69 protein-coding genes and 3 pseudogenes (2 of these 72 running past the window's edge) are annotated in these 50,280 nt (G+C 54.2%); 31 read left to right on the top strand and 41 right to left on the bottom strand.

Annotated features, from left to right (window positions below):
* Positions 1-284: the end of a geranylgeranyl reductase family protein gene (locus ACZ5ER_RS05760; RefSeq protein WP_050002984.1), read on the top strand. The gene continues 904 nt to the left of window position 1, outside the view; the window shows 284 of its 1,188 coding nt (coding positions 905-1,188); the start codon falls outside the window, past its left edge; the stop codon is at positions 282-284.
* Here ACZ5ER_RS05760 and ACZ5ER_RS05755 read toward each other — a convergent pair.
* Together ACZ5ER_RS05755 and topA are read right to left on the bottom strand one after the other, a co-directional pair.
* A complete protein-coding gene (locus ACZ5ER_RS05755; RefSeq protein WP_464935030.1) occupies positions 268-1,068 on the bottom strand; it encodes a hypothetical protein in 801 nt (266 codons plus the stop codon). The genes ACZ5ER_RS05760 and ACZ5ER_RS05755 overlap by 17 nt on opposite strands.
* A 42-nt stretch (positions 1,069-1,110) precedes the next feature.
* The gene (gene topA / locus ACZ5ER_RS05750) at positions 1,111-3,258 is read right to left on the bottom strand and encodes a DNA topoisomerase I (RefSeq protein WP_464935029.1); all 2,148 of its coding nucleotides are present in this window, start codon (positions 3,256-3,258) and stop codon (positions 1,111-1,113) included.
* Positions 3,259-3,339: 81 nt separating this feature from the next.
* On the opposite strand from topA, the gene ACZ5ER_RS05745 reads away from it, so the two are divergent.
* Together ACZ5ER_RS05745 and ACZ5ER_RS05740 are read left to right on the top strand one after the other, a co-directional pair.
* Positions 3,340-4,251, top strand: a complete 912-nt coding sequence (locus ACZ5ER_RS05745) for a hypothetical protein (RefSeq protein WP_050002982.1) — start codon at positions 3,340-3,342, stop codon at positions 4,249-4,251.
* 11 nt (positions 4,252-4,262) lie between these two features.
* Positions 4,263-4,466: a MoaD/ThiS family protein gene (locus ACZ5ER_RS05740; protein ID WP_050002981.1), complete on the top strand. Its 204-nt coding sequence runs from the start codon at positions 4,263-4,265 to the stop codon at positions 4,464-4,466.
* 36 nt (positions 4,467-4,502) lie between these two features.
* Here the strand turns inward: ACZ5ER_RS05740 and ACZ5ER_RS05735 are convergent, their stop codons facing one another.
* Positions 4,503-5,702 (bottom strand): aminotransferase class I/II-fold pyridoxal phosphate-dependent enzyme, encoded by a 1,200-nt coding sequence (locus ACZ5ER_RS05735; RefSeq protein WP_464935120.1) that lies wholly within the window; start codon positions 5,700-5,702, stop codon positions 4,503-4,505.
* A 231-nt stretch (positions 5,703-5,933) separates the two neighbouring features.
* On the opposite strand from ACZ5ER_RS05735, the gene ACZ5ER_RS05730 reads away from it, so the two are divergent.
* Together ACZ5ER_RS05730 and ACZ5ER_RS05725 are read left to right on the top strand one after the other, a co-directional pair.
* Positions 5,934-6,170: a hypothetical protein gene (locus ACZ5ER_RS05730; RefSeq protein WP_050002979.1), complete on the top strand. Its 237-nt coding sequence runs from the start codon at positions 5,934-5,936 to the stop codon at positions 6,168-6,170.
* Positions 6,167-6,748 (top strand): LysO family transporter, encoded by a 582-nt coding sequence (locus tag ACZ5ER_RS05725; RefSeq protein WP_050002978.1) that lies wholly within the window; start codon positions 6,167-6,169, stop codon positions 6,746-6,748. Before ACZ5ER_RS05730 ends, ACZ5ER_RS05725 begins: the two co-directional genes overlap by 4 nt.
* On the opposite strand, the gene ACZ5ER_RS05720 is transcribed toward ACZ5ER_RS05725, so the two are convergent.
* A complete protein-coding gene (locus tag ACZ5ER_RS05720; RefSeq protein ID WP_464935028.1) occupies positions 6,738-7,301 on the bottom strand; it encodes a hypothetical protein in 564 nt (187 codons plus the stop codon). The two genes, ACZ5ER_RS05725 and ACZ5ER_RS05720, sit on opposite strands and share 11 nt — an antisense overlap.
* A gap of 166 nt (positions 7,302-7,467) precedes the next feature.
* Here ACZ5ER_RS05720 and ACZ5ER_RS05715 point away from each other — a divergent pair, with 166 nt between their 5' ends.
* The 5 genes from ACZ5ER_RS05715 (at position 7,468) to ACZ5ER_RS05695 (ending at position 9,837) form a co-directional block, all read left to right on the top strand.
* A complete protein-coding gene (locus ACZ5ER_RS05715; RefSeq protein ID WP_050002976.1) occupies positions 7,468-7,752 on the top strand; it encodes a 50S ribosomal protein L44e in 285 nt (94 codons plus the stop codon).
* Positions 7,753-7,755: 3 nt separating this feature from the next.
* Positions 7,756-7,953 carry a 30S ribosomal protein S27e gene (locus tag ACZ5ER_RS05710; RefSeq protein WP_050002975.1) on the top strand — a complete coding sequence of 66 codons (198 nt, stop codon included), beginning with the start codon at positions 7,756-7,758 and terminating at the stop codon, positions 7,951-7,953.
* 83 nt (positions 7,954-8,036) lie between these two features.
* Positions 8,037-8,858 (top strand): translation initiation factor IF-2 subunit alpha, encoded by an 822-nt coding sequence (locus tag ACZ5ER_RS05705; RefSeq protein ID WP_050002974.1) that lies wholly within the window; start codon positions 8,037-8,039, stop codon positions 8,856-8,858.
* 2 nt (positions 8,859-8,860) lie between these two features.
* On the top strand, positions 8,861-9,040 hold the full coding sequence (locus ACZ5ER_RS05700) for an RNA-protein complex protein Nop10 (RefSeq protein WP_050002973.1): 180 nt from the start codon (positions 8,861-8,863) through the stop codon (positions 9,038-9,040).
* The gene (locus ACZ5ER_RS05695) at positions 9,037-9,837 is read left to right on the top strand and encodes a proteasome assembly chaperone family protein (protein WP_050002972.1); all 801 of its coding nucleotides are present in this window, start codon (positions 9,037-9,039) and stop codon (positions 9,835-9,837) included. Before ACZ5ER_RS05700 ends, ACZ5ER_RS05695 begins: the two co-directional genes overlap by 4 nt.
* Positions 9,838-9,962: 125 nt before the next feature.
* Here the strand turns inward: ACZ5ER_RS05695 and glmM are convergent, their stop codons facing one another.
* The 6 genes from glmM to ACZ5ER_RS05665 form a co-directional block, all read right to left on the bottom strand.
* The gene (gene glmM, locus ACZ5ER_RS05690; RefSeq protein ID WP_464935027.1) at positions 9,963-11,333 is read right to left on the bottom strand and encodes a phosphoglucosamine mutase; all 1,371 of its coding nucleotides are present in this window, start codon (positions 11,331-11,333) and stop codon (positions 9,963-9,965) included.
* Between the two features lie 321 nt (positions 11,334-11,654).
* Positions 11,655-13,016 carry an ADP-specific glucokinase gene (locus ACZ5ER_RS05685; protein WP_464935119.1) on the bottom strand — a complete coding sequence of 454 codons (1,362 nt, stop codon included), beginning with the start codon at positions 13,014-13,016 and terminating at the stop codon, positions 11,655-11,657.
* Positions 13,017-13,205: 189 nt separating this feature from the next.
* Positions 13,206-13,772 carry a glucose-6-phosphate isomerase gene (gene pgiA / locus ACZ5ER_RS05680; protein WP_464935118.1) on the bottom strand — a complete coding sequence of 189 codons (567 nt, stop codon included), beginning with the start codon at positions 13,770-13,772 and terminating at the stop codon, positions 13,206-13,208.
* Positions 13,773-13,843: 71 nt separating this feature from the next.
* Positions 13,844-14,026: a KH domain-containing protein gene (locus tag ACZ5ER_RS05675; protein WP_050002967.1), complete on the bottom strand. Its 183-nt coding sequence runs from the start codon at positions 14,024-14,026 to the stop codon at positions 13,844-13,846.
* Positions 14,010-14,723: a TraB domain-containing protein gene (locus ACZ5ER_RS05670; protein ID WP_050002966.1), complete on the bottom strand. Its 714-nt coding sequence runs from the start codon at positions 14,721-14,723 to the stop codon at positions 14,010-14,012. Before ACZ5ER_RS05670 ends, ACZ5ER_RS05675 begins: the two co-directional genes overlap by 17 nt.
* Positions 14,720-15,664 (bottom strand): ribonuclease Z, encoded by a 945-nt coding sequence (locus tag ACZ5ER_RS05665; protein WP_464935026.1) that lies wholly within the window; start codon positions 15,662-15,664, stop codon positions 14,720-14,722. The genes ACZ5ER_RS05670 and ACZ5ER_RS05665 overlap by 4 nt, the downstream gene beginning before the upstream one ends.
* A 108-nt stretch (positions 15,665-15,772) precedes the next feature.
* On the opposite strand from ACZ5ER_RS05665, the gene ACZ5ER_RS05660 reads away from it, so the two are divergent.
* The gene (locus ACZ5ER_RS05660) at positions 15,773-16,732 is read left to right on the top strand and encodes a tetratricopeptide repeat protein (RefSeq protein WP_464935117.1); all 960 of its coding nucleotides are present in this window, start codon (positions 15,773-15,775) and stop codon (positions 16,730-16,732) included.
* Between the two features lie 62 nt (positions 16,733-16,794).
* On the opposite strand, the gene ACZ5ER_RS05655 is transcribed toward ACZ5ER_RS05660, so the two are convergent.
* Complete coding sequence (locus ACZ5ER_RS05655; RefSeq protein ID WP_464935025.1) at positions 16,795-17,697, bottom strand: cation diffusion facilitator family transporter; 903 nt, start codon at positions 17,695-17,697, stop codon at positions 16,795-16,797.
* 179 nt (positions 17,698-17,876) lie between these two features.
* Here ACZ5ER_RS05655 and ACZ5ER_RS05650 point away from each other — a divergent pair, with 179 nt between their 5' ends.
* Entirely contained in the window at positions 17,877-18,773 is an 897-nt protein-coding gene (locus ACZ5ER_RS05650; RefSeq protein WP_464935024.1) for a hypothetical protein, read from the top strand.
* 9 nt (positions 18,774-18,782) lie between these two features.
* Entirely contained in the window at positions 18,783-20,486 is a 1,704-nt protein-coding gene (locus tag ACZ5ER_RS05645) for a prenyltransferase/squalene oxidase repeat-containing protein (RefSeq protein ID WP_464935023.1), read from the top strand.
* A 170-nt stretch (positions 20,487-20,656) separates the two neighbouring features.
* On the opposite strand, the gene ACZ5ER_RS05640 is transcribed toward ACZ5ER_RS05645, so the two are convergent.
* The 5 genes from ACZ5ER_RS05640 to ACZ5ER_RS05620 form a co-directional block, all read right to left on the bottom strand.
* Complete coding sequence (locus ACZ5ER_RS05640; RefSeq protein ID WP_464935022.1) at positions 20,657-21,100, bottom strand: hypothetical protein; 444 nt, start codon at positions 21,098-21,100, stop codon at positions 20,657-20,659.
* Positions 21,101-21,262: 162 nt separating this feature from the next.
* Positions 21,263-21,967, bottom strand: coding sequence for an ABC transporter permease (locus ACZ5ER_RS05635; protein ID WP_464935021.1), 705 nt, complete (start codon positions 21,965-21,967; stop codon positions 21,263-21,265).
* Positions 21,964-22,662 carry a fluoroquinolone export ABC transporter permease subunit gene (locus tag ACZ5ER_RS05630; RefSeq protein WP_464935020.1) on the bottom strand — a complete coding sequence of 233 codons (699 nt, stop codon included), beginning with the start codon at positions 22,660-22,662 and terminating at the stop codon, positions 21,964-21,966. Before ACZ5ER_RS05630 ends, ACZ5ER_RS05635 begins: the two co-directional genes overlap by 4 nt.
* Positions 22,659-23,510, bottom strand: coding sequence for an ABC transporter ATP-binding protein (locus tag ACZ5ER_RS05625; protein WP_464935019.1), 852 nt, complete (start codon positions 23,508-23,510; stop codon positions 22,659-22,661). Before ACZ5ER_RS05625 ends, ACZ5ER_RS05630 begins: the two co-directional genes overlap by 4 nt.
* 163 nt (positions 23,511-23,673) lie before the next feature.
* On the bottom strand, positions 23,674-23,823 hold the full coding sequence (locus ACZ5ER_RS05620; protein ID WP_464935018.1) for a helix-turn-helix domain-containing protein: 150 nt from the start codon (positions 23,821-23,823) through the stop codon (positions 23,674-23,676).
* Here ACZ5ER_RS05620 and ACZ5ER_RS05615 point away from each other — a divergent pair.
* Together ACZ5ER_RS05615 and ACZ5ER_RS05610 are read left to right on the top strand one after the other, a co-directional pair.
* Positions 23,813-24,010 carry a hypothetical protein gene (locus ACZ5ER_RS05615; RefSeq protein WP_464935017.1) on the top strand — a complete coding sequence of 66 codons (198 nt, stop codon included), beginning with the start codon at positions 23,813-23,815 and terminating at the stop codon, positions 24,008-24,010. The two genes, ACZ5ER_RS05620 and ACZ5ER_RS05615, sit on opposite strands and share 11 nt — an antisense overlap.
* A 101-nt stretch (positions 24,011-24,111) precedes the next feature.
* Entirely contained in the window at positions 24,112-24,525 is a 414-nt protein-coding gene (locus ACZ5ER_RS05610) for an OsmC family protein (protein ID WP_050002956.1), read from the top strand.
* Here ACZ5ER_RS05610 and ACZ5ER_RS05605 read toward each other — a convergent pair.
* From ACZ5ER_RS05605 to ACZ5ER_RS05575, 7 genes are all read right to left on the bottom strand, one after another.
* A complete protein-coding gene (locus tag ACZ5ER_RS05605; RefSeq protein ID WP_050002955.1) occupies positions 24,518-25,258 on the bottom strand; it encodes an ABC transporter permease in 741 nt (246 codons plus the stop codon). The two genes, ACZ5ER_RS05610 and ACZ5ER_RS05605, sit on opposite strands and share 8 nt — an antisense overlap.
* Positions 25,251-26,177 (bottom strand): ATP-binding cassette domain-containing protein, encoded by a 927-nt coding sequence (locus tag ACZ5ER_RS05600; protein WP_464935016.1) that lies wholly within the window; start codon positions 26,175-26,177, stop codon positions 25,251-25,253. The genes ACZ5ER_RS05605 and ACZ5ER_RS05600 overlap by 8 nt, the downstream gene beginning before the upstream one ends.
* 92 nt (positions 26,178-26,269) lie before the next feature.
* Positions 26,270-27,277 (bottom strand): SLC13 family permease, encoded by a 1,008-nt coding sequence (locus ACZ5ER_RS05595; RefSeq protein ID WP_464935015.1) that lies wholly within the window; start codon positions 27,275-27,277, stop codon positions 26,270-26,272.
* 61 nt (positions 27,278-27,338) lie between these two features.
* Positions 27,339-27,809, bottom strand: a complete 471-nt coding sequence (locus ACZ5ER_RS05590; protein ID WP_464935014.1) for a hypothetical protein — start codon at positions 27,807-27,809, stop codon at positions 27,339-27,341.
* A gap of 260 nt (positions 27,810-28,069) precedes the next feature.
* Positions 28,070-29,101 carry an arsenic resistance protein gene (locus ACZ5ER_RS05585; RefSeq protein WP_464935013.1) on the bottom strand — a complete coding sequence of 344 codons (1,032 nt, stop codon included), beginning with the start codon at positions 29,099-29,101 and terminating at the stop codon, positions 28,070-28,072.
* A gap of 148 nt (positions 29,102-29,249) precedes the next feature.
* A complete protein-coding gene (locus ACZ5ER_RS05580) occupies positions 29,250-29,564 on the bottom strand; it encodes a hypothetical protein (RefSeq protein ID WP_464935012.1) in 315 nt (104 codons plus the stop codon).
* Positions 29,565-29,603: 39 nt separating this feature from the next.
* Complete coding sequence (locus tag ACZ5ER_RS05575) at positions 29,604-30,443, bottom strand: sulfite exporter TauE/SafE family protein (protein WP_464935011.1); 840 nt, start codon at positions 30,441-30,443, stop codon at positions 29,604-29,606.
* A 138-nt stretch (positions 30,444-30,581) separates the two neighbouring features.
* Here ACZ5ER_RS05575 and ACZ5ER_RS05570 point away from each other — a divergent pair, with 138 nt between their 5' ends.
* Complete coding sequence (locus tag ACZ5ER_RS05570) at positions 30,582-30,920, top strand: helix-turn-helix domain-containing protein (protein WP_227738670.1); 339 nt, start codon at positions 30,582-30,584, stop codon at positions 30,918-30,920.
* Here ACZ5ER_RS05570 and ACZ5ER_RS05565 read toward each other — a convergent pair.
* Positions 30,910-31,113 carry a low molecular weight phosphatase family protein gene (locus tag ACZ5ER_RS05565; protein ID WP_227738669.1) on the bottom strand — a complete coding sequence of 68 codons (204 nt, stop codon included), beginning with the start codon at positions 31,111-31,113 and terminating at the stop codon, positions 30,910-30,912. The two genes, ACZ5ER_RS05570 and ACZ5ER_RS05565, sit on opposite strands and share 11 nt — an antisense overlap.
* A 39-nt stretch (positions 31,114-31,152) precedes the next feature.
* Between ACZ5ER_RS05565 and ACZ5ER_RS05560 the strand changes: the two genes are divergently transcribed.
* Both ACZ5ER_RS05560 and ACZ5ER_RS05555 read left to right on the top strand, forming a co-directional pair.
* Positions 31,153-31,449, top strand: coding sequence for an arsenic resistance protein (locus ACZ5ER_RS05560; protein WP_464935010.1), 297 nt, complete (start codon positions 31,153-31,155; stop codon positions 31,447-31,449).
* 73 nt (positions 31,450-31,522) lie between these two features.
* Entirely contained in the window at positions 31,523-32,113 is a 591-nt protein-coding gene (locus ACZ5ER_RS05555) for a SagB/ThcOx family dehydrogenase (RefSeq protein WP_464935009.1), read from the top strand.
* Here ACZ5ER_RS05555 and ACZ5ER_RS05550 read toward each other — a convergent pair.
* The gene (locus ACZ5ER_RS05550; RefSeq protein WP_464935116.1) at positions 32,110-32,463 is read right to left on the bottom strand and encodes a hypothetical protein; all 354 of its coding nucleotides are present in this window, start codon (positions 32,461-32,463) and stop codon (positions 32,110-32,112) included. The two genes, ACZ5ER_RS05555 and ACZ5ER_RS05550, sit on opposite strands and share 4 nt — an antisense overlap.
* A gap of 131 nt (positions 32,464-32,594) precedes the next feature.
* Positions 32,595-32,906, bottom strand: a pseudogene (locus ACZ5ER_RS05545) (ferritin); the annotation flags it as partial.
* A gap of 57 nt (positions 32,907-32,963) precedes the next feature.
* On the opposite strand from ACZ5ER_RS05545, the pseudogene ACZ5ER_RS05540 reads away from it, so the two are divergent.
* Positions 32,964-33,504, top strand: a pseudogene (locus tag ACZ5ER_RS05540) (nitroreductase family protein).
* Here the strand turns inward: ACZ5ER_RS05540 and ACZ5ER_RS05535 are convergent.
* From ACZ5ER_RS05535 to ACZ5ER_RS05525, 3 genes and pseudogenes are all read right to left on the bottom strand, one after another.
* Positions 33,494-33,961, bottom strand: coding sequence for a flavodoxin family protein (locus ACZ5ER_RS05535; RefSeq protein WP_050002945.1), 468 nt, complete (start codon positions 33,959-33,961; stop codon positions 33,494-33,496). The pseudogene ACZ5ER_RS05540 and the gene ACZ5ER_RS05535 sit on opposite strands and share 11 nt — an antisense overlap.
* A gap of 75 nt (positions 33,962-34,036) precedes the next feature.
* Positions 34,037-34,231 carry a 4-oxalocrotonate tautomerase DmpI gene (gene dmpI / locus ACZ5ER_RS05530; RefSeq protein WP_464935115.1) on the bottom strand — a complete coding sequence of 65 codons (195 nt, stop codon included), beginning with the start codon at positions 34,229-34,231 and terminating at the stop codon, positions 34,037-34,039.
* A 179-nt stretch (positions 34,232-34,410) separates the two neighbouring features.
* Positions 34,411-34,940: pseudogene (locus ACZ5ER_RS05525) on the bottom strand (GNAT family N-acetyltransferase).
* A 146-nt stretch (positions 34,941-35,086) separates the two neighbouring features.
* Here ACZ5ER_RS05525 and ACZ5ER_RS05520 point away from each other — a divergent pair.
* Positions 35,087-35,482: a NifB/NifX family molybdenum-iron cluster-binding protein gene (locus tag ACZ5ER_RS05520; protein ID WP_464935008.1), complete on the top strand. Its 396-nt coding sequence runs from the start codon at positions 35,087-35,089 to the stop codon at positions 35,480-35,482.
* 70 nt (positions 35,483-35,552) lie between these two features.
* Positions 35,553-36,557, top strand: coding sequence for a TDT family transporter (locus tag ACZ5ER_RS05515; RefSeq protein ID WP_464935114.1), 1,005 nt, complete (start codon positions 35,553-35,555; stop codon positions 36,555-36,557).
* A gap of 10 nt (positions 36,558-36,567) precedes the next feature.
* Here ACZ5ER_RS05515 and ACZ5ER_RS05510 read toward each other — a convergent pair whose 3' ends face one another.
* Positions 36,568-37,545, bottom strand: coding sequence for a SufB/SufD family protein (locus tag ACZ5ER_RS05510; protein WP_394297630.1), 978 nt, complete (start codon positions 37,543-37,545; stop codon positions 36,568-36,570).
* Positions 37,524-38,228, bottom strand: coding sequence for an ATP-binding cassette domain-containing protein (locus ACZ5ER_RS05505; RefSeq protein WP_464935113.1), 705 nt, complete (start codon positions 38,226-38,228; stop codon positions 37,524-37,526). The genes ACZ5ER_RS05510 and ACZ5ER_RS05505 overlap by 22 nt, the downstream gene beginning before the upstream one ends.
* A gap of 134 nt (positions 38,229-38,362) precedes the next feature.
* Between ACZ5ER_RS05505 and ACZ5ER_RS05500 the strand changes: the two genes are divergently transcribed.
* Positions 38,363-38,779: a 4Fe-4S dicluster domain-containing protein gene (locus tag ACZ5ER_RS05500; protein ID WP_050002938.1), complete on the top strand. Its 417-nt coding sequence runs from the start codon at positions 38,363-38,365 to the stop codon at positions 38,777-38,779.
* Here the strand turns inward: ACZ5ER_RS05500 and ACZ5ER_RS05495 are convergent.
* Positions 38,769-39,506: a sulfite exporter TauE/SafE family protein gene (locus tag ACZ5ER_RS05495; RefSeq protein WP_464935007.1), complete on the bottom strand. Its 738-nt coding sequence runs from the start codon at positions 39,504-39,506 to the stop codon at positions 38,769-38,771. The genes ACZ5ER_RS05500 and ACZ5ER_RS05495 overlap by 11 nt on opposite strands.
* A 154-nt stretch (positions 39,507-39,660) precedes the next feature.
* Between ACZ5ER_RS05495 and ACZ5ER_RS05490 the strand changes: the two genes are divergently transcribed.
* Complete coding sequence (locus ACZ5ER_RS05490) at positions 39,661-40,662, top strand: TDT family transporter (RefSeq protein WP_464935006.1); 1,002 nt, start codon at positions 39,661-39,663, stop codon at positions 40,660-40,662.
* Here ACZ5ER_RS05490 and ACZ5ER_RS05485 read toward each other — a convergent pair.
* Positions 40,649-41,119, bottom strand: a complete 471-nt coding sequence (locus tag ACZ5ER_RS05485) for a GbsR/MarR family transcriptional regulator (protein WP_050002935.1) — start codon at positions 41,117-41,119, stop codon at positions 40,649-40,651. The two genes, ACZ5ER_RS05490 and ACZ5ER_RS05485, sit on opposite strands and share 14 nt — an antisense overlap.
* Positions 41,120-41,197: 78 nt before the next feature.
* A complete protein-coding gene (locus tag ACZ5ER_RS05480) occupies positions 41,198-41,515 on the bottom strand; it encodes a hypothetical protein (RefSeq protein WP_050002934.1) in 318 nt (105 codons plus the stop codon).
* Between the two features lie 145 nt (positions 41,516-41,660).
* On the opposite strand from ACZ5ER_RS05480, the gene ACZ5ER_RS05475 reads away from it, so the two are divergent.
* From ACZ5ER_RS05475 to ACZ5ER_RS05440, 8 genes are all read left to right on the top strand, one after another.
* Positions 41,661-41,894 (top strand): hypothetical protein, encoded by a 234-nt coding sequence (locus ACZ5ER_RS05475; protein ID WP_227738665.1) that lies wholly within the window; start codon positions 41,661-41,663, stop codon positions 41,892-41,894.
* A 39-nt stretch (positions 41,895-41,933) separates the two neighbouring features.
* Positions 41,934-43,127 (top strand): radical SAM/SPASM domain-containing protein, encoded by a 1,194-nt coding sequence (locus ACZ5ER_RS05470; RefSeq protein WP_227738664.1) that lies wholly within the window; start codon positions 41,934-41,936, stop codon positions 43,125-43,127.
* On the top strand, positions 43,064-43,342 hold the full coding sequence (locus ACZ5ER_RS05465; RefSeq protein WP_227738663.1) for a hypothetical protein: 279 nt from the start codon (positions 43,064-43,066) through the stop codon (positions 43,340-43,342). The genes ACZ5ER_RS05470 and ACZ5ER_RS05465 overlap by 64 nt, the downstream gene beginning before the upstream one ends.
* 307 nt (positions 43,343-43,649) lie before the next feature.
* The gene (gene hypA / locus ACZ5ER_RS05460) at positions 43,650-44,069 is read left to right on the top strand and encodes a hydrogenase nickel incorporation protein HypA (protein WP_464935005.1); all 420 of its coding nucleotides are present in this window, start codon (positions 43,650-43,652) and stop codon (positions 44,067-44,069) included.
* Positions 44,066-44,806: an Mrp/NBP35 family ATP-binding protein gene (locus tag ACZ5ER_RS05455; RefSeq protein ID WP_464935004.1), complete on the top strand. Its 741-nt coding sequence runs from the start codon at positions 44,066-44,068 to the stop codon at positions 44,804-44,806. Before hypA ends, ACZ5ER_RS05455 begins: the two co-directional genes overlap by 4 nt.
* Positions 44,807-44,880: 74 nt before the next feature.
* On the top strand, positions 44,881-45,123 hold the full coding sequence (locus tag ACZ5ER_RS05450; RefSeq protein WP_050002931.1) for a UPF0175 family protein: 243 nt from the start codon (positions 44,881-44,883) through the stop codon (positions 45,121-45,123).
* Positions 45,120-45,578, top strand: a complete 459-nt coding sequence (locus ACZ5ER_RS05445; RefSeq protein WP_464935003.1) for a PIN domain-containing protein — start codon at positions 45,120-45,122, stop codon at positions 45,576-45,578. Before ACZ5ER_RS05450 ends, ACZ5ER_RS05445 begins: the two co-directional genes overlap by 4 nt.
* Before the next feature lie 32 nt (positions 45,579-45,610).
* A complete protein-coding gene (locus tag ACZ5ER_RS05440) occupies positions 45,611-46,093 on the top strand; it encodes a hydrogenase 3 maturation endopeptidase HyCI (protein ID WP_464935002.1) in 483 nt (160 codons plus the stop codon).
* A gap of 501 nt (positions 46,094-46,594) precedes the next feature.
* Here ACZ5ER_RS05440 and ACZ5ER_RS05435 read toward each other — a convergent pair.
* The 7 genes in view from ACZ5ER_RS05435 to ACZ5ER_RS05405 are tightly spaced (at most 9 nt apart) and all read right to left on the bottom strand, a layout consistent with a single transcriptional unit that may run on beyond the window.
* A complete protein-coding gene (locus ACZ5ER_RS05435) occupies positions 46,595-46,762 on the bottom strand; it encodes a hypothetical protein (RefSeq protein WP_162473103.1) in 168 nt (55 codons plus the stop codon).
* A complete protein-coding gene (locus ACZ5ER_RS05430) occupies positions 46,746-46,880 on the bottom strand; it encodes a hypothetical protein (RefSeq protein ID WP_265100821.1) in 135 nt (44 codons plus the stop codon). Before ACZ5ER_RS05430 ends, ACZ5ER_RS05435 begins: the two co-directional genes overlap by 17 nt.
* A gap of 5 nt (positions 46,881-46,885) precedes the next feature.
* On the bottom strand, positions 46,886-47,461 hold the full coding sequence (gene mobA, locus ACZ5ER_RS05425; protein ID WP_464935001.1) for a molybdenum cofactor guanylyltransferase MobA: 576 nt from the start codon (positions 47,459-47,461) through the stop codon (positions 46,886-46,888).
* Positions 47,458-49,035 carry a proton-conducting transporter transmembrane domain-containing protein gene (locus tag ACZ5ER_RS05420; protein ID WP_464935000.1) on the bottom strand — a complete coding sequence of 526 codons (1,578 nt, stop codon included), beginning with the start codon at positions 49,033-49,035 and terminating at the stop codon, positions 47,458-47,460. Before ACZ5ER_RS05420 ends, mobA begins: the two co-directional genes overlap by 4 nt.
* Before the next feature lie 9 nt (positions 49,036-49,044).
* On the bottom strand, positions 49,045-49,545 hold the full coding sequence (locus tag ACZ5ER_RS05415) for a Na+/H+ antiporter subunit E (RefSeq protein ID WP_050002926.1): 501 nt from the start codon (positions 49,543-49,545) through the stop codon (positions 49,045-49,047).
* Positions 49,542-49,928 (bottom strand): sodium:proton antiporter, encoded by a 387-nt coding sequence (locus ACZ5ER_RS05410; RefSeq protein ID WP_050002925.1) that lies wholly within the window; start codon positions 49,926-49,928, stop codon positions 49,542-49,544. Before ACZ5ER_RS05410 ends, ACZ5ER_RS05415 begins: the two co-directional genes overlap by 4 nt.
* A protein-coding gene (locus ACZ5ER_RS05405; protein ID WP_050002924.1) for a Na(+)/H(+) antiporter subunit B crosses the window boundary here: on the bottom strand, positions 49,921-50,280 show its end. The gene runs 408 nt beyond the window's last position; 360 of the gene's 768 nt are visible here — the last part of the coding sequence; its start codon lies off the right edge, out of view; its stop codon occupies positions 49,921-49,923. Before ACZ5ER_RS05405 ends, ACZ5ER_RS05410 begins: the two co-directional genes overlap by 8 nt.

Below are 50,280 nucleotides of genomic sequence, written 5' to 3'. Positions count from 1 at the left end.
GGATCGTCAGGGCCCTTGAAGAGGAGAACATCTCCCTCCTCCAGAACTACACCAGGGAGTGGTGGGAGACCGACGGAAAGAGGCTTGAGAAAGTCCTCAAGGTCAGGCGCGTTACAGAAAAGCTCACCGACGAAGACTTAGACATCTTCATACAGGTGCTTAGCGGTGCCGATACCGAGAAGATAGCCGGCGGTGACTACGGGGAGGTCATAAAGGCTCTCCTCAGGCACCCGAAGGTCATCCTCAGCCCGAGGAGGATAAAGCTCCTCAAAAGCCTTCTCTGAGCCTGAACCCTTTTCCCTTCTTCTTTGAGAACACAACTATCTCCCTGGCCCTTCCGACGCTCACGCTCCCCCACGGCGAGTTTATTCCCTTGGGGTTCTCGATGAGGTAGTAGAGCTCAAGGTCCCCGGAGACCGTCTTTCTGAAGTCCGAAACGTCCGGCAGTTCCCTTATCTCCTCACACGTCCCGTCCGAGCACTCAAGGGGCTTTTCATCGAGCCCAATGCCGAGCTCAAGGGCCAGAAACCGGGCAGTCTCATCAATTGGGGCAGGATAAAGCGTGTAAAGCCTCCTAACTACCCTTAGGAGGGCTGGAAAGCGCCTGTCGTTTTCGTCTATCCCGTAGCCGATGTTCCTAAGCGGATCTTTGACTGGTCTTCCGTGGAGGGCGTTTCTGAGTTTGACCACGCGGTTTGCCCAGACCATCGTCGGCTTCGGCTCGCCGAGCAGGGAAAAGCGCCTGTCGAGCGAAAAGCCCTTCTCGGGGTCCATGTCCCTCAGCGGGGAAAGCCAGAGGTCGAGCTCCGGCTCGTTTATGAAGAGGTGCCCCACCTTGAGGACGTCAAGCCCCTCCAAGAAAAGCCTGTACGCCCTCTCGACCAGCTCGTCGCGTTCCAGGGAGAATGCGTAGAGGCTTGCATCGGCCAGGCCGAGGACGAAGGTGGACTGGACTTCGAGCAGGCTCTCCAGCGTCACCTCGTCCAGCCGAACCTCGTATCGGAGCATTTCAAGGAACTCGCGGGCGTTGGCCAGCAGGACTTTGGCAGTCCTCTCCCAGTCTTCCATGGCGGCACACATAATACAGACTCTCCGTAAGATGAGATAAGGCTATCGCTTCCAGTCCTTGCAGTTCATATCGAGGCAGATCTCATACTCCCGGTTCTTCTCGCGGATTTTCACGACCGGGGCACCGTTGCAGCAGGTCTTGTTGGTCGGGATAACCTCCCCGCGCTGGAGGATTGGATAGGTGACGTTGCACTTCGGCCAGTTGGAACACCCGACGAAGCGCTTGCCCGTCTTCCTGTTGTAGCGGATTACCAGGTCGCCGCCGCACTTGGGGCACTTTCCAACCACAAGGGGCTTTTTCCGCTTCCCTGTATCCACGGCTTTTTCAACTGCTTTCTCTCCCTCTTCGGTGAGCTCTTTTACCGCACCGGCCTTTTTGGCATTAGTTTTTGACGTGGTGACTCCCGTTCCTGTGGTCTCAAGGAGCATCTTCCCGATGTCGAGCTCCTTCTCCTTGAAGACCTTGAGTATCTTGATGAGCTGCTCCTTGCTTTCTTCAATGACTTCGTCCCTCTTCGCCTTCCCGGCCATTATCTCCTCCATCTTCTCCTCGAAGGCTCTCGTCAGCTCGACGCTCACTATGTCCGGCACGTTCTTCTCAAGCGCTTCCACGACGCGCATGCCGAGGGGGGTGACCTTTATCTTCTTCTTGCCCTCGATGTAGCCCCTCTGGTAGAGGGTCTCAAGGATTTGCGCGCGCGTTGCCTTAGTCCCGATGCCGAGGTCTTCCATCTTCTTTATAACTGCCGCTGGAGAATACCTCGCCGGCGGCTTCGTCTTCTTCTTCTCGCGCTTTATCTGGATTACCTTAACCGGCTCGCCCTCATTGAATGGAGGGAGGATTACCTCATCGAACTTGACGTACTTGCCGTAGACTTTCAGCCAGCCCTCTTTAAGGGTTCTTGCCCCGCTCAGGATAAAGCGGTGGTTGTTTGAATTTATTATGACCTTCATTATCTCCCTAACGGCCGGCTCCATGAAGAGGGCTAAAAAGCGCCTGACGATGAGGTCGTAAAGGTTGGCCTCGTCCTTCGTAAGCTCACCCTGCTTGGGGAGCTCCCCCGTCGGATATATTGCAGGGTGCGCAGGGTCTTCCTTTTTGCCCTCGACGGGCTTGAGCTTCTCCTTGCCCAAAAGCTCGTGGGCGAAGGGCTTGTACTCAGGAAGCTTGGCAAGGTTCTGGATAATGGAGCGGAAGTTGAGGTTCTTGGGGAGCTTCTGGGAGCTTGTCCTCGGATAGCTCGTGTAACCCTTCTCATACAGCTTCTGCGCGAGCTCTAAAGTCTTCTTCGGGGAATAGCCGAAGGCGGAGTATGCCTCCCTCTGGAGGGTTCCGAGGTCGAAGGGGACGGGCGGGTTCCTGTTCTGCTGTTTTACATCAACCTTCTCAACAAAGGCCGGGCCCTTCTTCGCCTCCTCGACGATGCGCTTTGCCTCGTTTTCATCAAGAATGCGCTCCTTCTCATAGACGGCCGTATACTGCTCCCCATTTTTCTCAAGGAGCATCTTGATGACCCAGTATGGAGTAGGCTTGAAGTTCTGGATTTCCTTTTCCCGCTCGACGAGGAACTTGAGCGTCGGCCCCTGAACCCTACCAGTCGAGAGAACCATCCACTTTCCGCTGGCGCGCTTTATTGCCGAGGTTAAGGCCCTTGAGAGGTTCACGCCCCAGTACCAATCCAAAACGTGGCGCGCTATTCCAGCGTCGGCCATCCCGAAGTTTATCGTCGGTTCGAGGTTGTACCAGGCCTTGAGGAGATCTTTTTTGGTGAGAGCGGAGAACTTCATGCGCTTTGCTTTTGAAGGATCAACACCGCAGGCGTATTTCAGAGCGGTGTAGCCGATAACCTCTCCCTCGGTGTCGTAGTCGCAGGCGACTATGAACTCATCAGCTTTCTTCGCGAGGGTAGCTAAGGCCTTGATGTAGTCTTTCGCGTAGCTCTTGCCCTTCTCAGCGACGTAAACTGGCACCCATTCGATATCAAAAACCGGATAGCCGTAGGTTTTCGTTTTCGGAGCGAGTGAGAAGAGATGGCCAACGGCAGGGGCGACTATTATCTTCTTTCCGTCGCGGGTGAACTCGTAATAGCTAACCTTTCCTATCGTCTTCCTCACGGGCTTGCCCTCTGCCAGCGCGTAGGCAATCTTCCTCGCGACGTTGGGCTTCTCAGCTATGATGAGAGTTGCCATACTCTCTCTGATTGACGACTGGCTATAAAAATTCTCCGACGAAGGATTTATAACCTTCCCGCCCAAGGGTCGCTGATGACAATGCTGAGCATCGGAGGAGTCGGTGTTCTCTTCAGTGGAGAGCTCGACGACGGCTTCGTTGACGGCTTTAGGACACTTTTTGCCCGGCGCTACCTCCCGGACGTCCTCAGGGCGGAGATAAGGCCCGACATTCTCATAGAGCGCTTTAAAGGGGAATCCTTCAGGGTCTTCAGCTCCATGTACGACGTGAACGGAAAGGACCGCTACAAGCTTGAGTCGGGGGTTCCCGCGGCATACAAGAACGAGGCACCGGTGTTCTTCCTCCTCCAGGCGGCCGCAAGGGCCGGCGCGCGCAAGGGCAGAATTTTTATGACGGACTCTGTAAGCGTTATGAACCCCGACGGAAGGGCAGTCCTTTTCGTCGGCTACCCCCACACCGGAAAGAGCACTATGTCAGCAATAGCAGTCTCGGAAGGTCTGGACGTCCTCAGCACAGAGAACACTGTAGTTGAGGCCCGTGAGGGAAAAATTTACGTCATCGGAGGGACGGAGGTTCTAGTCTACGACCCTAGGATTGAGGACATCTACGGCGTCTCAGTAGACTACGACGAAACAACTAGAAGCGGGTACAGGATAGTTGACCTGGAGAGCACGGAGAGGAGGAGGCTCCTCAACAGGGGAGTAGAAGTCGAAAAGATTATCGTCCTCCACGCGTCATTCGGAGGAGGTGAGGCCAGCTTTTCCCCTGTTAGAGGCAGAAAAATTAAGAAAACGCTCTGGTACTTCTCAACGTCGCTCCTTAAAGGAATGGACTACTACGAGCCAGCACCGCTCTACATGCCGATGGGCGAAGAGATAAACTACAACCTCAACAAGCTCCTCGAATCAGCGGTCGAGACGTACTCAGGGAGAATGTTTGAGGCCTTTGGAAACCACAGGGACATCTTTAAGCGGACTGTGCTCTACACATGAGGTGATGCGCGATGATTAAGGTGAAAGTCTTGGGAAGGGGGATTGAGAAGGAAGTCGAGTGGAGAGAGGGCATGACCGTCAAGGACCTGCTCAAAGAGGTCGGCTTCAACACCGAGAGCGCCATAGCAAGGGTTAACGGAAGAATAGCCCTGGAAGATGAGAGAGTTGAAGACGGGGCGCAGGTCGAGGTAATTCCAGTTGTTTCCGGCGGTTAATCTCATTTTTATGAATAGAAAAGGAAAATTGGAGGTTCACTCCGCGAGTCTCTTTCTCATAAACTCCTCGAAGCGGTTCATGGCCTCCTCGAGTATCTCGACCGGCGGGAGGAAGACTATCCTGAAGTGCCACTCGCCGGCCTCTCCGAAGCCAGAGCCGTGGACGAAGAGCACGTGGGCCTCGTGGAGGACGTCGAGAACGAACTCCTTGTCGTTCTTCCACTTCGAGCACTCCTCGATCCTCGGGAAGATGTAGAACGCTCCCTGCGGCTTGACGGTGCTGACTCCCGGAATCTCGGTGAGGCGCTTGTAGACGTAGTCCCTCCTCTCCTTGAGCTTCGCCATGTACTCCTCAAGGTAGTCCATCGGGCCGGTAAGACCGGCTATCGCCGCGAACTGGGCTGGAGTGCTTGGACAGAGCCTTATGCGCATGAGCTTGTCTATCGCCTCCCTGAGCTCGTCGAGCTTGCCCTCTGGATCAACGTAGTAGAAGTAGCCAAGACGCCAGCCTGTGGCAAAGTAGACCTTGGAGAGGCCGTTCATGACGATGACGGGGACATCCTTGGTGAGCGAGCCGGGGGAAACGTGCTTGCCCTCGTAGGTCATGAGGTCGTATATCTCGTCGCTTATGACGGGCAGGCCGTACTCGCCCGCGAGGTCGAGGATCTCCTTGATGGTCTTCTTCTCGTAGAGCGCTCCGGTCGGGTTGTTGGGGTTTATGACGGCTATGGCCTTCGTCTTCTCGTCAATCTTCTTCCTCATGTCGTCTATGTCAGGCTGCCAGCCGTTCTCCTCAACGGTGAGGTACTCCCTCGGCTCGGCAGCGTAGAACTTGACGAGGCCGGTGTACGGCGGGTAGCTCGGGCTCGGGACGAGTATGTTTTCTCCGGGGTTCAGAAGCGCGCCAAATATGAGCTGGAGGGCCTCGGTAACAGCCGCGGTAACGCGGACGTCGTCGGGGGTTATATCAACGCCGTTCTTCCTCTTTTCGCGCTCCACTATCGCTTCCCTAAGCTCGGGCAGGCCCTCGCTCGGGCCGTAGTAGTTGTGGCCCTCCTGGAGGGCCTTGCAGTAAGCATCTACCATGTGCTTCGGCGGCTGGAAGTCGAACTTCACGGGGTCACCTATGTTGAGTCTGATGACCTTTATTCCCTTCTTTTCGAGCTCCCTTGCGGGGAGGACGACGTCCCTGATAGCGTACTCAATACCCATAGCCCTCTCGGCTGGACGGACCATTAGGATCACCGGTTGAATGTTGAAGTCCACATCATAAAAACCTTGGGCCTCAAAGTTTCATCAAAAACTGCCAAACGGCGATGAATTTTCGGGAAACGTTTAAAACCCCCCTTCCAAAGCCACCAAGGGCGATGAAGAATAGCAAGCAAACTGAGGGCTCACAGATGATGACGTGAACACCCTCCGAGCCCATTCGATACTTTTATCAACCCCGGAGAAGGACTCACGACCATGAACATATTCATTCCGCTCCTCGCCGGTCTCCTGCTGGGATACCTGCTCAAAAGGGCCGGAAAGAAGCCCAACCTGGAGATACCTACAAGCGTCGCCCTACTCGCGATGATTTTCTTCCTGGGTGTTAAGACCGGCGAAGTTCACGTTGACGGCCTCTGGCTTTTCGGAGTCTCCACAATCTTTGCCGTCTTCACTGTGGCGGGCAGCCTTCTTTTAGCGGAGGTGGCCAAATGAGGTTTCTCTACCCGGTTCTCACGTCCCTCGTGGCAGGAATACTAGTTGGACACTTTTTCGCCCCGGACTTCGGGAACGCCTACGAACTGATGCTCTACGTCCTGATATTCCTAATCGGCATAGACATCGGGCTGAACTTCAAAGCTGAAGAGCTCAGGAAGGTCGGGCGTAAGGCCCTCATCTTACCCATCGTCGCCCTAACTGGCTCAGTACTTGGGGGCCTTCTGGCATCTCTACTCCTTGGGATAAACCCCCGCTGGGGGCTGGCAATAGGGGCCGGGTGCGGCTGGTACTCGCTGACGGGCCCGCTGATAGCCCAGTACTCGGCGGTCTACGGTGCAGTCGGCTTTCTTGCCAACCTGATGAGGGAAATCCTGACGATTCTGTTCTATCCGGTCGTCATAAAGAAGGTCGACCCAGAAAAGGCCGTTGTAATGGGTGGTGCAACGACAATGGACACGACCCTGCCGCTAATAACGAAATTCGGGGGAAGGGAGGTGGCATTGGTTGCCTTCGTCCACGGTTTCATTCTAACCGCAGTTGTCCCCTTTGCCGTCTCCCTGGTGCTCAGTCTTTAGAGCACTTCTCAAGCAGGCCCCTGACGAGGGTCTCATGCTGCTCCTCGTTCCTCTTGATTTCCCTCGCCAGCTCCCTCACGACCGGGTGGAAGGCCGTCCTCGCTATCCTGTCATAGAGATCCTTCATCTTCTTTTCTTCATCTGCGTACTTTTTGAGGAGCTCGACCAGCTTCTTGGCGTTGTGCGGGAGGACAACTTCGGTCGGAAAGTCCTTGAGGTACTCCTCGATTACGTCCTCAGGCGGAACCCTGGCCCCGATCGGGCCGAACCCCAGGGGCATGCTGATAGTCGGGACACCGGGGATTAACACGAAGTCCTCATTAGACCTTTCAGCGGCATACTCCTCCAGAAGTTCAATGGCCTCCTCGTGGGCTTTTTCAAGGGCCTCCATCAGCCGCTTGTGGAAGATTGTGTCTATGGTAAGCCTCAGAATGAGACCCCTCAAATCGGCGTACTCTGGCTTGTTGAGCTCGTTGAGAAGCTTTTTGTAGTCCTTCTCGGCCCTCTCCTCAACCTTCTTCACTTCCCTGACCGTGTCTATAATCCTCCCCATCTTCCATCACCGCTACTTTTTAGTAACATTTAGTATTTAAAAGTTTCGGAGATGAGAAAAAGCTTTTTAAACACCACCTCAAACGGGAAATCCGAGCTAATCATCGGCTCATGGCTCGGGGGTATCCAAGAAGGAACCCACCGGGCCGTTCGTGGAGGTGGGTGAGATGAAGTACCCGAAGCAGATAAGAACCTACTGTCCGTTTTGTAAGAAGCACACCATCCACAAGGTAGAGAAGGTCAAGAAGAGGCCAAGGAGCGAGCTCAGCCAGGGTCAGAGGCGCTTCCGCAGAATCCTCAAGGGTTACCGCGGTTTCCCGAGGCCGAACCCGGCCGGAAGGGAGAAGCCGGTCAAGAAGCTCGACCTCCGCTTCCGCTGCACCGTCTGCGGCAAGGCCCACACCAGAGGAAAGGGCTTCCGTGTTAAGAAGTTCGAGCTCGTGGAGGTGTGACGCATGGCGCTCCCGAAGAACCTCATCCCGATGCCGAGGAGCAGGTTCCTCCGCGTCAAGTGCATAGACTGCGGCAACGAGCAGATAGTCTTCAGCCACCCGGCGACCAAGGTCAGGTGCCTGGTCTGCGGTGCAACGCTCGTCGAGCCGACCGGCGGTAAGGGCGTCATCAAGGCGAAGATTCTCGACGTCCTTGAGTGATTCCCTTCCTTTTTCCTTCCGCCAAACTTTTAAAAACCTCTTCTTGTAAACCTCTCGGAGAGAAAAATTTAGAGGTGATTCTCATGCCAAGGAAAGCCAAGGAGTTTCCCGAAGAGGGAGAGTTTGTCGTTGCTACCGTCAAGAACATCCACCCGTATGGAGCGTTCCTTTCCCTTGACGAGTATCCCGGTAAAGAGGGCTTCATGCACATAAGCGAGGTGGCTCCAACCTGGGTCAAGAACATCAGGGACTACGTGAAGGAAGGCCAGAAGGTAGTCGTCAAGGTCATCCGCGTTGACCCCGAGAAGGGCCACATAGACCTGAGCCTCAAGAGGGTAAACCAGCAGCAGAGGAAGGCCAAGCTCCAGGAGTACAAGCGCGCCCAGAAGGCCGAGAACCTTCTCAAGATGGCGGCCGAAAAGCTCGGCAAGGACTTCGAGACGGCCTGGAGAGAGGTCTGGGTTCCCCTCGAAGAAGAGTACGGTGAGGTCTACGCCGCATTTGAGGACGCCGCCCAGAACGGCATCGAGGTTCTGCAGGGACTTATCCCAGATGAGTGGATTGAGGCCCTGAAGCCCATCATCGAGGCCTACGTCGAGATTCCGACGGTCACCATCGATGCCGAGTTCGAGATAACCGTCCCGAAGCCCAACGGAATCGAGATAATCAAGGAGGCCCTCATAAGGGCCCGCGACAGGGCAAACGAAGAGAAGGACATTGACGTCAAGTTCACCTACCAGGGCGCCCCGCGCTACAGGATTGACATAACAGCTCCAGACTACTACAAGGCCGAGGAAGTCCTTGAGAGCATAGCGGACGAGATACTCCGCGTTATAAAGGAAGCGGGCGGCGAAGCGACCCTCATAAGGAAGGAGAAGCGCATAAGGAAGATAAAGAGGAGGTAAAGATGAGGTTCCGCATAAGGAAGTGTCCCGAATGCGGGCGCTACACCCTTAAGGAGACCTGCCCCCTCTGCGGGGCCAAGACCAAGGTAGCCCACCCGCCGCGCTTCTCGCCAGAAGACCCGTACGGCGAGTACAGGCGCAGGTGGAAGCGGGAAGTCCTCGGTATAGGGGTGAGAGAATGAAAGAAACAATGATTTACCTGCTCGAGAGGCCCCAGCTCAGGGATCCGGTCTTCATAGAGGGCCTCCCTGGCATAGGCCTCGTTGGAAAGCTCGCCGCCGAGCACCTCATCCAAGAGCTCAACGCGGTAAAGTTCGCCGAGCTCTACTCACCGCACTTCATGCACCAGGTCATTATAAAGAAGGGCTCAATCGTCGAACTCATGAAAAACGAGTTCTACTACTGGGTGAACCCCGACGAAAACGGAAGGGACCTAATCATCATCACCGGCGACCAGCAGGTTCCACCGACGGACAGTCCCGGCCACTATGAGGTGGTTGGGAAAATGCTCGACCTCGTTCAGGAACTCGGCGTCAGGGAGATAATAACGATGGGTGGCTACCAGGTGCCGGAACTCCAGGGTGAGCCGAGGGTCTTAGCGGCAGTAACCCACGAGGAGCTTGTGGATTATTACAAGGAGAAGCTCAAGGACTGCTCCGTCGAGGTGGTCTGGAGGGAAGACGAGGGAGGAGCGATAGTTGGTGCGGCTGGTCTTCTCCTCGGAATGGGCAAGCTCCGCTCGATGTACGGTATAAGCATACTCGGCGAGAGCCTCGGCTACATCGTTGACGCTAAGGCCGCCAAGGCCGTCCTGACGGCGGTCACGAAGATACTCGGAATAGAGCTCGACATGACCGCCCTCGAGGAGCGCGCAAAGGAGACAGAGGAGATACTCCAGAAGGTTCAGGAGATGCAGAGGGCGATGCTCGAGCAGACAATGCCCCCAGCTCCGGAGGAAGAGGACAGGGGTTATCTCTGAGGCCATTCCTTTCTTTTCTCCATGTTTTGTGTCGGCTTTTAACCAGTTAACTCGTTCTAAAGCACATTGCTTCTGAGAAGGGAGATTAGGAGTAGAGGAAAACTGCTGGAAAAGTGGAAGAGGAACTAAGCCCCAAGAACTTCCTCCAGAAGCCTGAGGCCCAGCTCAAGGTACTCCTTGGCCGTCTCCTCACTCTTTGCCTCGCTGAAGACCCTGATTATCGGCTCGGTTCCGCTCGCTCTAACCAGAACCCAGCCGTCCTCGAAGATTATCTTTGTTCCGTCGGTGGTGTCAACGGTGTAGCCCCTCGCTTTGGCGAGTTCGGCCACTTTTGCCACAATCGCCTTCCTGTCGCCTTCCACCTTCCTCTTCGTCTTGAACTGGTAGTACCTCGGGAGCTCGTCTATCAGCTCGCTGAACTTCTTCCCGCTCTTGGCGAAAATCTCGACTATCTTCGCGGTGGTCATCGCGCCGTCCCTTCCGAGGACGAAGTCCGGGAAGATGACTCCACCGTTCTCCTCGCCGCCGATGGTTCCGTTGTTCTCAAGCAAAGCCCTCGCGACTATGAGGTCACCGACTTTAGTTCTTATGACTTTCGCGTTGTTCCTCTTGGCTATGTCGTCGAGAAGGTTGGAAGTTGCTATAGTCGTGACGAGGAGCCCACCGCCATTCTCCCTCAGGACTGCATCGGCAACCAGAGCGAACGTCTTGTCACCCTGAATGAAGCGTCCGTTCTCGTCTATGAACACTGCCCTGTCCGCGTCACCGTCCTGAGCAACTCCGAAGTCCGCGCCGAGGGCCTTGACTATCTCCTTGAACTCCCCGAGGTTCTCCTCGTTCGGCTCGGGGTTTCTGGCCGGGAAGTGGCCGTCCGGGTGGGCATTCACGCTGACGACTTTGCACCCAAGCTCCCTGAGCAGGTAGGGCAGGGTGAGAGAGCCAGCACCGTTTGAAGTGTCAACGACAACGAAGGGCCTTCTCTTCTTTATTGCCTCCACATCGACCCTGCTCTTTATCGCCTCTATGTACGGCTTGATTACCTCCTCCTTCCTGACCTCGCCGATTTCGTACCACTTCGCCCTCTCAAAGTCCTCGTTGAAGAAGACTTCCTCAACAACCGCCTCGCGCTCTTTCTTCAGCCCCATGCCATTCGGCTCAAGGAGCTTTATGCCGTTGTATTCGGGCGGGTTGTGGGAAGCGGTTATAACAGCGCCGCCGTCGGCCCTGAAGTGGTTGGTGGCCCACTGTATGGCCGGAGTGGGGGCGATCCCAACGTCGATGACGTCACAGCCGACGCTGAGGAGTCCGCTGATGAGGGCGTTCTTCAGCATCTCACCGCTCACCCTCGTGTCCCTGCCGACGACAACCACTGGTTTTTCCCTTCCCTCGCGCTTGAGCATCGTTCCAAAGGCCATTCCCATCTTGAGCGCGAACTCGGGCGTTATCTTCTCGTTGGCTATCCCGCGGACGCCGAAGGTTCCGAACAGCTTCCCCATATCACCACCCCTATCACTCCCAGTGATATACAGCGTTAAAACTTTATCCCCTGCCGAAGTCGTCCTCAAAGCGGACTATCTTTCTCAAGCATACAACTAATCTCCAGCCAAATTCTCCACGTTCCTAGAGGTTCTCGTAGACTCGTTGGCCGTTATAGTGGGCTGCTTGGAAGCACCGTGAGACGGGCTTCGGAACACATTCCTTCCCTCTGAGCGTTGCAAATACATGACGACTTGTCCTTACATAGTAATAGGACTATGACCATTACTTTATAACTTTGGCGTAGAAATTGGAAGGAACAGAAAAAACGAAACCGAGAATCAGCGGAGGGCAAACTCGCCGACGAAGGCGGAGCTTGAGATGGTATCGCCGATTCCTACGGTGCTCTTGGGCTTCGCGACTATCTTCGTCGGGATAAATGCGAGCTGGTAACCGTTGACCTCCGCGATGCCGTCCTTCATGCCGTACTCCGCGACGAGCTTCTCCTCCACGGCCCTGGCCTTCTCGTTCACGGGGACGTCCATCGCCTTGACAACGTCGTCTATCGAGCGGACGTCGCCGAGTTTCGCCTTGGCGGCAGCAGCTAAAGCCGCGAAGAGGAGTGCGTCCCTAACGAACTTCCCCCTGTACTCGGTCAGGGCGAGGTAGTAGCCGTAGGTGTGGAAGTGTATCCTTCTCACTCCAGTCTTCTCGGCGAGCTTGAGCATTGCCTCGGTGACCGCTACCGGGTCAACGGGGTCATGGGCAAGGAGCTTCTCAGCGATGACCTTCTCTCCGAGGACTTCCATTATCGAGGCGAGCTCGACCTCGTTCAGGCCGACGCTCCAGAAGTGAGGTAAAAGTTTGAGTATCTCCTCCCTGACCTTCTCGTCCGGCGTGAAGGCGAACTCAAGGTGGGCAGGAATTCCCTTCTCGTTGAGAACCTCAAGGTGCCCCCTTATCGTCTCCATTGGCTCGCGGTAGTTCTCTTCGGTGAGGGCCTGGAGGCCGCTTATTATCGCCAGCTCGACCTTTCCGGCAATCTCCTCAAAGGCCTCCTTGAACTCGGGCCTTATGTAGACGTTCGGGTTGTAGTCGTCGGCAGAAGCTATGAAGCGGTTTTCGCGGGGAGCCTCGAAGTTGAAAACCCTAAAGCCCCGGGGAAACTCGTAGATGTAATGAATACAGCTCTCCTCGTCGGCCTGGAACTCCTTAGGGTGGACGAGCCTGAGCTCTCCGTTCTCAGCTTTGGGCACGTAAATCGGGCCCTCCTTGAAGAGCTCAGCCTGGAGCCTTGAGAGCTGGGGAACGTGGGCTATAACAGGGACGTTGTAAACACCTCCGAGGAGGTTGGCCATTATTCCGACCTGGCCGCCCATCCTGAGCTCGTCCCAGCCCCACCCCTTCATGTAGAAGCGGACGGGACAGCTCTCAACGTAGAGCTCAGCGGCCTTCCCCCTCCTGACGCTCCAGAGGATTCCACCGAAGAGGTGCTGGACGGAGGTTATCTTCTTCGGGAGCTCTTCAGAATAGCGGAAGACTTCTTCCCTTCCGGCCTTCTCGACCCTCTCCTCAAGGTCTTTCGGGTCGAGGTACCTTATTGCGTCTATGTTGGTGTTGTATGCGAGGAGAACTCCACCGACCTTTTCAATGCTCTTCCGAATCCCCTCAAAGGCCGACGAATAAAGAGAGTCCCACGTCATTTGTATCACCGGGGGTGATGTAACTATCCAAAGTTAATAAGGGTTGCGCTGAGTTCCTCCCGTCCTGAAGGGCGAGGCTTCCAAACGAAAAATAAGAAACGGCGAGAACTCATTGGCTTGACTATTCAAAGGTAGCGCCGGACTTTAAGCCCAGAACACGGCACTAAAAATAGTGGGGAAGCAGAAAAGTCACTCCTTCCATCTGGGGTTATCAACGAGCTTGACTTCGCCGTCCTCTTCAATCACGAGCTTGGCGAAGCCCTTCTCCTTTATCGAGCCGTAGTCGTGGCCGGCGTCGGCGGGGTACATCGCCAGGAAGATGAAGGGCTCGTCACCGGTGTTAACTGTCCTGTGGGCCCAGTACGGCGGGACGTAGACGACGGTTCCAGGCTCCATCGGAATCCACTCGACCTCTCCCTCCGGGGTCTGGAGGAGCATTCCGCCCTTACCCTTGATGCCGTAGTATATCTCGGCCCTGTCGGCCTTGGCGTGGAAGTGGCCCTTGGTGAAGAAGAACTCCTTCCCGACCTTGCCGGGATAGAGAACGGTCGTGGCGAAGTTGAGGTCGCCGTCCTTCTCCTCCTGCTCAACGGCGTAGACCTCATAGACGACCGGGTCTTCCTTGAGGAGCTCCTCGTAGGCCTCCTCGTCGAGGAAGTAGCCCTTCATGTCGCTGAGCCTTCTAACGAGCTTCTTGGCGCCGGGGATTACCCCGTTCTCCTCAATCTTAACACCGAGGGGCTTCTTGTACTCCATTGGCACCACCGGAGAAAACACTACATTAGGTTTATTTAACCTTTCCCCTTTTGTATCACCGGGAGTGTTAGTCACTCCTTGGCGCGGACTTCAATCTTCTTCCCGATTACAAGCTCGGCGGCCTTAACGGCGGCACCGCCGCTCCCAACGGCTATCCTCACCTTGTCAGCGGGAACGTAGACGACAATCTTATCGTCGGTCTCCTCAATGTCGAGTATTTCCACGTTCAGCATCTTTTCAAGCCTGTCCCTCATGGCCAATCCCCTGAGATGTTTTGTCCCGCACCATATAAACGTAACGTCCGTTCAGGAGTCTCTCTATTCCAGGTTTGTGGCCGAGACCCACGACCGCTATAACCTTTGGTTTCTTAACTCCCCTCGCCAGGAGCGAGTCAACTATCGCGATTAGATTTCTGGCCATCACCACGTTCCTCTCCTCGACGAGAACGCGGTAGAGGTACGGGTAGCGGCGCCTGAACTCGACCATCATCGTCCTGTACTCCTCCATTGGGTCTCCAATCTCGGCTTTTCCAAGGGGGAGAAAAACGCTCAGGCCTTCCAGCGCCATCAGGAGCTTCTCCCTGAAGGGGGCAGATGCTATCTTTGCAAGGATTACCCCGATGTTCTCGTCGATCAGATACACGGGCACCCCAAGGAGCCTCGCGGACTCGATTGCCGCCTTCATCTCCTCCCCCGGCGACATTCCAAAGGTCTCCCCGAGCCTCTCCTCAACCTTGGCGAGGGCGTAGTTTATGAGCCCCCTCCTCCCAAGCTTCAGGGACTCCTCCAGCGTCAGCTCTACCTTCTGCTCCATTCCAAGGAACCGGGCCCTGTCAAGCTCAATCGCAACGGCGTGGGGCCTTTCGCTCAAAATCGTCCTTATTACCTCTTCCCTGCTCCTTGGCGAGACGTGCATCGTCCCTATGATTTTGACGTAGCGCAGGTAGTTCATCTCTCTCCCTCCAGCAGGTTTGACTTGTGCCAGGCTCCAGACCTGTACGTCAGGACGTCAAAGTCCCTCGGAACCACGAAGTCCACTCCGAATTCACGGCACGCCCTCGAAGCCCCGCTCAGGTATTCCTCGTAGCTGTACCGGAAGGCCCTGTGGAGGAGCGCTAAGAGCTTCACCCTGGCTTTCTTTGCGACCTCACAGGCCTCCTCAACCGTCGAATGGTAGCTCTCGCCCCGGTCTTCACCGCTCAGGTAAGTCGCGTCGTGAATCAGCAGGTCTGCCCTCTCCGAGAACAGCCTCACCCTCTCGCACGGCTCTGTGTCGCCCGTGTACGCTATCTTAACCCCCCGTCTCCTCGGCCCGGTGACGTCTTCGAGGCGGATTGTCCGGCCGTTCCATTCTATCTTGCCCTCCCTCTCAAGCTTTCCGAGGATGGGGCCCGGCTTAAGGCCGTACTCCCTCAGCTTCTCGGGGAGGAACTTTCCGCGCCTGTCCTTTTCCTTGAAGACGTAACCTAAAGCCGGAATCCCGTGCTCCACCTTGAAGCTCCACACCTCGTAATCCTTGAACTTCAGCCTCGTCTCGCCGAGCTCGTGGACGTGGATGTCGAAGCCGGGCCTGAAAAAGCCGCTGTTGAGGAAGTGCTGGACGAACTCGAATGTGTACTTCGGGCCGTAGATGTGGAGGGGCTTTTCGCGGTTCCAGAGGTTCATCGTCTGAATTAACGCGGCCAGGCCGAGGTAGTGGTCGCCGTGAAAGTGCGTGATGAAAATTCTGTCAACCTTCATGGGGCTGAGCTTCACGGTGTTCATCTGCCGTATCGTGCCCTCCCCCACGTCGAAGAGCAGAATCTCGCCCTTATACCTGATGGCCACGGCAGGCACGTTCCTCTCGCGCGTGGGCATTATCCCGCCGGTACCGAGAAAAACCACTTCAAGCATATATCCCCTTCCGCAGGAGGGTTTAAAAATGTGGGCTCGCCGGGAGCACCGCGAGAGAAACAAGGAAAGGATTAAAACCACAACGGCGTAGTAGGTATGGTGACTCTAATGGAAGAGCTTCTGAAGGCTTTGGAAGAAAAGGACACCAAAAAGGTGGCCAACCTGCTCTACTACAAGGTTGACGAGCTGAGCGACGAGGAGCTCAAGGAGGTTCTTGAGGGGGCCGAAAAGCTTGCCCTCGAAAAGAAGGACTACGAGCTCTACAAGCTGGTCGTCTACTACTACCACGAGTTCCTCGGTGTTGATAAGATAGCCGAGTTCGAGAAGCTGGCGGAGAAGGAAGGGGGCTTTGAGGCGAAGTTCCACCTGGCCGACCTTTACTTCCTGATAGGCGAGCTTGAGAAGAGCCTTGAGCTGTTCAGGGCCCTGCTTGAAGAGGAAGTCGCCAAGGGCAACGTCGAGAACGCCGCGAAGGTGTACTACAGCATGGCGACCATCCACGAGGAACTGCAGGAGTACGAGAAGGCACTTGAGCTCATTGAGAAGGTAAAGGAGCTCTACGAGGAGCTAGGCGACGAGAGGGAACTCCTGAGGGTCGAAATCCACAGGGGCTACATAACCTTCGAGGCCGGCGACACCTATCAGGCCAAGGCAATAATCGCCGGTGTCCTGCCCAAGATCCTCAACGACAACGAGCTCCTCGTGGAGGCCCACCTCAGCTTCGAGGAGATGTTCGAGGAGGAAGAGAACTACGACGCGGCCCTGCAGGAGTGCCTCTACGCCCTCATACGGGCCAGGGGGACGGACTACGAGGACATAGCCTTCGGCGCCCTCATGGACGTGCTGTGGCAGCTCTTCCTCGACGACGACTTCGAGACCGTATACCTCAACATAGACATGTTCGCCAACGCGTTCCCGGGCATGAAGGACTTCTTTGAGGCCGTGAAGGCACTGGCGCTCTTCAAAGACGGAAAGATCGAAGAGGAGGAGGCCAAGAAGGCAATCGAGAAGGTCAAAGACCCGAGGCTTATTGAGATGCTCAAAGTCCTCGGGGAGGCGGAGCTTTAGAGGGGACTTCAGAGCCCCCTATCCCTTTTTAGCCCCATTCATCTGGCGAACACAATCTCGCATCATTTCTTGTCCTTTTTAGGGCACAGAAGGTTCTTGCCCTCACACCTGTCCACCTCAAGTTGGACCGTGACGTGTGTTACTCCAAACTTCTTCAACTTATCCTCGACTTCATCAATAATCTTCTGCGCCTCACTGAGGGGCATGTCGTCAACCTCAACGTGGCACTCGAAGTGGACTTCGTTCTCTCCGATGCGCCAGGCGTGGAAGTGGTGCGCGTTCTTAACGCCCGGAATGCCCTCAATCTCCTCCCTTATCGCCTTAAGGTCGAGGTCGGGGGAGGCTTCCATGAGAACCTCAATGCTCTCCCTGAGGATTTCATACGCCTCGCGGAGGATGTAGAGCGATATGAAGACAGTCACGAGCGGGTCAACCCAAAAGGCGTTCCACTTGATTATCGCGATTCCGCCGGCGACGACGGCCACCGATGAGAGGGTATCCGTCAGCAGGTGAAGGTAGGCGGAGCGGACGTTGAGGCTGTGCGCGTGCCCGTGGAGGAGTAGGACAGAGAACAGGTTTGCAAGGAGGCCGATTAGAGCCACGCCGAGCATCAGAGGGCCGTCTATCGGCTCTGGACTCCTAAAGCGCCTGTAGGCTTCAACGAGGAGGAAGAGCGAGACGCCCACGAGGACGGCCGAGTTGATGAACGCCACGAGGACTTCGGCACGCCTGTAGCCGAAGGTGTACTTCTCGTTGGCCTTCCGCTCGCCGATTTTTATTGCGAAGTAGCTCGCGAGCAGGCTCATGCTGTCGCTGAAGTTGTGGAGGGAGTCGCTTAGGAGCGCCAGACTGCCTGAAAGGATACCCCCGACTACCTCGGCGAGGGTTATGACGATGTTGAGCGCGAACGAGAAGAGCACCCTTCCTTTTACATCATGAGCGTGATTGTGATTGTGGCGACCCATTTCAACCCCCGTGACAGTGTTTGGCTATGGCATAAAATGTTTTCGAACGCTAAGATTTTGGGAGCATACTTTATTGTTCTATATAACAATTAAACATAAACAAATATGAGAAATAAGATTCAAATATATAAGGTATTAAATTTAAAACATCAAAAGATTTATAAGCAAGTATCGTAATAATGACACTGCGAACAATAAACAATACAGAACAAAAGGAGGTGAAACTTGTGCGTTGGCGATGCCTATCTGCGTTTGTCTTGGGAATTCTAATCCTAGGAGCCTTAGGAGGCCCAGTTTGTGCAGAGAGTCACTCAGCTCAAAAAGCTTCAGAGGGAACTAGCAGTTATGAGAAAATTACAATCAATGGGATTGAAGTCCCTCTAATAAAGACACACAGTGGAATAGTGATTGTAGGAAGAACATCCAAGATAGGCAGAGGAGAGATACTAGAGAAGGCTCACAGGCTCATGGTAAACCGTGTTCTAAATAAATGGAAGTATACAGTTATGAGCACTCCTGATGCACACACGATTTCAAAATCTGACTATGGTACACGGAGCACGACTCTCAAACTGAGCCCCGATGGCAATAAAAAAATAAAGTTGTCCACAGGGACTGCACTTTCAACTAGGTTCAAAATATACTATTATGAGCCCATGGAGAGTATAGACGTTAGCGTGTATAACTACGCCTATAGCACGACCGTCACTGAATATCCCCCATACATCACATACCAGTACAAATGCAGGAGCATAAAGTTAACTAACAGATTATTGTTCTATGGGGAGAAATTCAGCGAGGGCTGGAGCATTGGGGGAGTTATATCATTTCCTCCAGGCATCACCTTTGAGGTATCTGGTAGCAGTTCGTCGATCTTCATAGATGGATCCTTTGGGGAGAGCGAAGTCAGTAACTATGACTCTATAGCTCACTCATACGAGGGAACCATAACTGTCCATGATACTAATAAAATAAAGATTTATATGGTACGTTCAGGCCCAGTAGCAACATTCGAAGTCGTGAAAGGCAATTTTAAAAGTCTCGATGCTGAAGCCAGTGTATCTGTGAATTTCTGAGGTGATTGCATGAGGAAAAAGCTCTTTGCTTTCTTTTTAATTTTAGCCAGCATTCTGGCCGTTGCGGCACTAACCTGGAATAGCCCCTCCGAGCCCGTTATTCAAAAGTTTGTTGACCCCGCCTGGAAAAACTGGACTGTAAAACGGCTTGAACTTGCCCAGGACCCAGTCACTGGCGGCTGGAGCGGTGTGCACTTTACGATAACCCCCTCGATTTACGCGACCTACCACGGCACTCTGGCGCTGGAGCTGCTGAACCTCACCCCTAAAGACCCCCAGAAGACGGTGGAGTTCCTGCGGGACTACGAGACCAAGGTTTACGCCGGCCAAAACTCCCGCTCCAACGTGGACGTCCTCGACATTTACTACCTCCTAGTGCTCTTCGACAAGTTCAACCTGACTCCTCAGTACGGGAGGACACTTGAGCACTTAATTATTAAGGACATGGAGGAGTCAGAGCCCAGCATTATCCACGCCAGGAGCCTTATTCTGCTTAATTCCACCCTAGCGCGGAACGTCTCCATGTCGCTCTGGCTTTCTCTGGAGCCCGAACATTCGCTGGAGTTCGTGTGGAGCTTCCTTCAGTACCGGGAACTTCTTTTGGAGTCGGGATATTCAATTAACGAAATACCGAATTACACAAAAATGCACAACCTGGCCCTCGCCGTGTTTAACGACGCGTCGCGTGAGCTCGATGACCCAGGCTTTTATGACGCCTACATACTCGCCCATTTTATAAAAGAAGAGAACATCCAGAATGAAACTCTCAAGAAGCATCTCCTTGAGGCAATCTTCAAATACAAGTGCCCGGACGGGTCGTACTCGGATATGGTGGGGGAAGAAAGGGGGCACATTGACACCACTCACTGGGCCGTAGAGGCCATAACCTATCTTGGAGGCAAGGTTGGGGAAGACACCGTCTGCTACCTTCGCTCCAGGGAAAGCCCCTTGGGCGGTTTTATTAAAATCCCCAACTTCATAGTTCCAAACCCCGTGAACACGGGTTTCTCGGTGATAGTGCTGAGGTACCTGAACTCCACCGTGCCAAAGGAGGAGAAAGTCAAGGAGTACCTGCTCACAAGGCTTTCAACCGAGGACGAGCCGCCCGTGATGTGGGTAGAGTACAGAGCCCTTAAAGAGCTCGGTGTTCCAAGGGAAGAGCTTAGGGGTGCCGCGGAGCCCCGGATACGCGAGTTCATCGCCAGCACGAACCTTTCAGAAATCTACCACAACCACTACCTCCTGAGGGACATCTACTACCTTCTTTTGACCAGCAACGAACTGGGCATCAAAATTGACCCGCAGTGGAATGGGACAGTAAAATCTCTCGTTTTAAGCCTGAGGGACGATGATGGAGGTTTCGGAAGCAGAATAACGTCAGTGGGGACAATCCGGCTCGAAACAACTCTTTATTCCGTCCTGGTTCTCAACGAACTTGGGTACGGGTACAGGGACGAGAAGACCGTTGAGTTCATTAAATCGCAGAGAGACGGCGCGCTGTGGCGGTTTTTACCGACAACCAGGTACGCTCTGCTGGCCCTGAATTCGCTGGGAGCGAAGATTGACAGAAAAGAAGAAATGATAAACGCGCTTGAGCTGGCAAAGTGTCCCTACGGCTTTTTCTCCTACGGTTCATGCGAGAACCCGGAGTCCGGGGACATCATGGCGACGTTTCAGGTGCTTGAAATCCTAAGGCTCATCGATGAAAACTGACAGTCTCCGCGTCTTTTCTTTTTCTGTTTATCCCTCGGCCAGCATCCGTTTAAACTAGGGGTACACGAATGGGCGAAATAAAGGCGTAAAGCCTTCGCACCCCGAGGACGTCCTCCCGGAGGAGGCCTCTCAAGAGCTTTTGAAGAGATGTCGAAAAGAAAAATCCCTCATCATATCTTACTTCTATTCTTGTCTTCGTGGAACCAGACCACCAGGAAGGAACCAAGGGCCGCAAGTGGGTAGGCTACTGGCTTCAAATCCAGACAGACCCCTTCCGGCACCTTTGACAGTTCCGATGCGAATATAACGCTTATGAATGTCAGATACACCCCAATCAGAAACAGCGCTTTGTTCGCATTAAGTCCACTTTTTGCCCTAAGTCCCACAAGATAAGCGACCAGTATCGCCAACGTAAATGAAACCCACTCACTGATTCTTCCCATTGCTTCATAGCAGTCGGGAACGTTGCATATTGTTGTAAAACCATGCGGATCTATCCACGTACCGTTAGAGGGGCATTGCTTTGGTTCTTGCGAGTAAGCAAACGTGATTAAGCCCCAAAAAAAGACAATGAGAACCAAGAGTTGAACGACCCTCCTCTTAAATACGCTCACGGTACTTCCCCCATATCCAGTTGATAAGCCTCAAGCGGGCATTCATGTGTTTCGCCATCGGTGGGATTCCTGCTGTGTATTCTTTGGTACAATACCCTTTTAAGTATTTCCAGATAAAAATAGAAAAGTAAACGAGCGAAGACGAAGAGAATGTTCAATACGTTACAGCACCCTTCTCCTGAAGAGCACCACCAGCGGGACGAGCCAGACCAGATGCACGAGCACAGCGGTCGGAAAGTCACCGTAATCGTTGAGCGGAATCCCCTCGAAGACCCTGTAGAGCCAGTAGGTGGGGAGGAAAGCTGTGAACCTGCTCCAGTCGGTTGAGAGATCCCTCCACTCCACGACCAGCTTTATCAGCGGCGGTAGCATGAGGAGCCAGCCCAGGACTTTTGATACAGTCAGTGCCTGCATCCTCGACTCCGAGAACACCGTGATGAGCAGTCCGTAAATCCAGACCTCGAGCACGAAGAGCGCCATGAGCGCCAGCAGGCCGTTCCGCGAGATTTCAATGTCGAGGATTGTGGGTGCGAGGCCGGTCATCACCACCGTAACCACAGAGGCCCACGTAAGCCTGTAGGCGAGGAAAGCCTCGCTCGATATTGGAATCACCTGAAGGGCCTGTATGGTCTTGTCCTCCTTCTCGTCCGCCATCATGAAACCGGGCACCATGCCGAATATCATGGGGATGAACAGCATCATCAGCAGGGCGAGCAGCGGGTAGTAAACTCCAATGCGGTCTTTGAAGTACCGGACGATAAGGAGGAGCACAAGGGTCATTGCCACGGAATAGACCAACATGGGGTCCCTGCGAAGGAGCTTAAGGTCGGTCTTGTAGATGGAAAGGAACTTCCTCACAAAGCTCATCTCAATCCCTCCACAGCATACCTGTAAAAGCGGATTTTAGCGAGCTGATAGGCTATTCCAGACCAGGCGAGCAGGGTCGCCGCTGAATAGGCCAGCGTTTTCCTTGCTATCTCCTCGAAGGGCGCCTTGAAGAAGTATATCGCCGGATAGCTTGGGACCGCATAGAGGACCTTCCACACTTCGCCCGTCAGGTAGCCGTGGTAGTGCGCGAAGGGCAGGAGCGAGACCACCAGAACCCCCAGTATCGGGATGAAGTAGTCGTCGAGGTCGCGGTATTTGGCCGAGACCGCTATTCCAAGGAGCGTGTAAACTATGGAGACGAGAAAGGTCCCAACAACCACATACGGAAGCCCGTTGAGGGAGCGGGTGCCTATCGCCATTATGAGCACCGCGCCGATGACTGAGAGCAGGCTCAGGAGGAGTGTTTTAGTTAAGATGTAGCTCCTCCAGTCTATCGGCGTGACCGCCAAAGCGCCTATCGCGCCGTCCTTCTTTTCGGCGAATATCTCCGTGCCAACGAACATGAAGCCAACGAGCCCCGGCTCGAAGAGGAGGAAGATCGGCACCATAGTCGGGAGGTAGCGCTTCGGGAAGGCAAGGAGCATGAGGCCATAAGCTAAGGCCACGAGCAGGTATATGGGATAAACGTAGCTCCTCACCCCGAGAACAATGTTCGTTCTGACGATGTTCCTCATACGAGCCTCCTCCCCGTCACCTTTAGGAATATCTCCTCCAGGGTGGGCTCCTCCGTGTTTATTCTCCTGACTTCGTGCTCCCTGATGATTCTGAGGAACTCCTCGTTCCGGCCTATTCCTTCGAGCGGGAACTCCTTCACGGCAACACTGCCGTTGGCGACGTATTCCACCTTAACGAGCCGCTTGCCCATCTTCACCTTCAGCTCGCCGGGATTGTCCACCAGCCTTATGGAGCCGTCCACGATGAAGGCGACCCTGTCGCAGAGCTCGTCGGCCACGTACATGTTGTGGGTGGTCAGGAAGACCGTCTTTCCGCTTTCACGCATCTCCAGGAGCAGGTCCTTTATCCTCCTCGCGCTCGCCGGGTCGAGGCCTTCGAGCGGCTCGTCGAGGAAGAGGATTTCCGGATCCGGCAGTAAAGCCCTCGCGAGGTCGAGCTTCTTCTTCATGCCCTTCGAAAAGCCACTAACAAGTTCGTCCGCCTTCTCCTCCAGGCCGACCATCTTGAGCACTTCGGTGGGGTCGAGATGCTTTTTGTAGAAGCTCGCGAAGAACCCGAGGTTTTCCCTGGCGGTGAGCCTCGAATAGACGGCCGGGAACTCGAAGGAAACGCCGATTTTGTTGTAGTAGTCCTTCCCCCACTCCCTCAAATCTTTGCCGAGCACCCTGACCTCTCCAGTGTAGTCCCTCAAGATTTTCACGAGGATTTTCACCGTTGTCGTCTTTCCGGCCCCGTTCGGCCCGAGGAAGCCATAGATTTCGCCCTTCTCGACCGAGAAGCTCAGCCCATCAACACCTCTGACTTCGCCGTAGTACTTCTTAACGTTCGCAACCTCAATCACCGGCATGTTTTCACCAAGTTAAAATAGGGCCTCAAAGTAGTTATAGTTAGTCCTGCACATGTGCGGGAGTATATGACCCAATAGCAAATTTGTTGGGGAATAGTGAATTTCCCAAAATTCTAGGATAACAGGAGCCAACCCCCGAAGGAATCCTAAGGAAGGTGCTCCTTCACCGTTGAGGGGCTGAGTTCAGCATCTCGGCGAGATCTCTTAGAGTAACCCTCCTCGGACTGTCGAAGTAGCCGCTCTTGTATGCCAGGAGCAGTGTTTCAAGCTGCTTTCCGATGAGCTTTGCGTTCCTTGACGTGGTGGATTCCAAGGAGTTTTTCAGCTATTCCCTCGGGATTTACGTCTTCCTTGAACTTGATCTCCACGAGCTTTACCACGTCGCTCCCGAGGAAGAAGTAGGTGTCCCCGTAGCCCCACTCGACCAGCTCCATGAACCATTTGAAGGCGTCAAAAAACTCATAGTTGATTCTGTCTATGAGAATCCGGAAAAGGGTTGAAGGACAAGGTTATTAGGTTTTGTACGCCCTTTCCACCGTGCAACTTCTGACATAGAAAAGGGTTTTATTTGAAGGGAACTTCATAGCAGGTGGGGATGAATATGGAGCGCCTTGAATACAACGCCGAACTCAAGTGGGACGGGAACGTTGGGAGCGAGGTAAAGGTCAGGGAGTTCTCCTTCAGGATAGACACGAATACTGATGGACACAACACCGGGCCCAACCCGACCGAGTACCTGCTCGCCGCCATAGGCGGTTGTCTAACCGTAAACTGGGGAAGGCTAATCAAGAAGATGCGCCTGAAGGTTGGGGGCATGGAGATAACCGTCTCGGGGTGGAGGGACAGAAAAGAGCCCCAGCTAAGGGAGATTACCTACAGAATCCGAATTGTGACGGACGAGCCCGAGAAGAAGATACTCCGCGTCAAGGAGCTCGCCGAGAAGTACGGAACTGTTTTCAACACGGTAGGGGCGGAGAAGATAAAGGGAGAAGTGGAGATGGTCAGGCCTAAGTGAACCTCCTCTCCAGGACTTTTCTGTGGATTGCAGTGCCCGTGAAGAAGAACGCGAGGCCAAACAGGGCCAGCATCAGAAGGTCGAGCCACACTGGCAAATATCCACTACCGAGGGAGTGCCTCAGGGCGTCAACGTAGTACGTCAGCGGAGAGACGAGGGAAATCCACCTGCCGTAGGCGGGCAGGTTTTCTATGGGGACGAAGATGCCGCTGATGAAGAGGAGCGAGAACTTGACGAGCGACGACAGCATCATGACGTCGGCTGGAACGTCAGTGGGCGGATAGGAGGACATTAACACTGTCATTGCGGAGAAGCACCCAACGGCCAGGAGCGTGGACAGGACAAAGAGCCAAATGGAGGGGTGAACTGAGAGGTAGAGCATTGCGGGAACCGCTATCGCGAACGTTATCGCAAGCCCGAAGTAGAGGGAAGCCTGAAAGTCGCCGAGGAGCACCGTCGTCAGTGAAACTGGAGCGGTTATGAGCCTCTCGAACGTCCTTCCCCTGCACTCCCACGGGATTATCGTGGGGCCGACGGCCGTTGACGTGAAGAAGGCCGTCATAGCTGTTAGAGCAACGAGGAGATGAGCCCCAGAGAGGTTGCGCCCTATCATGAAAGCTAAGAACAGGAAGAAGGGGAAGATGAGACCCATTATCACGACAGGACCCTTGAGGTAGAAGATGCGCATGTCCTTCTTCGCTATGGCGAAGGAGCGTTTGAGCGTTTCAATCATTTCTCTCACCCACCAGCTTGATGAAGACGTCCTCCAGCGAGGGCGACAGCGTTTTGAGGCTCACTATCCGCAGGTTATTTCTCTCGGCGTAGTGAACCAGCTCCCTAACCGTTGCATCTGGGTCGTTCGTGAAAACCCTCACCTTGTCCCCCATCAGCTCGACCCTCGTTGCAGAGGCTATCTCCGAGGGCTCAAGCCTCATCGGCTCGAAGCTGACCTCGACCGAGACACTGCCTTTGACCAGCTGCTTCAGCTTCTCGGGCGTGTCAATCGCTATTAGCTTTCCCCTCCTTATGATTCCAATCCTCTCGCACAGCTCGTTTGCGTCAACCATGTTGTGGGTCGTCATGAATATCGTCTTCCCCTTCCTCTTCTCCTCGCGGATGACGTCCTTTATCAGGCGTGCGCTCAGGACGTCGAGCCCGCTCGTTGGCTCATCGAGGATTAGAAGCTCCGGGTCGCTTATCATCGCCATCGCGAGGATTAGACGCTGTCTCATGCCCTTGGAAAAAGCTTTTACCTTCACGTTCCTCTTCTCGTAGAGGTCAAATAGCCTGAGAAGCTCAACCGAGCGCCTCTCTATCTCCCTCCTTCCCATCCCGTAGAGCTCGCCCATGAGCCTGAGGTTCTGCATCGCCGTTAAATCCACGTAGGGGTTGGCCATCTCTGGGACTATTCCCGTTCTCTCCCTCGCCCTTATCTTTTCCCTCTCGTCAAGCATGTCGTAGCCGAGAACCCTTATCTCCCCTGAATTCGGCCTCAAAACACCTGTAATCGTCCTGACTGTTGTCGTCTTTCCCGCCCCGTTCGGGCCGAGAAAACCGAAAATCTCTCCCTTCCGTACAGAGAAGCTCAAGTTATCAACGGCGAGGAATGAATCGTAGTACTTGGTGAGCCCGACGACTTCTATGGCCTTCATGTCTTCAGCACCCAGATGAAGTAGGGTTCATGGGTTAAAACCCTTTGGGAGTGGGTGAAGAACCGCCATATGAGGCTTGGGGAAATCACGCGCTATAAGAGAAAGAGCGCGGATACCAAAAGGGCCACGAGGAAGTAGGGAATGGAATAGCGGTGGAAGTCCCTCACGCTGACCCCCGCTATCCTGAGGGCTATGAGATTAGCCATAGAACCCACAACTATGCCGCTTCCCCCTACGTTGACCCCCAGAGAGAGTGGAAGCCACTCCGGTTTGCTGGCCAAAAGGAGAACCGTCGCAGGGACGTTACTGAACAGCTGGCTCAAGACAGCGGAGACAAAGAAGAGTCCAACGCCCCCAGTTGGGAATTTTAAATCGGCGTTCCTCAGAAGGAAAGCGAGCTCGTTGAAATCAATGAATATGAAGGCAAAGGTCAAAACCAGCGCCCAGTCAAAACCCTTAAGCACTTCCCTACCCAACAACAGAAAAGCAAAGAGTGTGAAAATGAAAGCAAGCGGAGCCTTCCCGATCTCGGTCAGAAGTATGTCCGCGACCAAAGAGACAAGAGAAACCACGAGGAGAGTCTTTCTAAGGGCAACCGGCGGGATCCATTCAACCGAGAGCTTCCGGTTTTTTATGGTTATGGAGAACGCAAGGAGGATAACGAGCCAGAGGGACACGAAGGGAAACATCGAACGGACGAACTCCATGAACCCGAGGCCGTAGCTGTGCCATATTATGATGTTCTGGGGGTTGCCTATGGGGGTGAGGGCAGAGCCCACGTTGGCCGCGATGGCGGAGAGCGTTACTGCCCTCGCTGTGTCCACCCGAGCAATCTTAGATGTTGCAACGACGAGGGGGATGAAGACCAGCATGGCCGTGTCGTTCATGATAACCGCGGAGGAAAGAGAAATCACCAGGATGAAGAGCACCATGAGGCGTCTTTCCGAGTGGTTGGCGGCCCGTATCAGGTGGGGAGCGAGCCTTGAGAAGATACCGGACAGTTCAAGCCCCTTGGAGGCCATTATAAGTGCTGTTATGACCGAAAGGCTCTCCCAGTCTATAAGTTCGGGGGTTCTGCGTGGAAGGCCCGGGTCAACCACGGCCAGAGCTGGATAGAGTATTAGGAGAGCCGTGAGAAACCATTCGCGCCGGATGAAATTTTTAAAGCGTCCCGTAGCGCCTTACCTCCTCCGTCAGGCCGTAGTCAGGGATGAGCTCCTCCCCTTCGCGGGAGACGCGTACGTGGAGGATTATAAAGCTTTTCCATGCAACAGGAATTATCCAGCAGTCCTCAGGCTCCCTGAACTCGGCGGCATCGAGAACCCTCGCTTCTTTGAGCACTCTTTCAATGACCTCGCGAGCTTCTTTGGGATCTGTGGTCGCCGATCCGTGAGGCGGGGCACCTTTAGGGCGGGGCATCTTGGCCTTCCCGTTGTAGTGAATCCTATCTATGCCAAAATTCATGTAGAGGACGGGAACGTCAATGTGATCGGGGTGAGTTATCGGTTCTCCAGCTCGAAAGAAGGGAAGCGCTTCCCTGACGAGCTCCACCGCTTTTTTGCCGTCTTCAGGTTTCAGGGGCCTGTACTCAGCCCTAGGCCCTCCCCGGATCGGAGGAAATGGAGCAGTCATAGGATCACCCAATTATGTGTTAAGATTCAAAAGTTAAAAATCCTCCCTAGCGCGTTCTCTATCCCCTTCTTCTATCTCTGTAGGTTGGCCATTTCGTGACGATGCCCGTCATCTCTCGTCGAACATGCTGTAGTCGGAACCCTTTATTCCTACTAAATTCAGCCTCAAAACTGGTACATCATTATGTTGTGGAGGTCAAAAGTTAAAACGAGTTCAAAGCTTTCCGTCCTCATGCGTTTTTATTATCAGAACGGACTTCTTTAGCCCACCTCGGGCTCTCCGCTTGTCCCTTTGGAACACATGTTCACCTCAAAGAAACATTTTACCCTCTCCGCGAGCCTCAGGTAGAGGATTAGGAAGATTATCTGGAATATCGGTAGAGTCGCCGCAGGAATCGCTACGAGTGGCTGGAACGCGAGCGTGGCTATAGCTATCGCCGTTCCGTTGTTCTTCCCAACGCTAAGGAAGACTATTCCCATATGCTCCTCATAGCTGAGGCCAAGGGCTCTGTCCAGCCACGTTATTAGAGCGAGCATTAGGAGCATGTAAACCGTGTTCACAACGGCCAGCTCGACGAGGATGAACCACTTGCTCAGTAACAGCTGTGCCTTCATGAAGAATATCAAGCCAACGAGCAGGAGCATTGTTGTCATGGTAATTGAGCCAAAGAGGGGTTTTAGTTTTGAGAACCCTTTCTCGCCAAGTCTCCTTATGAGGAGCCTTCTCGTAAGGTCGCCGAGGAACATCGGCAGTATGAGAACTACAAAGACAGTCTTAAGGAGCAGGGAGAGCGGAACCGGGACGTTATAGGCACTTCCGAGTAGCTTTACCCAGAGTGGAAGCATTAGGGGTATTAACAGGAAGTTAACGCCCAATGCAACTGTGGCAACTTCGAGGTCTCCCCCAGCTAACCCCGTGTAGCCTATGCTCATCGAAGACCCCGGAACCAGCATGACGAGGAGGAAGCCGAGTGCAAGGTTTGGGTCGTGGATGAAGCCCTTAACGAGCAGGAAAGCTATGAGTGGAGTCAGCACGAAGTTGTAGACGAGGCTTAAGAGGACTGGCTTCGGTTCCTTCAGAACCTTTGGTATCCTCTCCAGGTTGAGGTTCACCATCATCGGGTATATCATGAGGAACACAAGAACCGTCGTCAGGTTGCTGAGTAGGGTTTTGTGAACCATTGCAAAGTCATGAAAAGCAAGCCCGAGGGCCCAACCTAAGCCTATGGCAATGAGTGAGTACCAGAGGAGGTTTTTCTTAAGGTTTTTAGCAAGTTTTTCAAACATGGGCATCATCCCTTTCATATTTTGTTTATTTCATATGAACATATTTTCGCATGAAATTTGTCATGACATTTAAAAACATTACTGGACAGGAATGGGTACAGGTATGGTGCGGAGCCAGAGGCAATTCCTTCTGGGATAACAGAAAGACAAAGGTTCAGGCGAGCCATAGAAGGCCCACCACCCTTCCGTCCTTCACGAGCTGGACTTTCGTCCCCCACTTCCCGTGCCAGTAGGCGCCGACTTCGAGTTCTCTCGGCTCGACGTCCTCCCAGAGCTCCCCGACTATCTCCCCGTCAACGAGGAGGGGGACGTGGAAGGTTCCGCAGCGGCAGTGCCACGCGGGCCCCTTCGTGGCCTTCTCGAGCAGTGCCTTCGCCCTTGCCCTAATCTCCTTGTAGCTCGGCTCGTTTCCCATCACGTAGCCAAACCTTCCAACCTTCCATTTCCATCCGGGAACACCGAACGGCATCCCAACCACCTCCTACTTTTTGCTCAAACAACGAAAGGGTCAAGGGGCAGGGGAGGGCCTTCTCGCCATGCGCCTTCCCATTCCGTACAGGAAGGCCAGGAAGCCGCCCACCACGACCCCTACGCTGAGTACGTGGAGCGTCTCGGGCACGTTCACCTCGAATATCTTCTTCACAATCTCAACGAGGGCCAGCGAGAGTATTGCCAGCATCGTGTAGCGGACGTAGAGTGGCTTTATCCTGTGCATCAGGAGCGAGCCCGTTATCCCGCCGAGGAAGCCAGCAGTCCCCACCGCCACGAGGGTTTCCATCGCTATGGGTATCTTCGGGAGCATGATAGTGTACGTCAGCAGGGTAACGCTCGAAACTCCGAGTGCAGTTGCCGCCGTGTTCGCCGAGACCTTCTTCGGATTTCTGGAGAAGTACGAGAAGGCTATGAGCGCTATTGGCGCCGCGTCCATGCCTATGAGTCCTGCGGTGAAGCCCTCGACTGCCCCGAGCGCGTAGATTTTCCAGCCGTCGCCGCCTTCCACCATTCCGCTGGAGAGCATGCGGTAGAGGGCGAAGAGCAGGAACAGCGCAAAGGCCACCAGCACGAGGACCCTCGGAATGTGGACGTTCACGTACGCCCCCAAAGGCACGAAGAGCGCCGCGGGGACGAAGACCCTCGCAACCGTCCTCCACTCTATGAGGCCCTTCTTCCAGTTCATCGCGGTTGCCACGGTCAGCTCCGCCGTGTTCTGCATCAGCCCGAGCAGCATGGCCGCGTGAACGCCCAGCCCCATGGCTATGTAGTTGGGTATGAGCACTCCAGCCGCTCCCATTCCAGCTATCGCGAACACGCTCGCGAGGATGTAGGTGAGTATCACCATCCCAAACATCCTCCATCACCTCCATCTTTTATCTCATCTTTCTCATTTTGTAATATCACAAAAGTCTTTATAAAGTTTTCTATAACATTCGAGCTAAACTCGCCCGAAAGCGGTAATTTTATAAAGATAGGGGAGCAATAATCAACGGTGGTGAAGGTGCCGAGGTGGATGATGGGTGACATGGCAGTTTTGAAGAACCTCATGATGACCCTCAAGCCCTTGATGGCCGAACCGAGGCGGAGCATCATAAGAATCCTGAGTGATGGTATAAAAGGGACAAACGAGATATACCAGGCCCTTCAGGAGAGGGGCCTCAACATGCCCCGCTCAACGCTCTACTACCACCTCTCTGCCCTCGAGGACATGGGGATAATCGAGATGGCAGGGTACAGAGAGGTGGGTGGTGGAGCGCCCGAGAAGCTCTGGAAGCTTAAGGTCAGGAAGGTCGGCATAGACCTCGTCACGGGGGAGATATTCAGGGAGTGAAAGTACCCTTTCTCCCAATTATCTCCTCTCTGCCCTTGCCCGCTTTCAAGTCTTCAATGAGCTTGAGGACCCTCCTCTTTATCTCGTCCCTCACCTCGCGGTACTTCTCTATCGGCTTCCTGTAAGGGTCTTCAAGCCCCCAGTCCCATGTCTTCTCAGGGGGAGCGTAGGGGCACCTGTCGCGACAGCCCATCGTTATGAGGACGTAAGCCCTATCACCATCCCGCTCACAATGCAGACATGCTTCATCTTCGCCATCGCCTACGGGTGTGCGTGGCTCTGGAAGCTCCCGCACAAGGTGGCCGCCCCGGCCTCGTCCATAGGAGCGAGCAACTTCTTCGAGCTCGCGGTAGCAGTTGCAATAGCGCTCTTCGGCTTGGAAAGCGGGGCCGCGCTGGCGACGGTTGTCGGTGTCCTCGAAGAGGTTCCTATAATGCTCAACATCGTATGGATTGCAAACAGGACGAGATACCTCCTTACGGCGGAGTTTGAAGCCGGAGGCGCCGTGCCGACGCTTTCTGAGGAGTGATGTCTCCCCACTTTTTCTTTTGAGGCAAAAACTTAATCATGAAGACACATTCATTAATTCCTAGGGGTGTGCCATGAGGGTTGAACTGCCTTCTCCGAGGCGTAAGGGCAAGATAAGTGTGGAAGAAGCCATAAACCTTAGGAGGAGCATTAGGAAGTACAAAGACGAGCCTCTAACACTTGAACAGGTCTCCCAGATACTCTGGGCCGCCTACGGGGTAAACGCCCACGGAAAGAGGACTTCTCCGAGTGCCGGCGCGTGCTACCCCTTCGAGGTCTACGTGGCAGTCTCGAACGTTGAAGGTCTTGAGCCCGGCCTCTACCACTACGACGGCGAGAGCCACACCCGTGAACTGGCACGCGAAGGGAACTTAAACGGCCCACTGGCGAAAGCCTGTCTCGACCAAGAGCACGTTGAGAGGGCGCCGATAAATATCATAATCGTCGCCCACTACGAGAGGACGACGAGGAGATACGGTGAAAGGGGCTATCGCTATGTCCACATAGACGCCGGCCACATGGGGCAGAACATCTACCTGCAGGTCACGGCCCTGAGACTGGGGACGGTTGCAGTGGGGGCCTTCAGGGACGAGGAAGTAAAAGAGATACTAGGTGTGCCGGGAGAACCACTGTACATCTTCCCGGTCGGGGTTCCGGTGGATTAAAGCTCGCTGGCCCCGTAAATTAGCCTGTCTTCCTCTTCTTTTACCAGTTTTGCCTCGTAGCGCCTTATCTCCCCGTTGGTATTTACCTCCATGACGACCTTCTTGGGGGACAGCTTCTCATCAGTGGTAAACTCCTTAACCTCCATCGCCTGGGTGAAGAAGTCGCCATTCCTCTCGAACTTGAAGACGAGCGTGTCCCCTTCGAGCTGGTAGCCCTTATAGACGGCCCCACCCATTCTAAAGGTCGCCCTGAGGGTGATGTACTTGTCGCTCTCCGTGGAGCCGAGGGCATAGATCCCTCCAGCGACCGCCAGCAGGATTAGGGCCAAAACCGCAAACACCCTCTTCATAGCGCCCACCAGTCTGTTATCGCTTTGAAAACATAAAAGGGTTGTGAACGCTTCAAACCCGTTTGAAGCTAACCCCGCGAGCTCTACGTTATAATTCTCTTACTCCCCAAAAAGCGAACAGAAAGCAAAAATCACTCTCCCTGCGGAATGAGAAGCGGCGGAAGCTTTGGAACCCTCTGGCCGAGCTCCTGGTCGAGCATGAAGAGAACCTGCGGGCTGTCCTTGGCGAACTTGAGCTTGTCGAGCACCTTCTTGACGCTGGCCTCCTCCTCGACCTGCTCGTTTATGAACCACTCAAGGAACGCCCTCGTCGCGTAGTCCTTCTCCTCTTCCGCAAGGGCCGCGAGCTCATTTATGGACTTGCTTATGAACTTCTCGTGCTCGTAGGCGGCCTCAAAGGCAGCTAGCGGAGACTCCCACTCCTTCGGGGGCTTCTGAATCTCCATCTTTCCGAAGGAAAGGGGATTAAGAGCCCTTTCCAAAACGCCTTGGGTGATAGCATGGAGTTCTTTGAAGTCCTAAGAAAGAGGAGGAGCATCAGGCGCTTCCAGGACAAGCCCGTGCCGGGGGAGCTCGTTGAAAAGCTCCTTGAGGCGGCGTTCCTCTCACCGAGTTCGTTCAACAAGAGGCCTTGGCACTTCATCGTAGTGGACGAGGGAGAAAAGCTCCTCGCCCTCTCAAAGGCAAAGCTCGGGGCCGCGGGGCTGGCGACGGCGCCCCTCGCGATAGTTGTAACTGCTGACGAGAGCAGGAGCGACGTCTGGGTTGAAGATGCCAGCATAGCGGCAGAGCACATGCAGCTCGCCGCCTTCGACCTCGGCCTCGAAGCCTTCTGGGTGCAGATACGGAACAGGATGCACGATGAGAGCAAGACCGCTGAGGACTACGTGAGAGAGCTCATTAAAATCCCGGAGAACTACCGCGTCCTCTGCATCATCAGGGGTCGGTTATCCGGCAGAGAATAAAGAACCGCACGGGGAAGAGGTCTTCGAGTGGGAGAAGGTCAGCTATAACGAGTTCGGGAGGAAGTTTAAGGAATAGGGCCACTTAAGGCCTTCAGCCTCTCAACTAGTTCCTTCACTCCTTCCTCCAGCCTCTTTCTTACCAAAACCTTGCTGAGAACAGGCTTCTTTCCGAGGATTTCTTCCATCTGCTCAAGACACTTTCCGGGCCTTCCCGCGCACGTGGAGAAAAAGGCGGCGTTCTTAATCTTCTCCCTGTTCTGGAGCAGGTAAGTCCTTATGGCAGGAGTCACGCGGCCGTTCCAGACCGGAGTGCCAATAACCACGAGGTCGTACTCGGAAGGGTCTTTCTGGAACTCTATCTCCGTGGTCTTGCCCTTCGTCGCGTCGTAGCCCGCTATGAGGAAGCCAAGAATCCCATTCCGGGGCTTTTTGTCTACGACTTCATCAACGTCCGCATTGAGGACCTTAGCTACTTCTTGGGCGACCCGTTTTGTCGTCCCGCTCCTTGAGTAAAAGACAACGAGCGTTTTCATGGGCATCACCATTAAACGCTACTAACAGATAACTCAAAGCTAAACTCTGGGAGAGTTCGTTATAAACTGCCTGGACTACTTCTTTCTCCTCGCCAGAACATCTGAGAGGAGCTCACCGTCAACGCCGACGTTTTCAGGCTCGTTCTCGTGGATTACCACGCTCACGTGGTGCACCTTGTAGACTTCCCTAACTACCTCGGTTATCCTCCTCACGAGCTCCCTCTTGGTCTCGGTATCTGCCTTTGGCCCCTCAATTATCACCGTCGACATGGGAACCACCAATATGGTGTTTGCTTCATACGTTAAAATCCTTGTGAACAAGCCTAGGCTTGGGTAGGAACAATATGTTATCCCAAACATATACAAGGAGGGGCTCTACGACCAGCTCATGAAGGACATAAACTTCAACTTCTGAGCTCTTTTGAGCTCTAATTTTTCTAAAACACACCTTAACCATTTTTCTTCAGCACCACGAACTCTTTGTAGTCCATAATCTTCTCAAAGCCTCTCCTGAGGTAGTAGGAGTACGCCTCAAGCTGGGGGAAGGTTATAACGTAAGGCTCTTTTCCAAGCTCCTTAAGGCGGTTGGCCGCAAACTCTAGGAGCCTTGAGCCGTAGCCTTTGCCCCTCTGGGAGGATTAACCATGAAGAACTCGATGAGGCCTGTCTTTTCGTTTGTAATCTCCTCTGGAACCCACCACACGTTCTTGCCTTCAAGGTTGTAGACCAGCGCCACTGTGCCGATTATTCTCCCGTTTTCGTCCCTGAGGACGTAGAGTTCATCGAACTCGTCTTTCAGCCTGAACTCAAGGAAGGGCTCGTAAACCCTCGTGAAGCCCTCAAAATCGTCCGGCGATGGCTTATTTTCTACCCACTCAAGTGCAGGGTAAGCGCCCCCAGTACCCCGATAGACCTTGAAGACAAATGCAAGTAGCTCTTCCTTAAGCGAGAGGGGATTTTTGACCTTTACAGTCTCCATATCAAACCCCAAGTTGTTTAGACACCTCCGTCTAAAAAGAGTTGCTGAGTGTCACTCGTATCTTCCAGAGAAGCAGCCTGAATCCTTTTGTGCTTATGCACAAAGCTTATATGTGGAAAAATTTTCAATCAAATCGGTGGTGCCGCATGAGAATAGCTGTTCCAGCCGTGGACGACAGGGGCCTGGAAAGCGAAGTGAGCGGACACTTCGGCAGGGCAAGGTATTTTGTCTTCGTGGACGTTGAAGACGGCAAAATAAAGGATTTCGAGGTCGTTGAGGTCCCCTTCGAGGAGCACGGACCTGGCGACCTTCCGAGGTTCGTCAAGGAGCACGGTGGGGAGGTCGTCCTCGCCTACGGGATGGGCCCCAAAGCGGTCTCCTTCTTCAACGAGCTCGGCATAGAGGTAGTTACTGGTGCCTACGGGAGAATCAGGGACGTCGTCGAGGCGTTCATTCACCAGGTCCTTGAGGTTGACCCCTACTGGAAGGAGAAGATAGAGCGCGAAAAGGAAAGGGAAGGAGGGAAAAAGCACAGCCATTGAGACGGTTTTCAACGATGGGTTCAGGAAACATTTAAATTTTTTCATATGATTTTTCCGTTCGGTGAAGCAGATGAAGGTGAGCGTAAAGGACTTCGCGCCGAGCTGGTTCGCGAGTGTCATGGGAACTGGGGCCTTAGCCCTGGCTAGCAAAGCTTATTCATCGAGGATTTCGGCCCTGGGTGGACTGGCTGAGTTCCTCGTTTACTTCAACACACTCCTGTTCTTCGTCCTCCTAATCCCCTGGCTCCTCAGGTGGGTGAAGCACACGGAAAACGCCCTGAAAGACCTCAAGCATCCTGTTGTGTGTCACTTCTACGGAACGATAGCCGTGGCCATGCTCGTCCTCTCGGCGGATTACCTCTTCATACTCAAGAAGACCACCATTGCGAAGGCGTTCTGGATTCCGGGAGCGGTTCTAACGATATTCTTCGCCCTGCTCATCCCCTACCTGATGTTCGTGGAGAAAGAGATAGACCTCAAGTCCGTTACCCCAGCGTGGTTCATTCCCCCGGTCGGCTTAATTGTGATCCCCATGAGCGGCGCGGCTTTGATATCGAGCTTCTCAGGAACTGCCAGGGAGGTTGCCTACGCGGTCAACTACTTCGCATGGGGAGCGGGCTTTTTCCTCTACCTCGGCCTCTTCGCGATAGTGTTTTTCCGCTTCATAAGGCACGAGCCGATGCCCTGCGGCATGGCCCCGGCGGTGTGGATAAACCTCGGTCCCATTGGAGCGGGAACCTCAACGCTCTACGCGCTCGTCAAGGCCAGCGACTTCCTGACGGTCAAGGAACCGTTCTTCGCCTTCGGTCTAATCCTCTGGGGCTTCGGTGTCTGGTGGCTGGCGATGGCCATCATAATGACCATCTACTACATCAGGAAGCTCAACCTGCCCTACAGTCTCGCCTGGTGGGCCTTCATCTTCCCGCTCGGGGCCTACGTGGGAGCCACCCACAACGTTGGCACGGCCTTTGGCATAGGGGTAATAGACGGCTTCGGCTTCGCCCTCTACTGGCTTTTGCTGGCGATATGGCTTGTAACGGGTTTAAAAACCGCAAAGCACGTGCTACTTGAGTGATTTTTTTCTTTTACCATTCTCCAAGAAGGCCCTTTATTATGAGCTCCGCCGCCTCGTCCTCGGTCAGGCCCTTGGCCATGAGCTGAATGAGCTGGGCCTCGTTTATCCTGCCTATCGAGGCCTCGTGCGTGAGCTCGGCCTTATCGTTCTTCACCCTCAGCAGGGGAACGGTCTGGACGTCGGCGTTGCCCTTAACGATTTCGTGGCACTCGACGTGGCTCTTCGCGTAGTCACCGAAGCCGTAGGCCTCGTTTATGACGTTTACCTTCGCCCTGTCGAAGGCTATGGCCGTGCTCCTCAGGTTCGCCCTCGAGTGGGCCCCCTCCAGATAGGCGACTTCCTTCATCTCAACACAATCATCTTTAACGGCCTTGACCTTCGTCTCAAGCTCAAGGATGGCCCTCTCACCGAGCCTCGCTACCATCTCAAGCTTCAGCTCCTTCGCTCTGTGTTTCGTCAGGGTGAACTTCCCCGTGTAGCGGGCGTTTTTGCCGACATCGACCTCTGTTTTACCAATCATTCTCACGCCCTCGCCGTGAACGTGCTCGTCGTCGTAGAGCACGCTCGAACCTTCCCCGATTTTTATCCTCGTTATTGCCTCGTGGGTAAAGTCCTTGGCGTAGGGAAAGATGCAGTGGGAGGTGAACCTGACCTTCGAGTTTTTGCCAACGTTTATGTCAAAGATAACCCTCTGGTAGCCCTCGCTCTTCAAATAGCCCGTGCAGAGGTGTATTGGGAATGGGAGCTCAACGCCCTCAGCTATTTTAACTTCAGCCCTAACCCCGTTCTCAATCTCCTCGCCCCTTATCTCAACCCCTGGGACGTTGTTGAGGCCGATGACCCTGTCCCCGCTGATGATTATCGCCGCTATCCTGTCCCCGAAAAGAGATGTATCGAGACCTTCCCGCTGGTAGGCCTCAACCAGCGCCTCGTATTCCTTCGTGAGGTCAACCTTTATCGCCATCCTCAGCCCTCCGCAAAGGAGCATCTCCTGCAGGTCTTCCGGTAGTAGTCGACAACCTCCTGCGAGAAGCCCTTTCTGACGATTCTCCCGCCACAGACGAAATATGCGAAGTCCGTCTTGAGCGCAATCCCCTCGTGGTGGGTGATGAGTATCACGGTGGTACCGCACCTCTGGAAGTAGTCGAGAACCCGCTCTATCAGCTCTCCGGCCGTTATGTCGAGGCCAGAGTCGGGTTCGTCGAGAATTGCATACCTCGGTTTCAGTAGGAGGAGCGACGCAAGCTCCACCCTCTTCCTCTCGCCACCGCTCAGATTTTTGTCCACAAAACGATGGGCGTAGAGTTCGTAGGGAAGGCCAACGAGCTCAAGGACTTCCCTTATCCCGTCCTCGCCAATTTTGAGCTTCCCGCCAAGGGTGAGGTAGTTCCTCACGGTTATCCCCTCGTATCGGGCCGGCTCCTGCCAGGCCATGCTTATTCCCCGCTTTGCCCTCTCCGTAACGCTCAGCCCTGTTACGTCCTCCCCATCGAGGAGAACCTGACCCGAGGTTGGTCTAAGCTCCCCCATCAAAATACGGGCTATCGTTGATTTCCCCGCGCCGTTTGGCCCGAGTATCGAGTAGCTCATTCCATCCCTGAAGGTCATGTTTATCGAGCGTAGTATTCTCCTGCCGTTTTGAGAGTATTCAACGTTCCTCAGGCAGAGCATTTCTATCAAGAAGCTTTCATGTGAAAATAATTTAAATTTTTCTGGACAACTTCGTCCAGAACTTTTAGTTGAAAACAATAACATATGAAAATTATTTTAAACCAATTTGGACAACTCCCTATGGAGGTGATAAAATGTCCGGAGGAGAAGCTCCCGTCATAGGGAAAGATGCCCTTGGAAGGCCAGTCAAAGACCTGAGCGTCATCCCCTGGTGGGGCGTTGACAGGAAGGATATAGAGTGGTACCCGAAGATAAACTACGACAGATGCGCGGGGTGTGGAATCTGCTTTATAACCTGTGGAAGACGCGTCTTCGACTGGGACAGGGAGAAAGGGAAGCCCGTCGTTGCGAGGCCCTACAACTGTATGGTCGGCTGTTCAACGTGCGCAACGCTCTGCCCCTGCGACGCGATAGAGTTCCCGCCGAAGGAGTATGTCAAAAAGCTCATCATCGAGAACAACATAATAAGAAAGGCCTTCGATATAACGAAGCCACTGAGGGAGAAAAAGGAGGAAAAGGTGGAGGGAACCGAGAGCGAGTTCAACCCATAGCCACGAGGAGCGTTTTCAGGGCTATCAGGTACATTATGACCCCTATCACCTTTTTTACCTGCTCCGAGCTCATCTTGAAGTGCATGAGATGAGTTCCCAGCCAGCCTCCCGCTATAGCTGGAATCGAAACCCAGAGGAGCAGTTCCCAGTCCAGCGTTCCCATCCCCCAGTAGGTCAGGAACCCGCTCAGCGATGAGAAGAACACGACCAGCGCGGTCGTTGCGGCGACTTTTTTCGGTTCGTAGCCGAGCATTATGAGGGCGGGGCTGATTATCCCGCCCCCGCCGACGCCGAGGAGGCCGCCGAGGAAGCCCGCTATCCCACCGATGAGAGAGCCCTCGACGATGTGATTGCCTTTCCTCTCCTTTCTCCCGGGTTTGAAGAAAATCATCATGGTGCCCGAATACAGCAGAAAAGCCACGAAAACCCAGAGGACGTAGGTCTTGGGAATAAATTTGCCCGTGTAGGCTCCAACAGGGGCCATCGCCGTTGCGACGATTAAAATCGGGAGCCCGAAGCGGTGGTCGAGCTTCCCGTGCTTTATGTTCTTGAGGGTGGCTGAAAACATGGAGAGCGTGTTTATGAAGAGACCAGTCGGTTTTGCCGTCATGAGAGGTATTCCAAGCCAGCCCATGACTGGGACTATTGCTATCGCTGAGCCGACACCTCCAATGGAGAAGATGATGCTCAGGATGAAGGCTATGAGTGCCAGCTCTGGGTAGTTCATTAGACTCACCTCATTTTCTTTTGCCACCCAAATGAAAGAAAAGCGGTTTATAAGCTTTTGTGTCCGGTGAATCCGACACATCAAATATTTTGGGACCAAAAATTTTTAAGCTATCCTAATTCTGGATTAGGAAAAAGAATGGAGGGATGTTCATATGGAGAGAGTTAGGAACTTCAACCCCGCATGGTTCGCGAGCGTCATGGGAACGGGTGCCGTGGCAATTGCCTCCTACAAGTACTCCTCATACTGGAGTCTCCTGAAGGAAGTGGGAATCGCCCTGACGTACCTGAACGTCGTCCTCTACATAGCTCTACTCGTCCCGTGGATTCTGAGGTGGATTCTGTACAGAAAGGACGCCTTGGAAGACCTCAGACACCCATCGAAGGGGCACTTCTACGGAACGAGTGGAGCGGCCACGATTGTTTTAGCGGCCCAGTTCTTGGCGGTACTGCACAATCAGACGGTGGCGTGGTACCTCTGGCTCTGGGGGCTTGTCCTGACGTTCATCTTCGCGTTCTGGATGTCCTACGAGGTTTTCATAGCGGGTGAAGTTGACCTCAGGCACCTCTCACCCGCCTGGTACATCCCGCCCGTTGCCCTCGTTATACTCCCCTTCGGGGCGGCCTTCACGAGAACGACAACGGGCTACACTCAGGAGTTCGTCACAATCGTTAACTACCTCGGCTGGGGCGCGGGTTTCTTCCTGTACCTCGTCCTCTATGCCGTCGTGACGCTCCGCTTCATAAGGCACGAGCTGATGCCACCGCAGATGGCCCCGCTCATATGGATGAACCTCGGACCCATCGGAGCCAGCATCACGGCCCTCTTTGCCCTCGTGAACAACTCGAGCATAGCGACCTCGAAGGACCCGCTCTTCATATTCGCCTTCTTCCTGTGGGGGCTCGGCTTCTGGTGGCTGATTATGGCGGTGGCCTTAACTCTCCACTACATCAGAAACATGAGCCTGCCCTATAGCCTCTCGTGGTGGGCCTTCATCTTCCCGCTCGGAGCCTTCACGAACGCAACAATGGACCTGGGAAGTGTCTTCGGGCTTGAGCTGATGAGGCTCTTCGGCTACTGCCTGCTTTGGTTACTGCTCGCCCTCTGGTCAGTGACGTTCGTAAAAACTTTAAAGATGAGCCTCACCCGTTCGTGAGGCACTCACTTTCCTCTTCTTCCAGACGGATTATGCGTTCGAGAACGCACTCAAGCTTTTTCAGGTCGCTGAGAACCGCCTCCAGCCTGCCTCTCATCTCGTCGTCACTCTTTTCAATCATGGACTCAACGATTTTTTCCAGAGGGCGGACCTCGCGTTCAAGCGTTTCCCTTGGCTGGTGGAGGAACTTCTCAAGGAACGCGGGAACCGCGGTGAAATACTTCGTCCTTCCCTCTCTCCTGCAGGTTACGAGGTATTCCCTGACGAGACGGCTTAGGGCGACGGATATCGAAGAGCGGCTCAAACCCGTTTCTTTCGCGAGCTCGGCTATCGTCATCGGCCTGTTAGAGAGCAGTAGGATTGCGTACACTTTTCCATCGGTCGCCGTGTAACCCCAGCGAACCATGATTCGCTCGACAATCTCTATGAACTTCCTGCGCTCCGTTCTAGCCTTCATGCTCATCCCCCTTTAAAAAATTGAAAAAGGGCTTATAAGTGTAAAGGCACGAAAGCAGAAAACTAAAAGGGCCCGGATTCATTCCTTGGCGGTTGCTATTATGATTCCTCCTATCAGGGCAATAATTGCACCTATCAGCCAGAAGCCACCGTCGAAGGGCATCGTTATCAGCGCTAAAATCACTACGCTCCATCCCACAAGGCTCTTGTTGCTCTTGTAGTAGTACGCCAGCCCCATCATTATCAGGCTGAGGATTATTTCCACCCAGCCGACCGTTGATGCGCTGCCGTAGTGCCAGCCGTAGAAGTTTCCCGTGGTTAAGACGGCTATTCCGTCTATCAATATCAAAAGGGCACCCAGCAGGGCGGTCCACATTCCAGTCTTCGCGGACGCCATGGCTTTCACCTCCAGGTTCTTCAACCGATGAATGGAATGACAAGTATTTAAATCTTTCAGTTATATTAAACATATCAGAAAAAATTAACATAAACTACAAATCATTTATATCGAAACCTTTAAACACATCTTGCCAAACCCATAATTGGAGGTAGTGGAGGTGAAGGCTCCGAAAACGATAAAAGAGCCGTTTCCAAAAGCTATGAATCCTTCAATAGATGTCGAAGAGGTTGAATCCGAAGAAAACGAAGGGAACTCGCTCACCACCGCGCTGAGGGCCTTCAAGCTCATCCTCGGGAATCCAATAGCGAGGGCACTCATAAGGCCGAGCCTCAAAAAGTACAAAATCAACGGACGTGAGCTCCCTGCTTTGTACTAGGCCCTCAGCATCTACGCGGGGGAGAGCATAAACGCGCCGATGATGGTTCGCTTCCAGGCGGACACGATAAAGCTCCTGCTCAAACTCGGCATAAAGCTCGCCCACGGCGACGAGGAGGCCGTTAAGGAGGCACTGCTGAGAGACCCGCACATAAGGCGCGGAATATGGGTCGTCCTCGAGGGTATAGCGAAGTATGGAGTAACCGTCCCCCAGCGCCTCGCGGGGCCGTTCCTCATCGTCTGGAACTTCACCAACATGTGCAACTTCCGCTGCCAGCACTGCTACCAGAGGGCGGATAAACCGCTACCGAGCGAGCTCAGCCTCGAAGAGAAGCTGAACCTCGTTGACCAGCTCGACAAAGCCGGTGTCGCGGCCGTGGCTTTGAGCGGCGGCGAGCCGACGATACACCCGCACTTCCTCAGAATCGTCAGGGAGCTGTCGAGCAGGGGGATACACACCTCGGTCGCCACGAACGGCTGGACTTTCGCTAGGAAGGAGGAGCTTGAGAAGGCAGTTAAGGCGGGAATAAAGTATGTTGAGGTCAGCGTTGATTCCGCAAAGCCCGAGAAGCACGATGAGTTTCGCGGGATTCCTGGCGCGTGGGAGCACGCGGTAAAAGCTTTAGAAAACGCCGTTGAACTTGGGATAAGCCACGGGATGGCCACGATAATGGACAGGGAAACCTATCAGGAGATAGACGACATACTCGACTTGGCGGAGAGCATAGGCGTCAAGCGCGTCATATTCTTCAACCTCGTGCCGACGGGAAGGGCAGAGGACATGGTCAAGGTGGACCTCTCGCCGGAGGAGCGCGAGGAGTTCATGAAGGAAGTCTACCGCCAGATGAAGAAGAGGAAGCTTGAGATACTCACAACGGCGCCGCAGTACGCGCGCGTTACCCTGCTCATGAGTCAGGGAAAGAGCGTCACGCCGGCGCACTTCTACATAGGCGAGAACAACGCCGTGAAAACTCTCGCAGAGTTCATAGGAGGATGTGGAGCCGGCAGGATTTACGCGGGGATAGAGCCCGACGGAAGCGTCGTTCCCTGCGTCTTCCTTCCTTTGCCAGTCGGGAACGTCAGGCACAGACCCTTCAAGGAGATATGGGAGAACAGCAGGATATTCAACATCCTCCGCGACAGGGACAGCTGGGAGGGCCAGTGCGGAAGGTGCCCCTACAAGTACATCTGCGGCGGCTGTCGTGCGAGGCCTACCACTACACGCTCTACTTGAAGGGCGACGACCCTGGCTGCATCATAAACAAACGCCTCTGGGAGGAAATAGTCAAACACGGCAAGCCAAAGGGGCTCACAGAGGTCAGCTGGGTCGATGAGAGTGTCGTCCTCCGCGAGCCGAGCCTCTACGTGCCGAGCTACTACAGGGCGGTTGAGGTTGCAGTTGAGAAGGGCCTTGGGGGGACTTACGATGGGCAGAAGGCTCATGCATAAAGCTTTAACCCGAACGGGAGAAATTTACTGTGAACAGGGCTCTTGACACCTTACTCTTCCCTCATTTCTTGGCTGATGTTCCAGTACAACCATATACCGTCCCAGCTGACAGACGAACCTCCACTACCTTTGGCCATTTAACAACCTTCAAGAGCGAGGATATGCAGAAGACTTTCTACCCTTTCGTGATGTCGTTGAGGAAACTCGTAGTCTCCTCTGGACAAATGAAAGATTTCCCCAATCATTCACCATCGGTTCCAAACCCCACCATTTTTAAGGTAGCACGCTAATTTTCATCGGTGATACCATGCACGAGTGGGCTCTCGCTGATGCCATAGTCAGGACAGTCCTCGACTACGCCCAGAAGGAGGGCGCTCAGAGGGTAAAGGCCGTTAAGGTCGTTCTCGGCGAGCTCCAGGACGTTGCCGAGGACATAGTGAAGTTCGCGATGGAGCAGATGTTCGCCGGAACGATTGCAGAGGGCGCTGAGATAATCTTCGAGGAGGAAGAGGCAGTCTTCAAGTGCCGCAACTGCGGGCACACCTGGAAGCTCAAGGAGGTCAAGGACCGCTTTGACGAGCGCATAAAGGAGGACATCCACTTCATTCCTGAGGTCGTTCACGCGTTTCTGGCATGCCCGAAGTGCGGGAGCCACGACTTTGAGGTCGTCCAGGGAAGGGGCGTTTACGTCGCGGGGATTATGATTGAGAAGGAGGGAGAGGCATGATTGACCCGCGCGAGATTGCTATAAGCGCAAGGCTTGAGAAGGTCAGGAGGATAATCCCCGTCGTCAGCGGAAAGGGAGGAGTTGGAAAATCGCTCGTCTCGACGACCCTCGCACTGGCCCTGGCCGAGAAGGGTTATAGGGTCGGCCTGCTCGACCTCGACTTTCACGGGGCAAGTGACCACGTGATTCTCGGCTTCGAGCCGAAGGAGTTCCCGGAGGAGGACAGGGGAGTAGTTCCGCCTACCGTTCACGGGATAAAGTTCATGAGCATCGCCTACTACACTGAGAACAGACCCACACCGCTCCGCGGGAAGGAAATCAGCGACGCCCTCATCGAGCTCCTGACGATAACGCGCTGGGACGAGCTTGACTACCTCGTCATCGATATGCCACCGGGACTCGGCGACCAGCTGTTAGATGTCCTCCGCTTCCTCAGGAGGGGGGAGTTCTTGGTCGTTGCAACTCCGTCAAAGCTCGCCCTCAACGTCGTGGAAAAGCTCATCCAGCTCCTTCTTGAGGAGAAGCACAAAGTCCTCGGCCTCGTTGAGAACATGATCCTCCGTTCGGAGCAAATGGACGAAGAAGAGGACGTTAGGAAGCTGGCCGAGCGCTACGGCGTGCCCTACCTCATCAGCATACCGTTCTATCCGGGCCTCGACGCGAAGATTGGCAACGTGGACGAGCTCATGAAGACGGAGTTCGCGGAGAAGATAAGGGAGCTTGCTGAGAAGCTGTGAGTTTTCTTTTCCATTCATTTCAGGGAGGCGAAATCCCTAAATATTTCTCCAAAGACTACACTTCAGGTGAGAACATGGAGGGTGTAACCTCTACCACGCTTCGCGAGTTCCTCGGCCCGAAACCTGAGCGGGAGCTTCTTCTGCTCGCGGCCATAGAACTGTACCGCGAGGGTAGGCTAAGCCTCGGGAAGGCCGCGGAATTCGCGGGCCTGAACCTAAGGGAATTCCTCTACGAGCTGAGAAAGAGGGACGTCCCAATAAACTACACGATGAAAGAGGCTGAGGCAGATATAAAGACCATAGAGGGTCTGGAATGAAGGTGGTATCGAACACGAGTCCCCCAATAGGGTTGTCCAACATCGGAAAGCTCGGGATTCTCCACGAAGTTTTTGGAAAGGTTTTCATTCCACCAGCTGTGCGCAGAGAGTTCGGGGGGGAGCTTCCGAAGTGGATAGAAGTCACGCCTCCGGAGAACCGACCCCTTGTCAGCGCCCTCTCGAAGCTTCTCGGAGCCGGTGAATCCGAGGCAATAGCCCTCGCAATTGACCTCGGGGCGGACTTTTTGATACTCGATGACCTTAAGGCTCGAAAAATCGCGAGGGAACTCGGAATCAACGTAATTGGAACGGCGGGCGTTCTACTGCTCGCAAAGAAGCGGGGTATTGTTGATGAAATAAAGCCACTTCTCACACTGCTTGTTGAGAAAGGGCTTAGAATCTCCGATGACGTCATACGGGTAATCCTCAAGGCGGCAGGAGAACTCAATGAGTGATAGCCAATCAAACTGTCAATGGGGGTGAAAACATGAACCTCGAAGAACTCTTCCAGAACGCGAAAAGAGTCGTTATCTGCGGAATCGGGAACGACATTAGGGGAGACGACGCCTTTGGAGTTCTAGTAGCGGAGAGGCTGAAGGAGTTGCTCGACAACCCCAACGTCCTCGTGCTGAACTGCGGGGAGGTTCCTGAGAACTGCACTGGAAAAATAGCGCGCTTTAATCCAGATCTAGTGGTTTTCGTAGATGCGGTGGACTTTGGTGGTGAAGTTGGAGAATACGTCATAGCCGACCCCGAGGGAACGCTCGGCGAAGCGGTCTCCACTCACGGCCTCCCCCTGAAGTTCGTCACCCAGTTCATGAAGACGATGGTCAAGGCGGAGTTCGTGCTCATAGGCTGTCAGCCAGGCTCGACAGGCCTCTTTCAGGAGCCGAGCGAACTCATAAAAAAGCGTGCGGAGAGGTTAGCGGAACTGCTGGCGGGGATTCTGGGAAAGGAAGGGGCAGGTTAACGATTGTCGGGTTGCCAATTTTCGAGTAGCAGGAAACATTAAAGTTATTTTTACTCTCTCCGCTTTACCTTTTTCTTTTGAGAGCATTGTCCTTTGGGGTGGGGATGCAGTAAACAACCCAACGGGCATTAAACAGTGGAAACCCTTTTAAGTCTTGCCAGCGTAATGGAGCCTCGATGAGGCCATCGTAAGGTAACCCGATGGGATGGAGGGGTTTCACGTTACCCTCCAGCATTGGAGGGCTGATGCCGGTAGGCGTCCTTCAAAAAACCGCCCCTGAGTGATTGGAAACTCTGAACGGTGGCCTCAAGCTATAACCCCAATCCGGGTTTGCCGGTAGGGGTAATGGACCCAAGACCGGGCCCGCGGGCTGAGCCGAAAGTGGCAACACGAGTAGGTAATGAACCCGCAAACCTCCCCGCCACTGGCGAGGAGTTAAGCCGAACTCTCCCCCTTCAAGGCAGGAAGGAGGTCAGCTCTTCCGCAGTTCCCCTTTTATCTTCAGGTACTCCTCCTGCTCAGCGGGAAGCTCTTGGCGGAGGCAAGGAAAGAGTTCACAAGCCTCACCTGCTGTTTGAAGACCTCATCGGGGTTCTCCTTCAGCCTCTTCACGTAAAGCCTGATGAATGCGAGCCTCTCCTCCAAATCGCGCTTAGAACGGAACTTCAACACCGAGCCTCCTCGCGTAGTCATTGAGCGCCCTCCGGTCAATTTTCTCTTTGAACAGCTCGTAGAGGAAGAAAGCATCTTCATGCCCATGGGTCTCACACCAAACTTTGGAGAGCATGATATTTAGCCCTTTTGTAGCCTCCCCAAATCCTCTCTCGTGTTCACGTTGAAGAAACTCTCGCGCCACTCCTCGGGGAGGGACTCTATCGGGAGGTAGCAGGGATTAACCTCGCGGATTGCCCTGTTGAGGGCGTAGTTTCCGGCTTTTATCTTCTCCTCAAGGACTTCGCAGAAGGCCCTGGAATAAGCGGCGTGGAGGGGCTCAAGGTAGCCGTTTTCCCACCTCGGCACGCAGGCGAGTTTTCCGCTCTTCCTGAATTCGGATATGATGAAATCAACGAACTCCGGGACTAGAAGGGGCATGTCCCCAGCAACTACAAAGGCGTCTCCAAGGCCCAACGCTGTGTAAACTCCCCCCATTGGGCCTATCAGCAGGTTATCAACGACCACATGGTAGCCCAGCTTCCTTAGCCTTTCCGCGTTGTTCTTTGACGCGATTAAAACTATCTCGTCCATCGTCTTGGCCATTTCAAGCTTCTCGATTGTGTAAAGAACCAGAGGCTTGCCGTTGATTTTGTAGAGTAGCTTATCGTCGCCGAAGCGTCTGCCCCTTCCACCCGCAAGGACTGCCCCGATCATCCAAACACCACCTTCGAGTAGTTAAGCACTGCTTCGATGTAGCTCTGGTAATCCATTGCCTGAACTGCAGCAGGGTTGAAGAACTTGTCTATTATCACCGGCGCCAGAACGCCGAGGACGATCACCAGGATTCCGAGGACTAAGTTCACAGCCACGAAGAGAGGAACATCGTGCCTCTCCGGTTCCTCGCCTTCATGCTTTTCGTGCTCGTGGTGGTGACCCTCTACGGGCTTTCCGCGCCAGAGGGTCACGAAGAGCCCGAAGTAAGCCCACGCGGCTATAGCGCTCGTTATTACCACCACCGAAGCAGCCAGTGGGTTCACCTGGAGGAGGGCGTTGAAAATCAGCATCTTGCTGAAGAAGACGTTGAGGGGTGGAACACCGATGAGGCTGAGCGTTGCTAGGGCGAAGAGCGCCGTTGTGAGCGGCATCTCCCTGCCGACTCCGGCGAGCTCGTCTATCTTCCTCGTTCCCGCATGGTGTATGAAGGCCCCCACTGAGAGGAAGAGCATACCCTTGGCGATTGCATGGTTGACTGTGTGATAGAGAACCGCCGTAAGCGCCAGCTGAGTCCCGACGCCCAGACCCATGATGAGGTATCCCATGTGGAGTATTGTTGAGTACGCCACCAGCCTCTTCACGTCCTTCTGCACCACCATCATTATTGAGGATAGCAGGGCCGAAGCGGCTCCGAGGGCTAGGAGAACTACCGAAAGAGTTTTCCAGAACGGGAGGCCATAGAAAACCGTGTAGAGATAGCGCGCGAGCAGATAGACCCCACCGCTGACGACGAGTCCGCTCAATAAAGCCGAAACTGGAGAAGGAGCCGCCGAGTGGGCGTAGGGAAGCCAGTAGTGGCCGGGGAAGATGGCGCTCTTGATCATCACCATTGCAAGGGTTAAGGCGAAGAAAATTCCCAGCGCAAGCGTCGGGTCGCCGAAGAGCTTGGTAGTTACCGGGAAGGAAATCCCGTGGAACTTGGCGCTTAAGTCGGCCATGTTGAGGGTCCCAAAGGAGGCGTAGATGAAGCCGAGGGCAAGGAAGTAGAGAGTAGTGGCCGTTGCACCGCTTATACCGTACTTGAAGGCACCTTCAACCGCCTCACTCCTGCTCCTGTAAAAGCCCACAAGGGCGTAGGCGCTCGCCCCCGTGACCTCGAGCATGACGAAGGTGTTGAAGGCATCTCCAGTCATGAACAGGCCGATGAGTCCTGCTTCAAGGCCGAGGAGGGAAGTATAGAAGAACTCAATGCCGTGGTCGTGCGAAAGATACTCGACGGCGTAAATTCCCGCCATGAGGAAAAGGAAGGCCGTTAAAAGAACCAGGATTGCCCCCATTAAATCAACTTCGAGGACTATGCCGATTGGGGCTATCCAGTTGCCCAAGGCATATACCAAGGGCCCATTTGAGGAGTAGACCTCATTGAACAGCCACAGGGCGGATATGAACGTCGCCAACAGGCCCACCAAGGAATAGGCTATTACAACGCCCCTTCTCCTGCCCGTTATGAAGGCTATGAAGGGAAGGAAGAACGCAAAGCCGAGTGGGATAATCGGGACTATTCCGACCTGCATGCTATCACCTCAGTCGAAGATTTTCTTCGCGTAGTCCTCGAAGTAAGCAACCACGTTTTCTTTCACTTCCTTCTCGTCGAGCGTGGAAACGTCAATCCAGTGGACGTAGAGCCACTTACCGTCGTCGCTTATGTCAACGACAACCGTTCCAGGCGTGTTGGTTATCGAGTTCGCAACGAGAACCTTTCCGTAGTCGTTTTCCACTTCAAGAGGGATTCTCACGATGCCAGGGTTGGCCTTGAGGGTGAAGACCCTCTTCGCGACGTCAATGTGCGTCTTGGTCTCCTCGATGAAGAAGTAGCGGAGGAAGTATACGATTGCGTAGAGCCACCTCTTCGGCGAGAAGAACTTGAGCTCGTTCTTCACGAGCCAGTGACCCACTATTACGGAAACTATAAACGCAACTATACTGCCTGTTATCAGGTCGTACTCCGTCGCCGAGCCAGTGTAGAACAGATAGGTGGCAAGGACTATAAAGAAGGTCGCTGGAGAAAACCTCCTCACGTTCATTCGTTCTCACCCCCCATTATCTCAGCTATGTCCCTCGCGTCAACCGTCCCGTGAAGGCGGTAGAACTGTATGGCGTAGGTTGTAAGCAGTATGTTCATTGCCATTCCAATGACTATCGCCGTCAGAACCAGAGCCTGGGGGACGGGATCAACTGCCCTGCTCAGGAACTCTTCAAAGCTCAAGTGCTCCTCGTAGATAGGGGGAAACACTGGAAAGACGAGGCGGTAGCCGATCAGGATGAAGAGCATGTTCACCGCGTCGCCCAGGACGTTGAGCATTATGATCTTCTTGATTAAGTTGGAGCGCGTAACCACGCCGTATATCCCAAGGAACACCATGCCGAAGAGCGTCAGTGTAATGTAGGCAAGGAGAAGGTCAATCATTCATCTCCCCCCTGAGGACTGTCTTGAATATCCACTCCGAAACGCCGAGCACGAGGAACACCGTGAGAAAGCCAAAGGTCACCGCCAAGTACTCGCCGACGTCGAGGTTGAAGAGACCCATTTCCCCAGGCAGGAGGTTTATTTCGAGCACCTTACCGCCGTAGAGGAAGAGGGGGGCGAGGACGGTGGCTAGGATTAAAGCCAGGCCGAGGGCGTAAGCCGAAACCGTGTGCTTCACGGTGAGGCCCTTTCTCTCAATGGTGAACTTCGAGAAGACCGCGAAGAGGAGCAGCGAGGCAACGGCCATTGCCGAACCGCCCTGGAACCCACCACCGGGAGTTAAATGACCGTG

The organism is Thermococcus marinus (assembly GCF_055389025.1).
The sequence above is the reverse complement of the archived record's forward strand: the minus strand, read 5'-3'. Positions and strand labels throughout refer to the sequence as shown.

Excerpts from the sequence above, each read along its gene's own strand:
- ACZ5ER_RS05730 (WP_050002979.1), top strand. The coding sequence starts at position 5,934 with ATGAACATATTCATTCCGCTCCTCGCCGGTCTCCTGCTGGGATACCTG.
- ACZ5ER_RS05755 (WP_464935030.1), bottom strand. The coding sequence starts at position 1,068 with ATGGAAGACTGGGAGAGGACTGCCAAAGTCCTGCTGGCCAACGCCCGC.
- ACZ5ER_RS05670 (WP_050002966.1), bottom strand. The coding sequence starts at position 14,723 with ATGAACTACCTGCGCTACGTCAAAATCATAGGGACGATGCACGTCTCG.
- ACZ5ER_RS05480 (WP_050002934.1), bottom strand. The coding sequence starts at position 41,515 with ATGGCGTCCGCGAAGACTGGAATGTGGACCGCCCTGCTGGGTGCCCTT.
- ACZ5ER_RS05500 (WP_050002938.1), top strand. The coding sequence starts at position 38,363 with ATGTCCGGAGGAGAAGCTCCCGTCATAGGGAAAGATGCCCTTGGAAGG.
- ACZ5ER_RS05725 (WP_050002978.1), top strand. The coding sequence starts at position 6,167 with ATGAGGTTTCTCTACCCGGTTCTCACGTCCCTCGTGGCAGGAATACTA.
- ACZ5ER_RS05565 (WP_227738669.1), bottom strand. The coding sequence starts at position 31,113 with ATGGGCTGTCGCGACAGGTGCCCCTACGCTCCCCCTGAGAAGACATGG.
- ACZ5ER_RS05630 (WP_464935020.1), bottom strand. The coding sequence starts at position 22,662 with ATGAGGAACATCGTCAGAACGAACATTGTTCTCGGGGTGAGGAGCTAC.
- ACZ5ER_RS05560 (WP_464935010.1), top strand. The coding sequence starts at position 31,153 with ATGCAGACATGCTTCATCTTCGCCATCGCCTACGGGTGTGCGTGGCTC.
- topA (WP_464935029.1), bottom strand. The coding sequence starts at position 3,258 with ATGGCAACTCTCATCATAGCTGAGAAGCCCAACGTCGCGAGGAAGATT.
- ACZ5ER_RS05705 (WP_050002974.1), top strand. The coding sequence starts at position 8,037 with ATGCCAAGGAAAGCCAAGGAGTTTCCCGAAGAGGGAGAGTTTGTCGTT.
- ACZ5ER_RS05610 (WP_050002956.1), top strand. The coding sequence starts at position 24,112 with ATGGAGCGCCTTGAATACAACGCCGAACTCAAGTGGGACGGGAACGTT.
- ACZ5ER_RS05695 (WP_050002972.1), top strand. The coding sequence starts at position 9,037 with ATGAAAGAAACAATGATTTACCTGCTCGAGAGGCCCCAGCTCAGGGAT.
- ACZ5ER_RS05600 (WP_464935016.1), bottom strand. The coding sequence starts at position 26,177 with ATGAAGGCCATAGAAGTCGTCGGGCTCACCAAGTACTACGATTCATTC.
- ACZ5ER_RS05505 (WP_464935113.1), bottom strand. The coding sequence starts at position 38,228 with ATGCTCTGCCTGAGGAACGTTGAATACTCTCAAAACGGCAGGAGAATA.
- ACZ5ER_RS05665 (WP_464935026.1), bottom strand. The coding sequence starts at position 15,664 with ATGCTTGAAGTGGTTTTTCTCGGTACCGGCGGGATAATGCCCACGCGC.
- ACZ5ER_RS05655 (WP_464935025.1), bottom strand. The coding sequence starts at position 17,697 with ATGGGTCGCCACAATCACAATCACGCTCATGATGTAAAAGGAAGGGTG.
- glmM (WP_464935027.1), bottom strand. The coding sequence starts at position 11,333 with ATGGGGAAGCTGTTCGGAACCTTCGGCGTCCGCGGGATAGCCAACGAG.
- ACZ5ER_RS05455 (WP_464935004.1), top strand. The coding sequence starts at position 44,066 with ATGATTGACCCGCGCGAGATTGCTATAAGCGCAAGGCTTGAGAAGGTC.
- hypA (WP_464935005.1), top strand. The coding sequence starts at position 43,650 with ATGCACGAGTGGGCTCTCGCTGATGCCATAGTCAGGACAGTCCTCGAC.
- ACZ5ER_RS05735 (WP_464935120.1), bottom strand. The coding sequence starts at position 5,702 with ATGGTCCGTCCAGCCGAGAGGGCTATGGGTATTGAGTACGCTATCAGG.
- ACZ5ER_RS05635 (WP_464935021.1), bottom strand. The coding sequence starts at position 21,967 with ATGAGCTTTGTGAGGAAGTTCCTTTCCATCTACAAGACCGACCTTAAG.
- ACZ5ER_RS05645 (WP_464935023.1), top strand. The coding sequence starts at position 18,783 with ATGAGGAAAAAGCTCTTTGCTTTCTTTTTAATTTTAGCCAGCATTCTG.
- ACZ5ER_RS05575 (WP_464935011.1), bottom strand. The coding sequence starts at position 30,443 with ATGTTTGGGATGGTGATACTCACCTACATCCTCGCGAGCGTGTTCGCG.
- dmpI (WP_464935115.1), bottom strand. The coding sequence starts at position 34,231 with ATGTCGACGGTGATAATTGAGGGGCCAAAGGCAGATACCGAGACCAAG.
- ACZ5ER_RS05490 (WP_464935006.1), top strand. The coding sequence starts at position 39,661 with ATGGAGAGAGTTAGGAACTTCAACCCCGCATGGTTCGCGAGCGTCATG.
- ACZ5ER_RS05740 (WP_050002981.1), top strand. The coding sequence starts at position 4,263 with ATGATTAAGGTGAAAGTCTTGGGAAGGGGGATTGAGAAGGAAGTCGAG.
- ACZ5ER_RS05415 (WP_050002926.1), bottom strand. The coding sequence starts at position 49,545 with ATGAACGTGAGGAGGTTTTCTCCAGCGACCTTCTTTATAGTCCTTGCC.
- ACZ5ER_RS05720 (WP_464935028.1), bottom strand. The coding sequence starts at position 7,301 with ATGGGGAGGATTATAGACACGGTCAGGGAAGTGAAGAAGGTTGAGGAG.
- ACZ5ER_RS05515 (WP_464935114.1), top strand. The coding sequence starts at position 35,553 with ATGAAGGTGAGCGTAAAGGACTTCGCGCCGAGCTGGTTCGCGAGTGTC.
- ACZ5ER_RS05420 (WP_464935000.1), bottom strand. The coding sequence starts at position 49,035 with ATGCAGGTCGGAATAGTCCCGATTATCCCACTCGGCTTTGCGTTCTTC.
- ACZ5ER_RS05675 (WP_050002967.1), bottom strand. The coding sequence starts at position 14,026 with ATGAGGGACAGGCTTGAAAAGATGCTGAACGTGGAAATACTCGACATT.
- ACZ5ER_RS05650 (WP_464935024.1), top strand. The coding sequence starts at position 17,877 with ATGACACTGCGAACAATAAACAATACAGAACAAAAGGAGGTGAAACTT.
- ACZ5ER_RS05430 (WP_265100821.1), bottom strand. The coding sequence starts at position 46,880 with ATGCTCTCCAAAGTTTGGTGTGAGACCCATGGGCATGAAGATGCTTTC.
- ACZ5ER_RS05535 (WP_050002945.1), bottom strand. The coding sequence starts at position 33,961 with ATGAAAACGCTCGTTGTCTTTTACTCAAGGAGCGGGACGACAAAACGG.
- ACZ5ER_RS05485 (WP_050002935.1), bottom strand. The coding sequence starts at position 41,119 with ATGAAGGCTAGAACGGAGCGCAGGAAGTTCATAGAGATTGTCGAGCGA.
- ACZ5ER_RS05590 (WP_464935014.1), bottom strand. The coding sequence starts at position 27,809 with ATGACTGCTCCATTTCCTCCGATCCGGGGAGGGCCTAGGGCTGAGTAC.
- ACZ5ER_RS05495 (WP_464935007.1), bottom strand. The coding sequence starts at position 39,506 with ATGAACTACCCAGAGCTGGCACTCATAGCCTTCATCCTGAGCATCATC.
- ACZ5ER_RS05585 (WP_464935013.1), bottom strand. The coding sequence starts at position 29,101 with ATGCCCATGTTTGAAAAACTTGCTAAAAACCTTAAGAAAAACCTCCTC.
- ACZ5ER_RS05685 (WP_464935119.1), bottom strand. The coding sequence starts at position 13,016 with ATGACGTGGGACTCTCTTTATTCGTCGGCCTTTGAGGGGATTCGGAAG.
- ACZ5ER_RS05625 (WP_464935019.1), bottom strand. The coding sequence starts at position 23,510 with ATGCCGGTGATTGAGGTTGCGAACGTTAAGAAGTACTACGGCGAAGTC.
- ACZ5ER_RS05605 (WP_050002955.1), bottom strand. The coding sequence starts at position 25,258 with ATGATTGAAACGCTCAAACGCTCCTTCGCCATAGCGAAGAAGGACATG.
- mobA (WP_464935001.1), bottom strand. The coding sequence starts at position 47,461 with ATGATCGGGGCAGTCCTTGCGGGTGGAAGGGGCAGACGCTTCGGCGAC.
- ACZ5ER_RS05440 (WP_464935002.1), top strand. The coding sequence starts at position 45,611 with ATGAACCTCGAAGAACTCTTCCAGAACGCGAAAAGAGTCGTTATCTGC.
- ACZ5ER_RS05510 (WP_394297630.1), bottom strand. The coding sequence starts at position 37,545 with ATGCTCCTTTGCGGAGGGCTGAGGATGGCGATAAAGGTTGACCTCACG.
- ACZ5ER_RS05520 (WP_464935008.1), top strand. The coding sequence starts at position 35,087 with ATGAGAATAGCTGTTCCAGCCGTGGACGACAGGGGCCTGGAAAGCGAA.
- ACZ5ER_RS05660 (WP_464935117.1), top strand. The coding sequence starts at position 15,773 with ATGGAAGAGCTTCTGAAGGCTTTGGAAGAAAAGGACACCAAAAAGGTG.
- ACZ5ER_RS05445 (WP_464935003.1), top strand. The coding sequence starts at position 45,120 with ATGAAGGTGGTATCGAACACGAGTCCCCCAATAGGGTTGTCCAACATC.
- ACZ5ER_RS05715 (WP_050002976.1), top strand. The coding sequence starts at position 7,468 with ATGAAGTACCCGAAGCAGATAAGAACCTACTGTCCGTTTTGTAAGAAG.
- ACZ5ER_RS05580 (WP_464935012.1), bottom strand. The coding sequence starts at position 29,564 with ATGCCGTTCGGTGTTCCCGGATGGAAATGGAAGGTTGGAAGGTTTGGC.
- pgiA (WP_464935118.1), bottom strand. The coding sequence starts at position 13,772 with ATGGAGTACAAGAAGCCCCTCGGTGTTAAGATTGAGGAGAACGGGGTA.
- ACZ5ER_RS05550 (WP_464935116.1), bottom strand. The coding sequence starts at position 32,463 with ATGAAGAGGGTGTTTGCGGTTTTGGCCCTAATCCTGCTGGCGGTCGCT.
- ACZ5ER_RS05710 (WP_050002975.1), top strand. The coding sequence starts at position 7,756 with ATGGCGCTCCCGAAGAACCTCATCCCGATGCCGAGGAGCAGGTTCCTC.
- ACZ5ER_RS05745 (WP_050002982.1), top strand. The coding sequence starts at position 3,340 with ATGCTGAGCATCGGAGGAGTCGGTGTTCTCTTCAGTGGAGAGCTCGAC.
- ACZ5ER_RS05450 (WP_050002931.1), top strand. The coding sequence starts at position 44,881 with ATGGAGGGTGTAACCTCTACCACGCTTCGCGAGTTCCTCGGCCCGAAA.
- ACZ5ER_RS05470 (WP_227738664.1), top strand. The coding sequence starts at position 41,934 with ATGATGGTTCGCTTCCAGGCGGACACGATAAAGCTCCTGCTCAAACTC.
- ACZ5ER_RS05410 (WP_050002925.1), bottom strand. The coding sequence starts at position 49,928 with ATGATTGACCTTCTCCTTGCCTACATTACACTGACGCTCTTCGGCATG.
- ACZ5ER_RS05555 (WP_464935009.1), top strand. The coding sequence starts at position 31,523 with ATGAGGGTTGAACTGCCTTCTCCGAGGCGTAAGGGCAAGATAAGTGTG.
- ACZ5ER_RS05700 (WP_050002973.1), top strand. The coding sequence starts at position 8,861 with ATGAGGTTCCGCATAAGGAAGTGTCCCGAATGCGGGCGCTACACCCTT.